Source organism: Aliarcobacter skirrowii CCUG 10374 (genome assembly GCF_003544835.1).
GTDB classification, from domain to species: domain Bacteria; phylum Campylobacterota; class Campylobacteria; order Campylobacterales; family Arcobacteraceae; genus Aliarcobacter; species Aliarcobacter skirrowii.
The window spans coordinates 519,045-576,715 of the sequence record NZ_CP032099.1 but is presented as its reverse complement, the minus strand read 5'-3'; the positions used below and the strand labels follow the sequence as shown (position 1 = coordinate 576,715).

Annotated in this window: 59 protein-coding genes and 3 tRNA genes (2 of these 62 cut by a window edge); 44 read left to right on the top strand and 18 right to left on the bottom strand. The window is 26.9% G+C overall.

The genetic code is table 11. From position 1 onward, the window contains the following. The 9 genes from ASKIR_RS03050 to ASKIR_RS03010 all read left to right on the top strand — a co-directional run. On the top strand, positions 1 to 409 hold the 3' end of the coding sequence (locus ASKIR_RS03050) for an efflux RND transporter permease subunit (protein WP_115588452.1). Its footprint begins 2,744 nt before the window's first position; 409 of the gene's 3,153 nt are visible here — the last part of the coding sequence; its start codon lies beyond the left edge, outside the window; it ends in the stop codon at positions 407 to 409. 106 nt (positions 410 to 515) lie between these two features. Continuing rightward, positions 516 to 2,006 carry a UvrD-helicase domain-containing protein gene (locus ASKIR_RS03045; protein WP_170256911.1) on the top strand — a complete coding sequence of 497 codons (1,491 nt, stop codon included), beginning with the start codon at positions 516 to 518 and terminating at the stop codon, positions 2,004 to 2,006. Positions 2,007 to 2,008: 2 nt separating this feature from the next. Further along, positions 2,009 to 2,944 (top strand): hypothetical protein, encoded by a 936-nt coding sequence (locus ASKIR_RS03040; protein ID WP_115588451.1) that lies wholly within the window; start codon positions 2,009 to 2,011, stop codon positions 2,942 to 2,944. 8 nt (positions 2,945 to 2,952) lie between these two features. After that, on the top strand, positions 2,953 to 5,061 hold the full coding sequence (locus ASKIR_RS03035; RefSeq protein WP_115588450.1) for a hypothetical protein: 2,109 nt from the start codon (positions 2,953 to 2,955) through the stop codon (positions 5,059 to 5,061). A 2-nt stretch (positions 5,062 to 5,063) separates the two neighbouring features. Further along, entirely contained in the window at positions 5,064 to 5,804 is a 741-nt protein-coding gene (locus ASKIR_RS03030; protein ID WP_115588449.1) for a hypothetical protein, read from the top strand. Positions 5,805 to 5,876: 72 nt separating this feature from the next. Further along, a tRNA-Gln gene (locus tag ASKIR_RS03025) sits at positions 5,877 to 5,951 on the top strand. Positions 5,952 to 5,973: 22 nt separating this feature from the next. Continuing rightward, a tRNA-Tyr gene (locus ASKIR_RS03020) sits at positions 5,974 to 6,058 on the top strand. A gap of 12 nt (positions 6,059 to 6,070) precedes the next feature. Continuing rightward, positions 6,071 to 6,146: transfer RNA gene (locus tag ASKIR_RS03015), tRNA-Phe, on the top strand. A 71-nt stretch (positions 6,147 to 6,217) separates the two neighbouring features. Beyond that, positions 6,218 to 6,727: an NADPH-dependent FMN reductase gene (locus tag ASKIR_RS03010; RefSeq protein ID WP_066159195.1), complete on the top strand. Its 510-nt coding sequence runs from the start codon at positions 6,218 to 6,220 to the stop codon at positions 6,725 to 6,727. A gap of 12 nt (positions 6,728 to 6,739) precedes the next feature. Here the strand turns inward: ASKIR_RS03010 and ASKIR_RS03005 are convergent, their stop codons facing one another. Then, positions 6,740 to 8,443 carry a bifunctional diguanylate cyclase/phosphodiesterase gene (locus tag ASKIR_RS03005; RefSeq protein WP_066350115.1) on the bottom strand — a complete coding sequence of 568 codons (1,704 nt, stop codon included), beginning with the start codon at positions 8,441 to 8,443 and terminating at the stop codon, positions 6,740 to 6,742. A gap of 103 nt (positions 8,444 to 8,546) precedes the next feature. Here ASKIR_RS03005 and ASKIR_RS03000 point away from each other — a divergent pair, with 103 nt between their 5' ends. From ASKIR_RS03000 to ASKIR_RS02985, 4 genes are all read left to right on the top strand, one after another. Continuing rightward, positions 8,547 to 9,923 carry a PhoH family protein gene (locus tag ASKIR_RS03000; protein WP_115588448.1) on the top strand — a complete coding sequence of 459 codons (1,377 nt, stop codon included), beginning with the start codon at positions 8,547 to 8,549 and terminating at the stop codon, positions 9,921 to 9,923. A 193-nt stretch (positions 9,924 to 10,116) separates the two neighbouring features. Next, on the top strand, positions 10,117 to 11,616 hold the full coding sequence (locus ASKIR_RS02995) for an HD domain-containing protein (RefSeq protein ID WP_228137882.1): 1,500 nt from the start codon (positions 10,117 to 10,119) through the stop codon (positions 11,614 to 11,616). A 10-nt stretch (positions 11,617 to 11,626) separates the two neighbouring features. Next, positions 11,627 to 12,265 carry a pyridoxamine 5'-phosphate oxidase gene (gene pdxH / locus ASKIR_RS02990; RefSeq protein ID WP_066350118.1) on the top strand — a complete coding sequence of 213 codons (639 nt, stop codon included), beginning with the start codon at positions 11,627 to 11,629 and terminating at the stop codon, positions 12,263 to 12,265. Between the two features lie 3 nt (positions 12,266 to 12,268). Then, on the top strand, positions 12,269 to 13,180 hold the full coding sequence (locus ASKIR_RS02985; protein WP_066350119.1) for a cation diffusion facilitator family transporter: 912 nt from the start codon (positions 12,269 to 12,271) through the stop codon (positions 13,178 to 13,180). A gap of 9 nt (positions 13,181 to 13,189) precedes the next feature. Here ASKIR_RS02985 and ASKIR_RS02980 read toward each other — a convergent pair whose 3' ends face one another. The 4 genes from ASKIR_RS02980 to htpG all read right to left on the bottom strand — a co-directional run bounded on the left by ASKIR_RS02980 (position 13,190) and on the right by htpG (position 18,763). Next, a complete protein-coding gene (locus ASKIR_RS02980) occupies positions 13,190 to 14,809 on the bottom strand; it encodes a sensor domain-containing diguanylate cyclase (protein ID WP_066350122.1) in 1,620 nt (539 codons plus the stop codon). A 53-nt stretch (positions 14,810 to 14,862) separates the two neighbouring features. Continuing rightward, complete coding sequence (dbpA, locus tag ASKIR_RS02975) at positions 14,863 to 16,221, bottom strand: ATP-dependent RNA helicase DbpA (RefSeq protein ID WP_066350124.1); 1,359 nt, start codon at positions 16,219 to 16,221, stop codon at positions 14,863 to 14,865. After that, on the bottom strand, positions 16,211 to 16,771 hold the full coding sequence (locus ASKIR_RS02970; RefSeq protein ID WP_066350126.1) for a DedA family protein: 561 nt from the start codon (positions 16,769 to 16,771) through the stop codon (positions 16,211 to 16,213). The genes dbpA and ASKIR_RS02970 overlap by 11 nt, the downstream gene beginning before the upstream one ends. A gap of 84 nt (positions 16,772 to 16,855) precedes the next feature. Continuing rightward, complete coding sequence (htpG, locus tag ASKIR_RS02965) at positions 16,856 to 18,763, bottom strand: molecular chaperone HtpG (RefSeq protein WP_066350127.1); 1,908 nt, start codon at positions 18,761 to 18,763, stop codon at positions 16,856 to 16,858. A gap of 511 nt (positions 18,764 to 19,274) precedes the next feature. Here htpG and ciaB point away from each other — a divergent pair. Continuing rightward, positions 19,275 to 21,158 carry an invasion protein CiaB gene (gene ciaB, locus ASKIR_RS02955; protein ID WP_066350128.1) on the top strand — a complete coding sequence of 628 codons (1,884 nt, stop codon included), beginning with the start codon at positions 19,275 to 19,277 and terminating at the stop codon, positions 21,156 to 21,158. A gap of 15 nt (positions 21,159 to 21,173) precedes the next feature. Here ciaB and ASKIR_RS02950 read toward each other — a convergent pair whose 3' ends face one another. Beyond that, on the bottom strand, positions 21,174 to 21,752 hold the full coding sequence (locus ASKIR_RS02950) for a hypothetical protein (RefSeq protein WP_066350129.1): 579 nt from the start codon (positions 21,750 to 21,752) through the stop codon (positions 21,174 to 21,176). 3 nt (positions 21,753 to 21,755) lie between these two features. Continuing rightward, positions 21,756 to 22,904, bottom strand: coding sequence for an FAD-dependent oxidoreductase (locus ASKIR_RS02945; RefSeq protein WP_066350130.1), 1,149 nt, complete (start codon positions 22,902 to 22,904; stop codon positions 21,756 to 21,758). 121 nt (positions 22,905 to 23,025) lie between these two features. Between ASKIR_RS02945 and ASKIR_RS02940 the strand changes: the two genes are divergently transcribed. Further along, a complete protein-coding gene (locus tag ASKIR_RS02940; protein ID WP_066350132.1) occupies positions 23,026 to 23,889 on the top strand; it encodes a DnaJ C-terminal domain-containing protein in 864 nt (287 codons plus the stop codon). Between the two features lie 10 nt (positions 23,890 to 23,899). Beyond that, on the top strand, positions 23,900 to 24,280 hold the full coding sequence (locus ASKIR_RS02935) for a heat shock protein transcriptional repressor HspR (protein ID WP_066159238.1): 381 nt from the start codon (positions 23,900 to 23,902) through the stop codon (positions 24,278 to 24,280). Between the two features lie 2 nt (positions 24,281 to 24,282). On the opposite strand, the gene ASKIR_RS02930 is transcribed toward ASKIR_RS02935, so the two are convergent. Then, on the bottom strand, positions 24,283 to 24,687 hold the full coding sequence (locus tag ASKIR_RS02930) for a thioesterase family protein (RefSeq protein ID WP_066159242.1): 405 nt from the start codon (positions 24,685 to 24,687) through the stop codon (positions 24,283 to 24,285). A 65-nt stretch (positions 24,688 to 24,752) separates the two neighbouring features. On the opposite strand from ASKIR_RS02930, the gene ybeY reads away from it, so the two are divergent. Continuing rightward, positions 24,753 to 25,172: an rRNA maturation RNase YbeY gene (ybeY, locus tag ASKIR_RS02925; protein WP_066350134.1), complete on the top strand. Its 420-nt coding sequence runs from the start codon at positions 24,753 to 24,755 to the stop codon at positions 25,170 to 25,172. A 1-nt stretch (position 25,173) separates the two neighbouring features. Here the strand turns inward: ybeY and ASKIR_RS02920 are convergent, their stop codons facing one another. Beyond that, on the bottom strand, positions 25,174 to 25,575 hold the full coding sequence (locus ASKIR_RS02920) for a Fur family transcriptional regulator (RefSeq protein WP_066159248.1): 402 nt from the start codon (positions 25,573 to 25,575) through the stop codon (positions 25,174 to 25,176). Between the two features lie 164 nt (positions 25,576 to 25,739). Here ASKIR_RS02920 and ASKIR_RS02915 point away from each other — a divergent pair, with 164 nt between their 5' ends. The 12 genes from ASKIR_RS02915 to ASKIR_RS02860 all read left to right on the top strand — a co-directional run bounded on the left by ASKIR_RS02915 (position 25,740) and on the right by ASKIR_RS02860 (position 38,655). Beyond that, on the top strand, positions 25,740 to 27,311 hold the full coding sequence (locus ASKIR_RS02915) for an endonuclease/exonuclease/phosphatase family protein (protein WP_228137883.1): 1,572 nt from the start codon (positions 25,740 to 25,742) through the stop codon (positions 27,309 to 27,311). After that, the gene (gene murJ / locus ASKIR_RS02910) at positions 27,308 to 28,615 is read left to right on the top strand and encodes a murein biosynthesis integral membrane protein MurJ (RefSeq protein WP_066350137.1); all 1,308 of its coding nucleotides are present in this window, start codon (positions 27,308 to 27,310) and stop codon (positions 28,613 to 28,615) included. The genes ASKIR_RS02915 and murJ overlap by 4 nt, the downstream gene beginning before the upstream one ends. A 53-nt stretch (positions 28,616 to 28,668) precedes the next feature. Further along, positions 28,669 to 30,378, top strand: coding sequence for an ABC transporter ATP-binding protein (locus tag ASKIR_RS02905; protein ID WP_066350138.1), 1,710 nt, complete (start codon positions 28,669 to 28,671; stop codon positions 30,376 to 30,378). Positions 30,379 to 30,423: 45 nt separating this feature from the next. Beyond that, a complete protein-coding gene (locus tag ASKIR_RS02900) occupies positions 30,424 to 31,482 on the top strand; it encodes a quinone-dependent dihydroorotate dehydrogenase (RefSeq protein ID WP_066350139.1) in 1,059 nt (352 codons plus the stop codon). 50 nt (positions 31,483 to 31,532) lie between these two features. Next, a complete protein-coding gene (locus tag ASKIR_RS02895; protein ID WP_228137884.1) occupies positions 31,533 to 32,795 on the top strand; it encodes a M16 family metallopeptidase in 1,263 nt (420 codons plus the stop codon). A gap of 10 nt (positions 32,796 to 32,805) precedes the next feature. Next, complete coding sequence (dapA, locus tag ASKIR_RS02890) at positions 32,806 to 33,693, top strand: 4-hydroxy-tetrahydrodipicolinate synthase (protein ID WP_066350141.1); 888 nt, start codon at positions 32,806 to 32,808, stop codon at positions 33,691 to 33,693. Next, on the top strand, positions 33,693 to 34,472 hold the full coding sequence (locus tag ASKIR_RS02885) for an enoyl-ACP reductase (protein ID WP_066350142.1): 780 nt from the start codon (positions 33,693 to 33,695) through the stop codon (positions 34,470 to 34,472). Before dapA ends, ASKIR_RS02885 begins: the two co-directional genes overlap by 1 nt. Continuing rightward, complete coding sequence (gene pgsA / locus ASKIR_RS02880) at positions 34,472 to 35,014, top strand: CDP-diacylglycerol--glycerol-3-phosphate 3-phosphatidyltransferase (RefSeq protein WP_066159271.1); 543 nt, start codon at positions 34,472 to 34,474, stop codon at positions 35,012 to 35,014. The genes ASKIR_RS02885 and pgsA overlap by 1 nt, the downstream gene beginning before the upstream one ends. Positions 35,015 to 35,023: 9 nt before the next feature. Further along, entirely contained in the window at positions 35,024 to 36,082 is a 1,059-nt protein-coding gene (gene rseP / locus ASKIR_RS02875) for an RIP metalloprotease RseP (protein ID WP_066159274.1), read from the top strand. A gap of 10 nt (positions 36,083 to 36,092) precedes the next feature. Next, positions 36,093 to 36,776 carry a YggS family pyridoxal phosphate-dependent enzyme gene (locus ASKIR_RS02870; protein ID WP_066350144.1) on the top strand — a complete coding sequence of 228 codons (684 nt, stop codon included), beginning with the start codon at positions 36,093 to 36,095 and terminating at the stop codon, positions 36,774 to 36,776. A 69-nt stretch (positions 36,777 to 36,845) separates the two neighbouring features. Then, entirely contained in the window at positions 36,846 to 38,246 is a 1,401-nt protein-coding gene (locus ASKIR_RS10470) for a methyl-accepting chemotaxis protein (protein WP_115588447.1), read from the top strand. Between the two features lie 13 nt (positions 38,247 to 38,259). Beyond that, positions 38,260 to 38,655 (top strand): PAS domain-containing protein, encoded by a 396-nt coding sequence (locus tag ASKIR_RS02860; protein ID WP_066407654.1) that lies wholly within the window; start codon positions 38,260 to 38,262, stop codon positions 38,653 to 38,655. A gap of 5 nt (positions 38,656 to 38,660) precedes the next feature. Here the strand turns inward: ASKIR_RS02860 and ASKIR_RS02855 are convergent, their stop codons facing one another. Further along, on the bottom strand, positions 38,661 to 39,296 hold the full coding sequence (locus tag ASKIR_RS02855; RefSeq protein WP_066159730.1) for a hypothetical protein: 636 nt from the start codon (positions 39,294 to 39,296) through the stop codon (positions 38,661 to 38,663). 117 nt (positions 39,297 to 39,413) lie between these two features. On the opposite strand from ASKIR_RS02855, the gene ASKIR_RS02850 reads away from it, so the two are divergent. Further along, positions 39,414 to 40,649, top strand: coding sequence for a glutamate-5-semialdehyde dehydrogenase (locus ASKIR_RS02850; protein WP_066350627.1), 1,236 nt, complete (start codon positions 39,414 to 39,416; stop codon positions 40,647 to 40,649). Positions 40,650 to 40,721: 72 nt separating this feature from the next. After that, positions 40,722 to 42,038 (top strand): cytochrome c oxidase accessory protein CcoG, encoded by a 1,317-nt coding sequence (gene ccoG, locus ASKIR_RS02845; RefSeq protein WP_115588446.1) that lies wholly within the window; start codon positions 40,722 to 40,724, stop codon positions 42,036 to 42,038. Between the two features lie 2 nt (positions 42,039 to 42,040). Here ccoG and ASKIR_RS02840 read toward each other — a convergent pair whose 3' ends face one another. Further along, the gene (locus tag ASKIR_RS02840) at positions 42,041 to 43,360 is read right to left on the bottom strand and encodes a sensor histidine kinase (protein WP_115588445.1); all 1,320 of its coding nucleotides are present in this window, start codon (positions 43,358 to 43,360) and stop codon (positions 42,041 to 42,043) included. Continuing rightward, a complete protein-coding gene (locus ASKIR_RS02835; RefSeq protein ID WP_066350620.1) occupies positions 43,350 to 44,027 on the bottom strand; it encodes a response regulator transcription factor in 678 nt (225 codons plus the stop codon). The genes ASKIR_RS02840 and ASKIR_RS02835 overlap by 11 nt, the downstream gene beginning before the upstream one ends. 64 nt (positions 44,028 to 44,091) lie before the next feature. On the opposite strand from ASKIR_RS02835, the gene ASKIR_RS02830 reads away from it, so the two are divergent. From ASKIR_RS02830 to ASKIR_RS02820, 3 genes are all read left to right on the top strand, one after another. After that, positions 44,092 to 44,820: a carbon-nitrogen hydrolase family protein gene (locus tag ASKIR_RS02830; protein WP_115588444.1), complete on the top strand. Its 729-nt coding sequence runs from the start codon at positions 44,092 to 44,094 to the stop codon at positions 44,818 to 44,820. A gap of 65 nt (positions 44,821 to 44,885) precedes the next feature. Next, the gene (locus ASKIR_RS02825; protein WP_066159743.1) at positions 44,886 to 45,383 is read left to right on the top strand and encodes a transglycosylase SLT domain-containing protein; all 498 of its coding nucleotides are present in this window, start codon (positions 44,886 to 44,888) and stop codon (positions 45,381 to 45,383) included. 131 nt (positions 45,384 to 45,514) lie between these two features. After that, a complete protein-coding gene (locus ASKIR_RS02820) occupies positions 45,515 to 45,847 on the top strand; it encodes a DUF2325 domain-containing protein (protein WP_115588443.1) in 333 nt (110 codons plus the stop codon). A 1-nt stretch (position 45,848) separates the two neighbouring features. Here ASKIR_RS02820 and ASKIR_RS02815 read toward each other — a convergent pair whose 3' ends face one another. Together ASKIR_RS02815 and ASKIR_RS02810 are read right to left on the bottom strand one after the other, a co-directional pair. Further along, entirely contained in the window at positions 45,849 to 46,331 is a 483-nt protein-coding gene (locus tag ASKIR_RS02815; RefSeq protein WP_115588442.1) for an ankyrin repeat domain-containing protein, read from the bottom strand. A gap of 8 nt (positions 46,332 to 46,339) precedes the next feature. Next, the gene (locus tag ASKIR_RS02810; protein WP_066159754.1) at positions 46,340 to 47,767 is read right to left on the bottom strand and encodes a catalase; all 1,428 of its coding nucleotides are present in this window, start codon (positions 47,765 to 47,767) and stop codon (positions 46,340 to 46,342) included. Positions 47,768 to 47,904: 137 nt separating this feature from the next. On the opposite strand from ASKIR_RS02810, the gene ASKIR_RS02805 reads away from it, so the two are divergent. Beyond that, positions 47,905 to 48,336, top strand: coding sequence for a globin domain-containing protein (locus tag ASKIR_RS02805; protein WP_066350609.1), 432 nt, complete (start codon positions 47,905 to 47,907; stop codon positions 48,334 to 48,336). Between the two features lie 59 nt (positions 48,337 to 48,395). Continuing rightward, positions 48,396 to 49,292 (top strand): DMT family transporter, encoded by an 897-nt coding sequence (locus tag ASKIR_RS02800; RefSeq protein WP_066159760.1) that lies wholly within the window; start codon positions 48,396 to 48,398, stop codon positions 49,290 to 49,292. Positions 49,293 to 49,306: 14 nt separating this feature from the next. On the opposite strand, the gene ASKIR_RS02795 is transcribed toward ASKIR_RS02800, so the two are convergent. The 3 genes from ASKIR_RS02795 to ASKIR_RS02785 are packed head-to-tail and all read right to left on the bottom strand — an operon-like array spanning position 49,307 to position 51,059. Further along, on the bottom strand, positions 49,307 to 49,504 hold the full coding sequence (locus ASKIR_RS02795; protein WP_066159763.1) for a hypothetical protein: 198 nt from the start codon (positions 49,502 to 49,504) through the stop codon (positions 49,307 to 49,309). A gap of 15 nt (positions 49,505 to 49,519) precedes the next feature. Beyond that, positions 49,520 to 49,990, bottom strand: a complete 471-nt coding sequence (gene ybaK / locus ASKIR_RS02790; protein ID WP_066159766.1) for a Cys-tRNA(Pro) deacylase — start codon at positions 49,988 to 49,990, stop codon at positions 49,520 to 49,522. Then, entirely contained in the window at positions 49,974 to 51,059 is a 1,086-nt protein-coding gene (locus ASKIR_RS02785) for a DNA alkylation repair protein (protein WP_066350606.1), read from the bottom strand. The genes ybaK and ASKIR_RS02785 overlap by 17 nt, the downstream gene beginning before the upstream one ends. 158 nt (positions 51,060 to 51,217) lie before the next feature. Here ASKIR_RS02785 and ASKIR_RS02780 point away from each other — a divergent pair, with 158 nt between their 5' ends. The 8 genes from ASKIR_RS02780 to ASKIR_RS02750 all read left to right on the top strand — a co-directional run bounded on the left by ASKIR_RS02780 (position 51,218) and on the right by ASKIR_RS02750 (position 56,828). Further along, positions 51,218 to 52,036, top strand: coding sequence for a phosphate ABC transporter substrate-binding protein (locus tag ASKIR_RS02780; protein WP_066350604.1), 819 nt, complete (start codon positions 51,218 to 51,220; stop codon positions 52,034 to 52,036). 3 nt (positions 52,037 to 52,039) lie between these two features. Beyond that, entirely contained in the window at positions 52,040 to 52,876 is an 837-nt protein-coding gene (locus ASKIR_RS02775; RefSeq protein WP_066350602.1) for a PstC family ABC transporter permease, read from the top strand. Beyond that, on the top strand, positions 52,873 to 53,745 hold the full coding sequence (locus tag ASKIR_RS02770) for a PstA family ABC transporter permease (protein ID WP_066350600.1): 873 nt from the start codon (positions 52,873 to 52,875) through the stop codon (positions 53,743 to 53,745). Before ASKIR_RS02775 ends, ASKIR_RS02770 begins: the two co-directional genes overlap by 4 nt. After that, on the top strand, positions 53,738 to 54,415 hold the full coding sequence (locus tag ASKIR_RS02765; RefSeq protein WP_066350597.1) for a phosphate ABC transporter ATP-binding protein: 678 nt from the start codon (positions 53,738 to 53,740) through the stop codon (positions 54,413 to 54,415). Before ASKIR_RS02770 ends, ASKIR_RS02765 begins: the two co-directional genes overlap by 8 nt. Before the next feature lie 219 nt (positions 54,416 to 54,634). Then, the gene (locus tag ASKIR_RS02760; protein ID WP_066159795.1) at positions 54,635 to 54,853 is read left to right on the top strand and encodes a cold-shock protein; all 219 of its coding nucleotides are present in this window, start codon (positions 54,635 to 54,637) and stop codon (positions 54,851 to 54,853) included. Positions 54,854 to 54,858: 5 nt separating this feature from the next. After that, positions 54,859 to 55,536 (top strand): class I SAM-dependent methyltransferase, encoded by a 678-nt coding sequence (locus ASKIR_RS02755; protein WP_066159798.1) that lies wholly within the window; start codon positions 54,859 to 54,861, stop codon positions 55,534 to 55,536. After that, positions 55,527 to 55,667, top strand: coding sequence for a hypothetical protein (locus ASKIR_RS10235; RefSeq protein ID WP_164698875.1), 141 nt, complete (start codon positions 55,527 to 55,529; stop codon positions 55,665 to 55,667). The genes ASKIR_RS02755 and ASKIR_RS10235 overlap by 10 nt, the downstream gene beginning before the upstream one ends. A gap of 99 nt (positions 55,668 to 55,766) precedes the next feature. Next, the gene (locus ASKIR_RS02750; protein ID WP_066350595.1) at positions 55,767 to 56,828 is read left to right on the top strand and encodes an agmatinase family protein; all 1,062 of its coding nucleotides are present in this window, start codon (positions 55,767 to 55,769) and stop codon (positions 56,826 to 56,828) included. A gap of 22 nt (positions 56,829 to 56,850) precedes the next feature. On the opposite strand, the gene ASKIR_RS02745 is transcribed toward ASKIR_RS02750, so the two are convergent. Continuing rightward, on the bottom strand, positions 56,851 to 57,671 hold the 3' portion of the coding sequence (locus ASKIR_RS02745) for a 2-isopropylmalate synthase (RefSeq protein ID WP_066350593.1). The gene runs 481 nt beyond the window's last position; only the last 821 of its 1,302 coding nucleotides appear in the window; its start codon lies beyond the right edge, outside the window; the stop codon is at positions 56,851 to 56,853.

The following is a 57,671-nucleotide window of genomic DNA, read 5'->3' as shown; positions in this document are numbered from 1 at the left end:
AGGACTTGACAACAATATCTACTTCCAAGTTGGACTTTTAGTTCTTGCTGGATTGGCTGCTAAAAATGCAATTTTGATTGTAGAGTTTGCTCTTCAAAAAAGAAAAGAGGGATACAATCTAATTGACTCAGCTTTAGAAGCTGCAAAAGTGCGACTTAGACCAATTATTATGACTTCACTAGCATTTACAATTGGTGTTATGCCACTTGCAATTAGTAGTGGTGCTGGAGCTGCTAGTAAGCACTCAATTGGAACTGGAGTTATTGGAGGAATGCTAACAGCAACATTTATAGCAATTTTGTTTATACCTCTATTTTATATTTTAATCTCAAGATTAAGTAGAGAAAAAGAGGGTTCAATTGCTGAAGAGTTAAAAAAAGAGGAAGAAGAGAACAATAAAGAGTACTAAAAGTACTCTTTACTTCCTTGAAAATATAAATCATATCTCTAATAAAGATTAAAATAGTATAATTTTGACTTTTAAAAAGTAAAACTTCAAGAAAGATTTCATAATTTTGCAAAAAATAGTTAAAACTAATGAACAAGAGAATATTGTAAATAGCACATTAAGCTCTTTTAAAATAAATGCAGTTGCTGGTAGTGGAAAAACTACAACTCTACTTCTATATGCACAAAAAAATCCACATTTAAAAATTCTTTATTTAGCTTATAACAAATCTTTACAAACATCAATTTTAGAGAAATTAAAAAATTTCAAAGTGCCAAATTTAGAATCAAGCACTATTCACTCATTTATTTACAAAAGAACAAGAGCTTTAAACTATAATCTAACAAATGAGTTAAAAACAACTGTTTTAGATAGAGTTATTAGCTATTATGAATATGATGAAAATAATCAAAGCTTTTATGCTTCAAATGAGTATCTCTCACTTTTAAGAGATTTAGTAAATTTTTATTGTAACTCAAGTATTAAAGAGCTTGATAATAGATTAATTGATAGTTTTATAAAACAAAGTGACTTTAGTGCAAAGTTTTTAGAAGTTTTAAATAAAAACCAAAATAAACTAAAAGAGCATCTAAAAGTTGTTTTAAGTGCAATGAAAAATAGAAAAATAGATGCAACTCACGATTTTTATCTAAAAATGTACTATTTAAGTAGCAATTTTGATAAAAATTTAAATTATGACTTAATTTTAATTGATGAAGCACAAGATATAAGTGATGTTATGATTAGTATTGTTGAAAGTTTTGGTAAAAATCGTATATATGTAGGAGATAGTTTTCAACAAATATATAGTTTTAGATATGCAACAAATGCTCTTGCAAAGATTGATCTTCCAGCTTATAATCTAACTATTAGTTTTAGATTTTCAAACTCCTATGCAAAATATTTAGAGAGAAATTTAAACAAACTCTACTCTTTAAATGGAAAAAACAACCTTGTTTTAAATGGTATTGAGACAACTACAGAAGTTGGAGATAGATATTTAGACAAATCAAAACCAATTTGTATAATCTCAAGAACATCATTTGCACTAATTCAAGAGTTAGTAAAATATATCCAAGAAAATAAAAAGATATTTTTTGAAGGTGGATACTCATCATACTCATTTATGAATCAAACTGTTTACTCAATTTTTTATCTAAAAAATAGAAAAAATGAGAAAATATCTGTGGATGAGATAAAGAGTTTTAGCACAATATATGAGCTAGAAAATTTTGCAAAAGAGACAAAAAATCAAGACTATTTAAATATTATAAAATTTATAAATACTTATGGTGATAATATTTTTGAGATAAATAAAAGAGCAAAAGAGCTTTTATGTCAAAATAAAGATGAAGCTGAAATTATATTTACAACAGCACATAAAGCAAAAGGTATGGAGTATGATCAAGTTATTATGACAAATGATTTTATTAATAAAAAAGAGATTGAAAATAGTAAAAATAGTTATAGCTTTACTCAAATAAATGAAGAGTTAAATATCTTTTATGTAGCAGCTACAAGAGCTAAAAAAGCTATAGTTTTACCACCATTGGAGTAAATTTGAAGAGATATATTTTTATACTTTTAGCTTTTATTTTAATATTTTCTATTTTTATTTTCTCAAAAAATAGTGAAAAATTTGAAATCTCATACTATGTTTGGGAAAATTCTTATAAAAATGAGATTTTAAATGAGAAGTTATATATAAAAGTTTTAGATATAGACTACTCAAATAAACTTGAGATTATAAAAACAAACTTTATAAAAAATCCTCCAAAAGATTTTATTCCAACAATTTATATTACAAATAAAACTATGCAAAATGTTGATTTTAAAAGATTAAGCAAAGATATAATCAAAATTCTAAATAGCTTTAATTTTAATTTCAATGAACTACAAATAGATTGCGACTGGAGTGATAGCTCTAAAAATAACTACTTTTTATTTTTAAAAGAGTTAAAAAATGAATTAAAAGTAACTATTAGCACTACTTTAAGATTGCATCAAATTAAATACTATAAACAAACAGGTATTCCACCTGCTGATTATGGAGTTTTAATGTATTACAATATGTCAGAGTTGGGAAATTTTAATACAAAAAACTATATTTTAGATAACAATATAGCAAAAAAATATCTATTTAATTTTGAAAATTACCCTCTTAAATTAAAACTTGCTCTTCCTTTATACTCTCAAGCTATACAATTTAGAAATAAAAGAGCTATAAATTTGTTTGAAGGTATAAAAAAAGAGGACTTCAATGAAAATTTTAAAGATTTAGGAGAGAATAGATTTCAAGTTTTAAAAAGTCACTATTTTAAAGGACAATATATCTATAAAGATGATATTTTAAGATTTGATTATGTAACTTCAAATGATTTAAAAATTGCATTATCTGACTTTTTAAAACACTCAAAAAACTATTTTAATGAGATTATTTTTTATACATATAAATATAAAAATAGCTATAATCTTGCTCAAATTTTAGAACAATAAGGAAATATATGATTTTTAAAATAGTTCTATTAACAATATCTTTATCACTATCACTTTTTTCTTGTGGTGGTGGATATTGGTGGAATAGTGAAGATGTAGAGTTTCATTTTTTAGATAACAAAGATAATCTATATTTACAATACTCAAATGATTTATCAAGCGCTTCAACATACAATGATATTATCTATAAATATAGTATAAAAAATAAAAAAGAGAATCTAAAAGAGTGGCAAGTAGCACTTGAAAATAGATTTTCAATAAAAGAGCTCGAAGATATTATTTATAAAAATAGAAATCAAGAGTTAATTTTAGATGAAGAGTTTCAAGAGTATTTAAAATTTATAAAAGAGCAGGAGTATTGTGTAACTTATAATCCCTACATCAATCAAGATTTTACATATTGCAAAGATTTTATTCCAATAGCTTTGAATAAAATAGATGATACAAAAAATAGTTTTTTAAAGCAGAGATACTTTTATATAGCACTTAGATTATCTCACTATAAAGATAGCACAAAAAATAGTTTAGATATTTACAATAATTATAGTTATCTATTAAATAACTCCAACTCAATTGTAAAAGATTGGATTCAAGGTTTATATGCAGGTGCTTTAGTAAAAAACAATGAAATTGCAAAAGGAGTTTATGAGTTTTCAAAACTTTTTGAAAATAGTATAAACTCTCATTTAAGTTTTTATAACTTTAAATATATAACTTCTGAAGAGTATTTTAATGAACTCTTATCTTATGCAAAAGATGATAGTGAAAAAACAAAAATGTATGCTATTAGAGCTTTAAATTACAATAGCAATGTTCTTGAAGAGATGAAAAAAATATATAATATAGATAAAAATTCAAAATGGCTTGATTTTCTTATTTTTAGAGAACTTTTAAAATCTCAAACTCTTCATAACACATACGGTAGTGCTTACAAAGATTATGAAAATGAAAATAGTGAATATATTGATTTTTTAAAAAATATAGATAAAGATGATAGATATTTAGTAGATTTAAGTTTAGTTCACTTTAATATATATTTCAAAAAATATGAAGAGTCAAAAAAGATTTTAGATAGATTATTAGTAGAGTTTCCAAATAAACATGAGTTAGAAGTTGCATCTTATATTTTATATTTAAACTCATTGAAAAGTATAGATAGTAGTATTGAAGATGAGATTTATAAAAGAGTTTCACATTTTAATGAAAATGAGTTTGATATATATAAATATACTTTAAACACTCTATCAAATCTATATAAAAACCAAAATCAAGATTTTGAAAAGTATTTAAGTGATAACTTTTACTATATAGAGTACAAAGATCTTGACCTAGAGAACTTTAAAAAATTTGAAATGTTTTTAGAGACAAAACAAGATACAAAACTTAGAGAATTTTTACAAACTAAATTTAAAAAAATGGTTACAGCAAATAAGAGTAGTTTTGATTTTGCAAAAATTACAGTTTTAATAAACAATTTAAAATTTCAAGAGGCTCTTGATACAAATTTTGAAATATTGGATAAAACAAAAGTTGAATTCAACCCTTTTAATGGACTAATTCGTGGAAATAATAGAAGTGGTAAAAAAGAACCATTTACTATAAGAGAGTTTTTGCAAAGAGTTATTAAAATAGAAAATGAGTTAGAAAAAAATCCAAATAGTGTTATGGATAACTTCCTATTAGCAAATAGTTTGTACAACCTAAGCCACTTTGGAAATATAAATAGCGTTACAACTGTTTATAGAAGTAACTATTTAGTTCACACTCCAAAACTTCAAGAGCAAAAATTAAATCTTGCAATAAATTATTATGAAAAAGCTTTAGAAAACTCTAAAGATATAGAGCTAAATGCTAAAATAACATATTTAATTGCAAAGACAAAATTGGCTATTTTTGATTTAAACTACGATAAATATCCTCAAGAGAATAATTGGTGGAAAAAAAATAGTGTTTATAACTATGGTTCTGATGAGTTTTATGAAAAATTTTTAGAAAATAGTGGTTCAAGATATTTTAATATTTTACAAAATAATTTTAAAGATACAAGATATTATAATGAGCTAATTCAAGAGTGTGGTGACTTTAAAACATATATAAATAGAGATAATAAAGGATAAAAATGCAATATTTTGGTGAAATTCAAACAATGTACGAAGAGGTTTTTTTAACTCAAAGTTATATGTACTTTGGAGAAAATGATATAAGTGTAAAAGAGTTTAAAGAGTTAATAAAAACAAAAGAGAGTAGAAAAAAAAATATAATTGGAACAGTGATTTTATATAATCCAGTTGTTACACCTCTTGGTTATGACTCTAATAAATTTTTATTAGAACAAGATTTTAACTCTTTTGATGAGTTAATAGAGTTAAAAAGTGAAGGCTACATAACATCTTTTAAACAAGCGATGTGTGAGCATTGTAAAGGAAAAATTGTAGAGATTAAAAATTTGTTTAATCTAATAGAGGGTCATATTGACTCAAGCACTCTTTTAAATAAATTCAATGAAGATTTAGAAAAATATAACTCAAATCAGAATACTGAGTTTGATAGAGATATTATGTATATAGATGTAAAAAACTTTGTTCCAGCTGGAAAGTTTGTATTTTTTTGCTGGGGAGATAAATTAAATAAAAAAGAGTTTCCACACATTTTTGAATATGCAAAAACAATATTTGAAAATAGTGAAAAAATGGGCAAAAAAGTTGCTTTTGTATATAAAAAAGAGAAAACTATTCCTGAATCTATAAACTATCTTCAATTTTCACATCCAACTCAAAATATTAAAAATAAAAATCAAGTTGATTTTGCAATTAAAAGAGCATTTGATACTTTTCCTCCAACTCCTGCTTTTTATGAATAAATTTCATAAAAAGCCTATATTTTTATCAAAGTTTAATATTCATAATACTATAATTTCGTCCACTTAAATTATTGGGGTATCGCCAAGCGGTAAGGCAACGGTTTTTGGTACCGTCATTCGAAGGTTCGAATCCTTCTACCCCATCCACTTAATTTAAGTTCTTTTTTATGGTGAGGTTGGAGAGTGGTCAAATCCTGCGGACTGTAAATCCGCCGCCTACGGCTTCGAAGGTTCAAATCCTTCTCTCACCACCACTTTATGATTGTGGTTCGATAGCTCAGTCGGTAGAGCAAAGGATTGAAAATCCTTGTGTCGACAGTTCGATTCTGTCTCGAACCACCATCAAAATACTTTCAATTAATAAAATCTAAGCTATAATCACCTCTTATAAAAAATATAAAAGGAATTTAAAAATGTCAAAAATTGGAATATTAGTAGCTAGTTCTAATAATAATTTAAAATTAGCAAATGAGTTAAAAAATATAGCAGATGAATTAAATTTTGATAGTGAAATTATAAATCTAGTTGATTATAATTTACCACTATATAGCACAGTTGAAGAGGATAAAAATGGTATTCCTGAATCTGTACTTGATTTAACTACAAAAATAATGGATTTAAAAGCTTTTATTGTAGTTGCACCTGAGTACAATGGAGTTATGCCACCTGTATTAAATAATGCAATGGCATGGACTTCAAGATCAACAAAAAATTGGAGAGATGCATTTAATGATAAAATAGTTGCTCTTGCAACACACAGTGGCGGTGGAGGTCAAAAAGGACTTCAAGCTATGAGAATTATGTTTCAACACTTAGGTGCAAATATTTTAGCTAGAGAGATTTTAACAACTTATGAAAAAGCTTTAAATAAAGATAGTGCACAAGAGATTTTAAAGGCTCTTGTAAAACTATCAGATGTTTAAGAGATATCTCTCTTAAGCATCTATATTCTCTTTTGGTTCACTTATATAGTAACCTTGAATATAATCAACCCCTAACTCTTCTACCTTATCAAAAATCTCTTTACTCCATACAAACTCTGCAATAGTTTTAAATCCTTGTTCTTTTGCAAAACCTATAATCATACTTACAATATTCTGATTACCTTTGCTATCTAAAATATCTTTTATCAAAGAGCCATCAATTTTTATATAATCTGCTCTCATTTTTGTTAAATACTCAAAATTTGAATATCCACTTCCAAAATCATCTATTGCAATTTTACATCCATAAGAGCTTAAAAGCTCTAAAAATTCATTTAATAGTTCAAAATCTTCAACCTCTTCGCTCTCAACTATCTCTACAACTAATTTTGAACCTATATTATAATCTTCTATTTTTTTGATTAAAAATTCTTTTACCTCATCATCTAAGATATCTTCAAAAGCAAGATTAATTGAAAATTCATAATCTTTGTCTTTAAAATACTCAAAACTCTTCTCTATCACACTTTTTGTAATATCTTTATATTGTCCAGATTTTTTAGATATATCCAAAAAGAAGTAAGGAGTTATTGTGCTATTATCATCTTTTAATCTTGCAAGAGCTTCATATTTCTCTATCTTTTGAGTTTTTAAATTATAAATTCCTTGGAAAAAAGGTATTATTTGCTCTTTTTCTAAAGCGGTTTTTACTCTTTGTGTCCAGTAAATATTGTTTTCATACTCTTTTTCTATATTAAGATTTTTATCATAAATGATATGATTTTTATGTTTTTTAGCATATTTTCTTATTATATTTACACTCTCTAAAAGTTGTGATTTCTCTTCAAATGAGAAGCAATAAGCAAGTGATATAAAGACCTGTCTTCTATTTGCACTAAAAGGTTTTTCCGAAACAATTAAAGATATCTCTTTAACAAACTCTATAAAATCTTCTCTTTTTACATCTTGAGCTAAAATAGCAAATACATCTGAAGTTACTCTATAAACACTATAATTTTTATATTTTTTTATTAAATCCTCAATTTTTCTAGCAACTAACTTTAATACCATATCACCAAATTGATATCCAAACAAATCATTTAATTCACTAAAATTTTTAATATCCAATAGTGCAATAGATAAACTCTCTTTTTTTGAAATATCTTCTATAAGTTTATATCTATTTCCAATTCCTGTTAAATAATCCTCTCTTAAAATTCTATTTAACTCATTTGTTTTTTGAACCAAATCTGTAATTTCATGTCTAATTGCAACATACTCAAAGATTTTTCCATTTTCATCAAAAATTGGAGATATTGTTGTATTTATATAATAAAAACTTCCATCTTTTTTTGTATTTTTAAGATTTCCTTTCCAAACTTTTCCACTTTGAATAGTTTCCCACATCTCTTTAAATATTTTTCCATCTGGTTCACCTCTTAAAAGATTGTGAGGTTTACCCATTATCTCTTCTCTTGTATACATAGCAACTTCACAAAACTTATCGTTTACATAGGTAATATTTCCTTTTAAATCGCTATTTGAAATTATGTTTGATGTTTTTGTAGCTTTATTGTACTGTCTTAAAATATTATTTTTTCTTTTTAAATCTTCGATTTCAGATTGCATCTCTTGGCTACTTTTATATTTAATTATTATTAAAACAACTAGAAAAAAAACAATTATCAATAATAAAGCTATAAAAATAATTTCCAATCTTATGCCTTTGTTTAAAAATTAGAATTAGATTATACTATAGTTTTTTAAAAACTATATTTTATGTAACCTTTTTGATATTAATTTGTGATAAAATTTTACTATGAAAGAAAAAGTATATGTATTAGATACAAATATCATCTTACAAAATCTTCAAAATCTCTACAAAATATCAGACAATAAAACTAACCATATTGTTATTCCTGAAACAGTTTTACTTGAGCTAGAGGACAAAAAGAAACTGACAAATGAATTAGGCTTTTATTCAAGAGAGTTTGCAAGATTACTAGCTAAGATGAAGATCAAAGAGCTTGATTATAAAACTGGTTTTAAAGTTGTAAAACTTTATGATGATGATATAAATATTAATATTATCTCTAAAGATAGATATGATACTTCAATTGAGCAGATTCATATCTCTGAATCAAATGATAAAAGAATTATTGAAGTTGCTTCTATTGCTCAAGAGTATTTTAAAGGTTGTCAAACTATATTTTTATCACTTGATGTTTATGCTAGAACTTTTGCCCTTTTTAAAGGGATTAAAACAGAGACTTTACATGATGATAAATCTACAGTTCCAAAATTTAATTTTTTAAAGAGCTTAAAACTTGATTCATCTTTATTTAATAGCTTAGAGAATAAAGATATTAAATTAGTAGATGATAATTATGAGATTGAAAATTTTTCATACTCATTTGAGAGTGATGATGGAAATATTGAGTATGCAACCATTGTAAATGGCAAAATTGATATTTTAAAAGAGAGTGATTTTAAAACCTTAAATATAAAACCCGTAAATCTAAAACAAAAACTATTTTGTAAAGCGATTTTGTCAAATATGTTTGACTTACTTGTAGTTGATGCAAAAGCAGGAAGTGGTAAAACATTAATGTCAATTATAAGTGCCATGAGATTGATTGATTTGGGTTTATATGACAAAATTGTATATGTAAGAAACTCAATTGAATCACTTGATAAAGGTGCTGAAGTTGGCTTTTTATCTGGAAACGATGAGAAGTTTAGAATTTACAATATGGCTTTATATGATACTTTGGAGTTTATTGCTAAAAAACATCTAAAAAAGAGTGAAAATAGAGAAAATTTAGAATCAATAAGCTCTAAAGTAGAAGAGTTACAGACAAAATATTGTATAGAGACTTTATGGCCAGGGGAAGCTAGAGGAAGAACATTATCAGCCTCTATTGTAATTATGGATGAGTGGCAAAATAGTAGTGAAAAAACAACTCAACTAATACTTTCAAGACTTGATGAGAGTTGTATGGCAATTGTAATTGGTTCAAATAGACAAATAGACAATTTATATTTAAACAAATATAATAACGGATTAACAACTCTTTTAAAACAGACTTCACAAACTCATAGTGAACTTAAAATGTTTGCAATAGAGCTTGAAAAAGCTGTTCGTGGTAAGTTTGCAGAGTTTACAGAGAGAATTTTTGAAAATAAAAATCAATAAATAAAAAGGATATAAAATACACAATAGACTAATTAACGACACTATTTACAATCACATTGAATATACAAAGCTTGAAGATAAAATTCTTCAAACAAAAATTTTAAATAGATTACAATTTATTACCCAAAATGCTTTAGCATACTTTTCATACCCATCAATTACAACAAAGAGATTTATTCACAGTTTAGGAACAATGCATTTAAGTGCTTTTTTATTTAAAAATGCTCTTTTAAATGCAAATAAGAGTACAAAAAATGATTTTTTGGCATCTTTGAAAAAAGTTTTAATCTCTATTATTAAAAAAGATAATCTAAAAATCAATATTGATGATATGGAGTATTTTGACAATAAAGCACTATATCAATTTACAATTCCAACAAAATCAAAATCTCAAAGAGCAACTTATACTATTTTTTTACAAACCATAAGAGTAGTTGGTCTTCTTCACGATGTTGGACATCTTCCTTTCTCTCATCAAGTTGAATATGCTTTAAAAAAAGTTTATAAAACAATCAAACAAAAAGAGCAGAAAAATGAAGAGCTTTTAAATAAAGAGAAGATATTTAAAGAAAATTATGAAGAGATTACAAACAATGACAAAGAGGTTTTACATGAAGCTATTGGTCAAAATCTATTAAAACTTCTTTTTGATTATGAGCTTGAAGAGTTAATTTCAAAAGAGAGTGAAAAAGAGTATATAAAACTAATCAAAAAATTAGCACTTTTAATTTTAGAGGAGCAAGTTTTTGAAAATTTTGATTTTAAAGTTTTACACAATTTTATAGATAGCACTGTTGATGCTGATAGACTTGATTATATAAACAGAGATATGTTGGCAAGTGGTTATATAACAGGTGCTAATGATCATATAAGAATTACAAAACAAGCTGTTTTAGTACAAAAAGAGAGTAGTTTTTATTTGAGTTTTTTTGATACAAGCTTAATTGATATTGAGCATATGTTGGAGATGAGATTTAATCTATATAAAAAAGTTATTTTTAATGATGGAATTGCAAAAACAGACTCTTTGCTTGAAACTGTTGTTCAATATCTATCAAATGAATATTTTAAAGATCAAAAAGAGGATGATAAACTTTCAAACTCAATATCAATGCTTTGGAATTTTAAAAATAAAAATAGAGAAAAAGAGTTGGATACTATCTCTTTATTAGATGAAAATTGGTTAATTTCACTTTTTAAAAATAGATATTTTGATTTACGAAATAAAGAGCTTTTAACTAAAGAAGATATAAAATACTTATACTGTTTTGAAGAGGTTTTATTTGGTAAAAGAAGATTTAAAAGTCATTGGAAAAATTTAAATGATTTTTATAAAGTATTAAATTTTTCTACAGTTGAAAGATATAAATTTAGAGAGAGTTTTGGATTTATTACTCAAAATAGATTAAACAAACTACAAGTTGCCTTGGAAGATTTTGTAAAAAAATATGAAAAAGATGAATCTTTTTTTGCATATCAAATAGTCTCTTTTAATCTAGGAATTGCAAAAGATTTCTTTTTGTATGATACAGAAGAGCTTATAAATATTGATGAGATTTCAACTTTAAGAAAAAGATTAAAACACTCTATGAGAAATACAGTTCCTTTTTATATCTATTCAAATAAAAAAGTTTTATTAGATGATATGAAAAATGATTTAAAACAGATACTATTTAATATTTTTGATGATTAAGGAGTCAAATTTGGATTTAGCAAATATTAGAGGAAAATATACAACAAAAAATTTTGATATTAAAGATTTAGATAAAAATCCTTTTAAACAGTTTGAAATTTGGTTTAATGATGCAATAAATGAAAAATTAATAGAACCAAACGCATTTTGTCTTGCAACTGTAGGAGCAAATATGATGCCAAGTGCTAGAACTGTTCTACTAAAATATTTTAGTGAAAAAGGCTTTGTTTTTTTCACAAATTATGATAGTAAAAAAGCAAAACAAATAGAAGAAAATCCAAAAGTTGCAGCACTTTTTACTTGGTTACCATTAGAGCGACAAGTAAAAATTGAAGCAAATATCGAAAAAATATCAAAGGCTGATTCACTTAAATATTTTTTAAGTCGTCCAAAAGGTAGCCAAATTGGAGCTTGGGTTTCAAGACAGAGTGAAACTATAAGCTCAAGAGCACTTTTAGAGCAAAAATTTGATGAGATGAAAAGAAAATTTTTAAAAGGTGAAGTTCCACTACCATCTTTTTGGGGTGGATATGTTTTAAAACCAATAAGAATTGAGTTTTGGCAAGGTGGAGAAGATAGACTTCACGATAGATTTTTATATAGCTTACTAGAAGATGGTAGCTGGACTATTTCAAGATTGGCGCCATAAATTATGAATATTAAAATTTCACCTCAAAAAAAAGCAACAATAGTATCCTCTACTGTTGCTGCAATATTAACTCTACTTAAGCTAATAATTGGAATATTTAGTGGCTCTGTTGCAGTTTTAGCATCTGCTGTTGACTCTATTTTAGATATGTTTGTATCTATATTTAACTATTTTGCTGTTTTAAATTCAGAAAAACCAGCTGATAAAAATTTTAATTATGGAAGAGGTAAAATAGAGGCATTTGCTTTGGTAATTGAAGGAGTTATAATAACTCTTTCTGGGATTTTTCTTCTATATCATGCAGTAAAAAAGGCTATTTTAGGAGAGACTTCTCAATATTTAGATATTTCAATTTATGTTATGATTCTATCTTTAATTATAACAATAGGTTTGGTTACTTATTTAAATTATGTTTCAAAAAAGACTCAATCTATGATTATAAAAGCTGATGCTTTACACTATAAAACTGATGTTTTAAGCAATATTGCTGTTTTAGCATCTCTTGTTTTAGTATCTATTACAGAGTATGAGATTTTTGATGTTATTTTTGGAGCATTAATCTCATTTTATATTATATACTCAGCTTTTGAAATAATCAAAAAAGGAACTTTGGTTTTATTAGATAAATCACTTGACAAAGAGATTGTCTCTCAAATAGAGGAAGTTATAAAAAATAGCCCTCAAGTAAATTCATACCATCTTTTAAAAACAAGAGAGGCTTCTAATCAATTTTTTGTTGATGTTCATATAGTTTTTAACTGCTTGATTACACTAATGGAAGCCCATAAAATAAGTCATGAAATAGAAGATGAGATAAAAAGAATAGATGAGAAAAGAGAGTGGATTGTAAGTATTCATTTAGAACCTTACGATGACTTTTTAACAAATGATTTAAATAATAACTGTAATATTTAAAAGGGGATTTTAGAAAAACTCAATTGAGTTTTTACCCTGTTTTTTAGCACTATACATAGCCGTATCTGCTTGTTTTATAATATCTTGAACACTTACACTTGCGTCATGAAACAAAGTTATTCCAATACTTGGAGTTGAAACATTAATATGACCTTCAATATGAGTTATACTATTTAAAGAGTCTTTTATTTTTTGAGCTATAAAGTTTATATTTTTTCTAGCATCATCACTATTATTTCCAACATTATCAATCAAAACTATAAACTCATCTCCACCAATTCTAGCAACTGTATCTTCATCTCTTACACACTCTTTAATTTTGTGAGCAACAGTTATTAAAAGAATATCTCCTATATCATGACCTAAAGTATCATTTACCTCTTTGAAATTATCCAAATCTATAAAAATAAGTCCACCATAAATTTTATGTCTTAAAGTTCTTGTAATTGCATGTTCTATTCTATCTGTTAATAAAAGTCTATTTGGAAGACCTGTTAGATTATCGTGAGTTGCTTGATATTGTAAAACTTTCTCTTTATCTTTTTGTTCACTAATATCCATATATTGACCAATAAAGTTTGTGATTTGTCCTTCACTATTTTTTACAACTGTAATTGTACCTTTTAAAGCAATTATCTCACCATTTGCCTTTCTATTATAAACCTCTCCACTCCAGTAACCTTTTGACAAAAGATTATCCCATAATCTTTTTGCAGATGTAAAATCTTGGTGTGCTGTTTTAAAAATTCTTGGATTTTTTCCTAATATATCGGCTCTTTCATAACCCATTATTTTTAAAAACGCATGATTTGCTTTTATGATATTGTTTCTTTTATCAGTTATTATCATAGGTACAAAAGACTCTTCAAAGGCATATGAAGTAAGTTTTAACTCCTCTTCTTGTCTTCTTTTTTGCTCTTTTAATTCAAGTTTTTCTAAAAGTGCTGTTATATCCAAAACCAATTTTTCAAAAATATTTTTAATATCTTCATCAAAAAAGTCTTGAAAATGAGAGTAAATAACCAAAACTCCAACCGTTTTATCAAATTTTTTTATAGGAATTGCTAAAAGTGAGTTTAATTTAAACTCATCTGTTTTTCCATAAAAAATAGATTTTTTCTCATCTTTTAGAATATTTACAACTAAACTCTCACCACTTTTTATAATTTGAGAGACCAAAGTTTCACTTACAAAATCTTTTTTTGTAGCTCTATTTTCTAAATACTCTTTTTGAACTGTTTTTTGAGAGATCAACTCTTTTTTATCAATATCATATATAAAATTAAAAGATATATTTTTATTTTTTGATAAAATCTCACAAATTTGTGAAAATGCCATATTTTTTTTATCAAGTTTTGGCAACATTTTATTTAGCAAATTTAATGTTTTATATATATTTTGATGCTTATGTGCATCTAAAAATCTCTTCTCTTGTTTTGAACCCATATTTTTTAAAACTAAAAAAGAGTATACAAAAAGAATAAAGATAAATATAAATAATATTATAGATACGATATTTTCTATAGTAGTTGAACTATTATAAAATAGATTTATATTTAATATTAGAGCAATAATTAATGGTATTAAAAATATTGTAAAAGTTTTTATAAAAATTCTATTTGCAAGCATTTAAACCCCTAAAAATATTTAAAAATAGTAACATAGTTTTAATGAACTTATCTCTATTTTTCATAAATATTATAGAAACTCCCTTTAATTTTTGTCTTATTTAAATTTTCCATAACAAAATATAATTTATCTTTTTTTATAGCTACATAAGTACAAGTAGGAAGTACATCAATAACTCCAACATCATCTTTACTTAAACCAATTCCAGCTGTTAAACTTCCTAAAATATCACCTTTTCTAAGTTTCTGTTTTTTTCCACCATTTATATAAATTGTTCTAAATTCACTATCTATTTTAAAACTACTATTATATGTTATATCACTCTCATCTTCAAATAAAATATCACCAAACTCATCTTTAATCTCTAAAACTCTACTCATTTCAGTTTGATTATAAAAAGTAATAGCAACTCCACCTTTACCAGCTCTTGCTGTTCTTCCAACTCTGTGAGTGTGAATTTTACTATTTAGTGCTACATCATAATTTATAACTAAATCAATATCTGAAATATCAATTCCCCTACTTGCAACATCACTTGCAATTAAAATTGGATAACTCTTATTTGAAAAAATAGCAATTGTTTCATCTCTTTGTTTTTGATCCAAATCACTATGTAAAGTTAATACATCTAAATCTCTATTAAATAAGCTATCTGCTAAATCTTCACAAGTAATCTTTTGATTACAAAATATTATTGTGCTTTTTGCCTCATATTTTTTGATTAATTTTTCAATTAAATCATCTTTGTTATTTGTCTCATAAAAAACTTGTAGAATATGATTTTTCTCTTCATTTTCAACCTCTACAAACTCTGGTTTATTTAAAATATTTTTTGCTAATTTTTTAATATTCTCTTCATAAGTTGCACTAAAAAGCATAGTTTGTCTATTTTTTGGAAGCATTGAAGCTATTTTTGAAATATCATCATAAAACCCCATATCAAGCATTTTATCAGCTTCATCTAAAACAAAACTATTTATATCTTCAAGCTTTAAATTTGCCTCTTCTATATGTTTTAAAACTCTTCCAGCTGTTCCTACAATAATATGAGCCTCATGACTAAGCGATAAAACCTGAGGTTTATATGGAACTCCACCACATAAAGTTAAAATCTTTATATTTGGAATATGTCTTAAATATTGTCTTAAATTTGTAGCTATTTGCGATGCTAACTCTCTTGTTGGAGCTAAAATCAAAGATTGAACTCTAAATTTTTTTGGATTTAATTTTTTTATTATTGGAAGTGAAAAACTAAGAGTTTTTCCAGAACCTGTTTTTGCTCGTGCTATTAAATCTTTACCATCTAAACTATATTTTAAACTCTTTTCTTGAATTTGTGTTAGATTTATTAAGTTTAAACTCTCTAAATTTTCTACTAAATCTTTATCTATATTTAGTTCATTAAACTTCATTTTTTCTACTCTTTCTTCTCTTTTTTGGTCTAAAACTCATTATTAAAATACCTAATACAACTACAACTGTGATTAAACCTATATATTTAATATTATCAGCATAAGCAAGTAAAACAGACCCAGCAAAATAACTAATATAACCAATAACAACAGCCCATAAAATAGAAGCTATAATATTTAAAATTGTAAATTTATAAGCATTGTAATCAGAAATTCCCATAACTAAAGGAACTAAAGTTTTAATTCCATAAATATATTTTTGAATAATTATTATAAGTGAACCATATTTTCTAAAAAGTAGTTGAACAAATGCAACTTTTCTTTTGTGATTATTCATCATATCTTGGGCAAATATTTTATTCTTTTTTGCCATAAAAAATAGAAATTGACTACCAATAATATTTGAAAAAGCAGCAACTGCAATTGTTACATATATATTTAAAGTACCATCAAATGAGAAAGCAGCAGCTATAACTAATGCTAAAAAACCACCACCAAATGAGTATAAAAAAAGAGCTATATAGCCCCAATCTTGGATAAACTGTTCCATAAACTTCCTAATAGAATAATTATAAAGTTTATATTCTATCTAAATATTGTTTTAAAAGCCCAATTATTTTGGGCTTTTAAACTTTTATAGAGATTTTGCAGTTATTTTTGTAAGTCTTTGAGTAAATGCAACTCTATCGCTTATATCCATTCCTTCACTAATTTTTCCTAAATCTAGTAAAATCCAAGCAATATCTTCAATAAGCTCTTCATCTTTTGTAAGATTTAGTTTTTGAACTATCTCATGATTTGGATTTATCTCTAAAATTGGTTTAATCTCTGGAACATCTTGTCCCATTGCTTTAAACATATGAGCCATAGCAGCCATTTGTGCATCTTGCTCATCTTTTGTAATACAAGAGGCAAAACTATCAAGTCTTGAAGTAAGTTTTACATCTTTTACCTCATCTTTTAGTTTCTCTTTGATTTTTACAACTATATCTTTATATTTCTCATCTTGCTCTTTTTTCTCCTCTTCACTAATTTGTGATTTTGGAGCTTCACAAGTTGTAACATCTTTAAATTGCCACTCTTTAAATGCACCAATTGTTGGAGTTACGATCTCATCTATCTCTTTATCATCTAAGATTAAAACTTCAATTCCATTTTTTTTGTAGCTTTCGATTAAAGGAGAGTTTCTTAAAACTTTTTCATTATCTCCAACAATATAGTAAATAGCTTTTTGTTCACTATTTGCTCTTTGTTTATAATCTTCTAATGAAGTTAATTTTTTCTCATCATTTGTAGATTTATATCTTAAAAGCTCTAAAATAGACTCTTTGTTTGTATAATCTTGATAAACTCCCTCTTTTAATGCACGATTATATTGAGAGATAAATTGTGAGTATTTCTCCTCATCTTTTGATAATTTTTTAATCTCACTTAAAATCTTTTTAACGCTACTTTGTTTGATATTTGCTAGGATTCTATTCTCTTGTAAAATCTCACGGCTAACATTTAGTGGTAAATCTTCACTATCAATAATTCCTCTTACAAATCTTAAGTAAGTTGGTAATAATTCTCTATCATCATCTGTTATAAATACTCTTTTTACATAAAGTTTAATTCCACTTTGATAATCTGCTCTATACATATCCATTGGTGCATTTTTTGGAATGTAAAATAGAGTTGTGTACTCATTTACACCCTCTGTTTTTGTGTGAATTGTAACTAATGGATCATTTGAGTCTTGAGATATTGATTTATAAAAACTATTATAATCTTCTTGTTTTAATTTAGCTTTTGCTTGAGTCCAAAGTGCTGTTGCTGCATTTATTTGTTCATGTTTTCTCTCAATAGTTTTAACAGCTTCTTTTCCAGCTTTTTTATCCTCATCACTTAAAGTTTGCGTCACTTCTTCGTCATAGTTTAAGAAAATTGGATAAGCAATATGGTTTGAATATTTTTCAACTATATTTTTAATTCTATATTTACTTGCAAACTCACTTACCTCATCATCTTTTAATTTGATATAGATAACTGTTCCATTTGTCTCTTTTGTACAAGCAGATAAATCAAACTCTCCAGTTCCAGTTGATGACCATTTATAAGCAGTCTCTTCACCAGCTTTTTTAGAGATTACATCTACTTTTTCTGCAACCATAAATACAGAGTAAAATCCAACTCCAAATTGACCAATTAAGTTTGAATCTTTTTTTGCATCACCTGTTAGTGCTTCAACAAAAGATTTAGTCCCACTCTTTGCAATAGTACCAATAGAGTTTATCATATCATCTTCATTCATACCAATACCATTGTCAACTATAGTTAAAGATTTATCTTTCTCATCAAAAGAGATATTAATCTCACCTTTCCAAGAAGCAAAACTCTCCTTTAAATTCTCATCTGTAAGTCTTAGATAGTTTAATTTATCAATAGCATCGCTAGCATTTGATACAAGCTCTCTTATAAAAATCTCTTTATTTGAGTATAAAGAGTGTGTCATTAAGTGAAGTAGTTGCCCTACTTCTGTTTGAAATTGATGTTTTGCCATAAAAAAATCTCCTTTTTTTATATTTATTATAAATATTTTAAATTTTTCAAAAAGGAATTTTATCAAACCTTTATTAAACTTGGCTAAAGTTTTTTTAAAAAATTAGCACTTGAATATACACATTGCTAAAATATAATAGCTTCATTTATATAGTATCTTTATGATAAAATTTTAGTATTTATTGAGAAGGAAAGATTATGGAAATAATGTTAAAAATCTGGGATTACTGGTTTTTTATATGTTCAGGTATAGCTTTATTCATCTTATATGTAGAAATTACAACTAAAGTAAATGGTGCTAATGGTTTAATTTGGCTTGTTATAACAAGTTTGTTAGCGTGTGCAACTTTAGTTCTGTGGTTTATATCAATAATATTTTTAGAATTAGGAACACTATTTTTATACCTTTTCTATTCAATTATGTACTTTATAATATATATCTTTCTTTCAGTATATTTAACAAACTATTTTTCGAATAGAAGCAGAAGAAATAGATTTTAATAGGAAAAATGATGACAAAACAAAATTTTATAGATGATTTACAAAAAATTTATGACTATTTAGACAAAGAAAAAGAAAAAACAAATGAGTTGCTAAAATTTTTAGAAAATAAAAAGTTTGATAAACTCTTGATAATCGATGATTTTGCAAAGAGTTTAGATTTGAAAATGAGTGATGATTTAAGATTTGCACTTGTTACACGACTTGTAAATTTAAGAGATGATAGTTTAGTTCAAGTTTTGAAAAAACTTGAAAAGAGTGAAGAAGAGATTATTAAAATTCAAGAAAAAGCATATCAATTTGTAAAAAAATATTGGCACGAAAAACATAAAAACTTAATAGATTTTATAGTTCAAAATAAGCTTTTAACTCCTTTTTATAGAGAAATTTTTATTGGAGTTTACAATGTTGGTCTTGCTATGTCATCTTGGCAAAGCTCTTGGACAGCACACATAATAAATAAAATAAACAAAGAACTAAATGCTAAATTTGAAGGCAACGAAGAAAAAATTATGAAATATCTTGAAGATGAAAATCTTCTTGATTTAGGACATGGTGGAATTATTGCAGATAGATGTTATTCAGCACTTGTAAAAGAGAATGAAACTTATAGTTCAAAAGCATATATAAAAGCTTTCAAAAAAGAGGTTACACAAGTTGTAGATTCTCTTGAAGAGTTTGTAGATAAATTAATCGAGCTTGAAGACGAAATTTATAATCAAAAATGGGATTATATAAGATATATTCAAAGTTTAATTGTAGCATTTAGTGAAGATAAAACAGATGAGCTTGTAAATAAATGGGCAGATGTTGATAGAGCTTGGATGAAGATAACTACACCTATTCAAATAGGACATCCACTTGAATACTATGAAGACCACTTTAGAAAAGCAGTTGCACTAGAGTGGGATATTAGAGTTACAAATCCAAAATTTGCACAAAATGACCATAGAGTAAATAAGATAAAATCATCATTTACAAAAATATTTAGTAGTTTTGAAGCAAACGAAAGCTACAAAAAAATCTTTGATTTTAGCTTCAAATCACTTGATAAAGTACAACTTTATGTTGGAAGACCAGCTCTGTTTTTTGGAGCTGAGTTAAATGGTCTTTTTTCAGCACAAGTTGTTCCAAATGATGAAGTTGTTTCAAAAGAGCTTGGTAAAAAGATATTTGCATTTTCTGATGAGATTTTACAAAGTAGCAGAGCTAAACCATTTTTAAAACTAAGCCGTGAAATATTTGGGCAAGAGTTTTTAAGAAAAGATAGAGAGTTTTTATTTAATCAAACACAATCTTGGCATAGTGTTTACGATATTAGCACTATTGGGCATGAATATGGACACATTTTATGGTGCGATGAAGAGAGTGAATCTTTAATGAATAAAACAGGAAACTACAAAAATATTGAAGAGTTTAAAGCAACAACAGGTGGATTAATCTCTTTTTTCCTTGATGTCTCAACAGATGAGCTACACTTAAAAGAGCAAGTTTTAATAGATTTAATAAAAAGAAGTGTAGGACTTATATCTTGGATGGAGGTTGATGAAGTTCAACCCTACTATTGTGAAGGTTTAATTCATCTTGCAGGACTTTTTGAAAGTGGTGTTTTATCTTGGAGTGATGAGAATAAAAAATTAGATATAAATATGAGTGAAGTGAACTATCAAAATCTTAAAATGTGGTATATTGAAAACTATACAAAACTAGCAAAACACTATTTAGATAAACTTGATGCTACAATATTTTTAAACCTATATGCAACAAAAGATGGAAAATATTTTATGCCAAATGATAAAAATATAAACGCTTTTGTTAAATATTATTTTAAAAGATACCAAGAGATAGGTCAAGAAATAGATACAGAGGATAAAAAAAGCAACTATATAAAATAGGATTTAAATCCTATTTTAATACTTTTTTAACTCATTTAAAAATTCAATAATCTCAACTTTTATCTCATCTTCACTTATTCCATCTTGCAAAGCACCCATTTTAACCTTTTTTGAAAAAACAGATTCAATAGTTAAATCTTTATTGATTTTATAGACAAAATAGCTATTCATAGAGTTATCTTTTAATCCCAAAGCTTTTACAAACTCTCCATTTGAGTCATTTATTAGAGTTATTTTTGAATCTTTATAAAGTTTTTCCAACTCACCCTCAACTGCCATTTTTTTAATGAGCCAAGGTGTATTTGAAATATTTGCAACAAAAACAATATTTTTATCATCAACTTTTTCTAAATCTTTGAAAACAGCCAATGAATCATGATTTAAAACAACTAAATATATTGGAAAATCTTTAAAAATTTCCTCTTTTTTTGTATTAGAATTTCCAGCAATTACATCAAGATATAGAGGTAAACTTGAATAATTTAGCTCAATATTTTTATTTTTTGGCTCTAAAAACTCTTTTGGAGCAGTTAAATAAACCAACAAAGCAAAACCAGCAACTCCTAAAAAAACTATTTTTAATATATTTATCATTTTTTAAGCCTTTTGTCTTTTAGCCCATCTTGAAAATAGCCTATAATTTGTAATATTTTCATCTAATTTTTTATCTCTTAAAATATTTTCAACTAAATTGTGTGCTAAATATAAAGATAATACAAATCCTCTTCCACCAACACCATTTAGAGTATATAGATTTTTAATTACTTCCAAATTCTCATTTTTTATATGCGTTCCATTTTTTATGTGAGGATATTTTTCAAAACTCTTTTTAGAATCAACTAGCAATCCTACCATGGCAAAATAATCAACACTAGAAGCACGAGCACCTATTTTAACATCTAAAAGCTCAATATCTTCAAGTTTTTTAATACTATTTGCTTTTTCTAAAAGCTCTTTTGTATCATTTTTCATAATTTGTAATGTCTTTTCATTATGATCTATTAGATTTATATTTTTTAGTTTTAAATTATATGAACTATCACTCATATCTTCACTAAATCTATTGTGTGTTGCACCAATTGAAACTATGCCGTTATGACTTTTTGATAAAGAGCACTCTTTATGATAGTTTATATCAACTTTTGTAGAAGTTTTTACATCAATCTTTTGTCCCCAAACGGCTCTTATATCAAAATATGGCTCAGAAATTAGTGAAATATCAGCACCTGTTGCTAAAAATAGTTTATTTGCTTTTATCTCATTATTTATTATCCAAAAATCATCTTTTTGTTCAATTTTTAAAACTTCATAATCAAAAAGCTTCTCTACATCACTACTCAAAGCTTTACAAATCTCATATGGTTTTATTGTACTTCCAACTTTAAAAAAATATCCATCTTCAAACTTTTCAAACTCAAAATCCATAAATGGAATATAGCTTTGAAACTTATTATCTTCATCTCTGTTTTTTGGAATCCTACAAGTTCCACAATTATCTAAAAATTGATTAAACTCTTTTTTATAAATATCTATTGAAAATTTTAAAGCTTCTGTAACCAAAGTTTTAAAGTTATTACTTTTTCCTAAAAGTGGCGATAAAAATGCTCCAGCAGCTCCACTTGCTCCAAAAGCTACATCTTTGTTTTTATCAATTAAAAGAACACTTTTTGACTCTTTTTTTAAAAAATAACTCAAAGAGCAACCAGCAATTCCAGCACCAATAATTATATAATCATATTTTTTCATAAAAAGGATTATATCAAAATTTTATAAAACTACTTTCAACCTTGATTGACTTTGACTCAAGGTTTGGATATAATGTTGCCTTAAAAAAATTTAAAAATATTATTAATTTAGGAAAGAAAAAATGGCAAAAAGTTTATATGAAACACTTGAAGTTAGCGAAAATGCAACTGCTGAAGAGATTAAAAAAGCTTATAGAAAATTAGCAAGAAAATATCATCCTGATGTAAATAAAGACCCAAAAGCTGAGGATAAATTTAAAGAGATAAATGCAGCTTATGAGGTTTTAAGCGATCCACAGAAAAAACAACAGTATGACCAATATGGTGACTCTATGTTTGGTGGGCAAAATTTTAGTGATTTTGCAAGAAGCCAAGGTGGTGGAGTTGATTTAGATGAGATTTTAAGACAGATGTTTGGAGCTGGTGGATTTGGAAGATCAGGATTTTCAAACTCTGGTTTTGGTGGATTTGGTTTTGATGAGCCCGATTTAGATACTCAAGCTCAAGTTACAATCCCTTTTGATGTTGCAGTTTTAGGTGGGAAACAGCATATTAGTTTATCAAATGACTCTTTTGATATTAAAATTCCAGAAGGAATAGAAAATGGTCAAAAAATTAGAGCAAAAGGAAAAGGAAAATCGTATCAAGGAAGAAGAGGTGATTTGATTTTAAAAATAAATATAGCACCTAGTAATGAGTATGAAAGAGATGGTGATACATTAACAAAATATTTTGATGTTCCATTAAAAACAGCACTTTTTGGTGGAAAAGTTGAGATAAAAACAATCCACAAAGATATAACTCTAAAAGTTCCACAAAACACAAAACAGAATCAAAAATTTAGAGTAAAAGAGCTTGGAGTTTTAAATAAAAAGACAAATCAAAAGGGTGATTTATACCTTAAAGCAAATATTATTTTACCAAAGATAGAGGATTTAGATCCAAAATTTGCTCAAATATTAGAAGAGAATCTACCAAATAACTAAAGGAGAGAGTATGGAAAAAAACAGCTATGTAGAGCCTATTTTTTTAATCTCAGCAGTTGCTGAGATTTTAAATATTCATCCTCAAACTCTAAGACAATATGAGAGAGAAGGACTTATTAAACCATCAAGAACAAATGGAAAAATAAGGCTTTACTCTCAAAAAGATATAAACCATATAAAATATGTTTTAACTTTAACTAGAGATTTAGGGGTAAATTTAGCTGGTGTTGATATTATCTTACAAAAAGATAGTATTATTCAATCTCTTGAGAATGAAATTGAAGATTTAAAAAGTAGATTCTTGAAGAAAAGTAGCAACTCTGTTGTTCCTGACAAAAAAGCTTTAGTTGTTCAAAAAAGCTCTTTGGAAGTTGTGATTGTAAAAAAGTAGGACTATTTTCCTACTCTTTTTTTTGCTCCACTTATCAATCTCTCATTTGATACAATGGCTCTTGTATGAACTCCTGTTCCAATAACTCCTCCACTATCAACAACCTCTATTTCAAACTTATATAATTTCCCTTCCATACCAACAAAAGTTGCTGTTGAAATTGCTGTATCATTTTCTAAAGTTGGTGCTAAATGTTTTATATCAACTCCAACTCCAACACTAAGCTCTCCATCTTTTAAAAGATTTTTCATCATCTTAGCAGCACTACACTCCATTAAAGCTACCATTCTAGCAGTTGCAAAAACTGGCGGAAAATTATCATCAACAGATATTTGCAAATTTTCAGCCAAATCTTTATTTTGAACTTTATACTCTATTGTAGCTTTTGTTCCTATTTCTAAACTCATCTCTTCTCCTTAGATTTATTGTAAAAATAATATACTATTAAAATAAATTTAAAACTAGGATAAAAATGATAGATTTAGATAATCAAACTAATTTTGATGTAGATTTGCAGAGTTTAGAAAAAATAGCATCAACTTTAACTTCAAAAGATATAGAGCTTTTAATTGTTGATAACAAAACTATTCAAGAGATTAATAAAGAGCATAGACAAAAAGATGAACCAACAGATGTTTTAAGTTTTCCAATGGAGTTTAACTTTCCTAATATGCCATTAGGTTCAATAATAATTTCAATTGATTTTGTAAAAGATAAATCAAAAGAGTACAGTCACAAAGAGGAAGAAGAGTTAAGTTTACTATTTATTCACGGAATTTTGCATCTTTTAGGATTTGATCATGAAGTTGATAATGGAGAGCATAGACAAAAAGAGGAAGAACTTATAAAGTTATTTAATCTTCCATCTAGTTTAATTGTGAGAAACTCTTAAATTAAGAGCATTTTTGGCAAATACCACTTAAAATAATATCAGTTTGATTTACTTTAAAATTATTTAAATTTGAGATTTGTTTTGAAATATCACTTGAATCTAACTCTATATCCATAACAGCTTTACAATTTGAACAAACTAAGTGAGCGTGCTCATTTTTTGATAACTCATAAACTGTTTTTGCATTTGGTATTTTAACTTCACTTAAAAAAAGTTTTTCAACCATTGAGTTTATATTTTTGTAAATTGTTGCTAGTGACACAGATGGAAATCTATCAAGTAATTTTTTGTATAAATCATCTATATTCATATGTCCATTTTTATATAACTCTTCAATAATAGCAATTCTTTGAGGAGTTACTTTTAAATCATAGTTTTTTAATAGTGCTGTTGTATTAATCATAATATTCCTTAGTTTTTAGAAAATTTTTTTATTTTAGCTAAAATAAGTTTATTTTTGCTTTAATCTTATTAAAAAATAAATTTTCTTTTTTAATAAGATTAAATTTTACTTTTTTAAAACCTTATTTTAGATACTATTTTTAAATTTTTTTTTTGGATTATATATTGTACAAAATTCTTTTAATACTTATTTTTTCTATATTTTTAAACGCTCAAAATTTAAAAATTGCTTCATACAATGTTGAAAACTTTTTTGATTTAAATAAAGACAAAAGTGATTACAAAGAGTATATTCCAAATAGCTCAACACAATGGAATCAAAGAAATTTCAATATAAAACTAAACAATATTTTAAAAGTTTTAAATGATTTAGATGCTGATATTATAGCTTTACAAGAGATAGAAAATGAGAGTTTAATGAAACTTTTGAAAAAAAATCTTCCACAATATAGCTATTATAGTTTTACAAAATATCAAAACTCATCTGTTGGGCTTGGTTTTTTATCAAAAATTCCTATAAAAAGTAGCTCAAGTTTAAATGTAAAATTCTCAAATGCAATATATAGACCTATTTTAGAATCAACTTTTCAAATAGATAATATTGAATTTAAAATATTTAATAATCACTGGCCTTCAAAAAGAGCTAGTGAAAACTATAGAATAAAATATGCAAAAACTCTATACGATAGAGTAAAAACTCTTCCAAATGATTACGATTATATAATTTTGGGAGATTTAAATAGCAACTACAATGAGTTTGAAACTTTTAAAGGTGATAAAAAACTAAATCAAACAGCAGGACTTACAGGAATAAACCATATATTAAAAACTACAGTTGATGACAAATATGTAGTTTTAGCTGATATTTTAAATTATAATTTCAAAGTTCACTACAATCTTTGGTTGGATTTAAAAACTCCTCTTAGATTCTCTACAAAATTTAGAAACCAAAATAATACTCCTGATAACATAATTATCCCAACAGCTCTTTTTGATAATAAAAATTTATCATATATTTTAAACTCTTTTGAAGTTTTTAAACCAAATTATCTATTTTTTGATAACAAAGTTTATAGATGGCAGATGAGTAATGAAAAAATTTCAAAGCATAAAGGTGCTGGATTTTCAGACCATCTTCCTGTTTTTGCATATTTTTCTATAAAAAAAGATGACACAAATCCAATTTCAAAAAAAGATTTTAAACACAATATAAATTTGATTTCTGATCTATATAAAAAAGAGAAACTCCTATTTCCAATAACATTAGAAGATGTTACTGTAATTTATAAATATGAAGATAAAGCTATTGTAAAACAAGATAACAATAGAGCTATATATATTTTTAAAGATGCTAAAAATTTAAAAATAGGTTTTAATTATGACATTCAAGTAAATCAAGTGTATGATTTTTATGGATTAAAAGAGATAAAAGATTTTAATATTTTAAAAGAAAAAAATGAGCATGAAGATTACAAAAAACTATTTTTAGATGGTTTTAAAATAGATATTTTTGATTTTAAATATGAAAATGAGATTATTACAAACTTAGTTGGTACTGTAAATAATTCAAGACTGATTTTACCAAATAAAAAATCAATAAAACTATTTGCAAAAGATAAAACAATTTTGCCAAAAAATGGTGCAAAAATAGAGTTAAAAGAGGCTCATTTAGCATCATTTAAAGGTAATATGCAAATAATTATTCATAAAACTAGCGATTATAAAGAGATAAAATGAGATTAATTAAATCAATATTTACAAATAGTAGTGGAATTTTATTCTCAAGAGTAACAGGTTTTATAAGAGATTTAATGACAGCTTCAATTTTAGGAGCAAATGTATATTCAGATATATTTTTTATAGCATTTAAATTTCCAAACTTATTTAGAAGTATCTTTGCTGATGGAGCTTTTACTCAAGCATTTATACCATCTTATGCAAAATCAAAATTTAAGATCAGATTCTCTTCTATTATATTTTTACAAATTTTAGCTTTTTTAATAGTTTTATCTTTGGTTGTTACACTATTTTCTCACCTTTTTGCAAAAGCTTTTGCAATTGGATTTACCAAAGAGACTATCGATTTAGCAGCACCACTTTTTGCTATAAATTTTTACTATTTGCCACTTATATTTATAGTTACTTTTATGGGGGCTTTACTTCAATATAAACACCACTTTGCAACAACAGCATACTCAACTGCTCTTTTAAATCTATCTATGATTGCAAGTTTGATTATTGCAAAAGGCTTAGAGAGTTATACCATAACTTTTTATCTCTCATTTGGTGTAATAATTGGTGGAATTTTGCAAGTAGCTGTTCATCTAATAGCTATAAAAAGAGCAAATTTATGCAAAATTTTTACTTTTAAAAAACATAAGAAAAAAGAGGAAAACAGATTTTATAAGAACTTTTTTGCAGCAACTTTAGGCTCTTCAACTCTACACATATCTGCATTTATTGATACTTGGCTTGCATCTTTTTTAGTAAGTGGTTCAATATCTTATTTGTACTATGCAAATAGAGTTTTTCAACTCCCCCTTGCAATTTTTGCAATAGCAACATCAATTGCACTATTTCCAATGGTTGCAAGGGCTATTAAAAACAAAGATGAACAACGAGCTTTGAAACTTATGAAAAAATCATCTTTGATTTTGTTTGTAGTTTTAAGTTTTTCAATGCTTGTTGGAATTATTTTAGATGAATTTATAATAAAAATACTATTTCAAAGAGGTGCCTTTACAAGTGAAGACACAGTAAACACAGCACTTATTTTGACAATGTATTTAATAGGGCTTCTTCCATTTGGTTTAGCAAAAATATTTTCACTTTGGTTATATGCAAAAGAGCAACAACTTTTAAGTGCAAAAATATCTATGCAGAGTTTAGCTTGGAACATAGTATTCTCTCTTGCTTTAATATATCCATTTGAAGCTGCTGGATTAGCATTTGCTAGCACTTTAAGTGGTTTTATTCTTTTTTATCTTACAATCAAAGCTTTTGGTTTTAGAAAATTTATTAATATGTTTAAAAAGGCTTAGATTTAGCATTTTTTAGATAAAATCTATGAATTTTTTAAAAAAACAGGAAGATAATGAGAAAGTTTTTAAAACAGTATACACCATTTTATAAAAATTATATTTTAGAGATTATTTTAGGTTTTATAGGAATTTTACTTGTAGCTGGTGCAACTGCTGGAACAGCTTATGCAATTCAACCACTGCTAGATGATATTTTCATAAATAAAGATGAAGAGATGCTTTATATTATGCCTATAATAATTATTTTGCTCTATTTTGCAAAAGGTTTAGGAACATATCTTCAAGCTTATTTTGTATCTTATATTGGTCAAGATATCACTAGAATTGTAAGAGATGGTTTGTTTGGTCATATTTTAAAACTTGATTATATATTTTTTCAAAAAATTCACACAGGTGAGCTTGTAAGTAGAATAATAAATGATATAAATAGAATTCAAAGAGCTGTTTCAAACTCTTTTGCAGAGCTAATAAGAGAGAGTTTAACAATTGTTGCACTTGTAGGACTTGTAATTTACAGATCACCAGAACTTGCTTTTTATGGATTAGTTGTACTTCCACTCGCTTTTTATCCTCTTAGTCTATTAGCAAAAAAGATGAAAAAACTATCTTTTAAATCTCAAGAGAGCAACTCTGATATAACTTCAAGTTTAACAGAATCTTTTAATAATATAGAGATAATAAAAGCAAATAGTACAGAAGAGTTAGAGAAGAAAAAATTTACAATTTTAAATATGATTTTTTTTAAATACAATATGAAAGCTGTTAAGACAAATGAGTTAACATCGCCTTTAATGGAGATTTTAGGAAGTTTAGCATTTGCAACAGTTGTAGTTGTTGGTGGCCTGAAGGTAATAAATGGTGAACTTACAACAGGTGAGTTTAGTTCATTTATAGCAGCACTATTTATGTTATACACACCAATAAAAAGATTATCAAAACTATATAATAGTATGCAAGATGCAATCGCTGCAAATGATAGAATTATGGATATGTTTAAAATAAAACCAAATGTTGTATCAGGAACACTTACTATACAAGAAGAGATATCAAATATTAAATTTTCAAATGTTGGTCTGTTTTATGATGATTTTGAAGCATTAAAAAATATAAATCTTGATGCAAAAAAGGGCGAAATTGTAGCCTTAGTTGGAGATAGTGGTGGTGGAAAATCATCATTTATAAATCTACTTCCTAGATTTTACGATGCAAGTAGTGGTGAAATTTTACTAAATAGCATAAATATAAATCAATTTGATTTAAAATCTTTAAGAGATAGTATTAGCATAGTTACTCAAAGAGTATATATTTTTAATGACACAATTGCAGCAAATGTTGCTTATGGTCAAGAGTTAGATGAAGTTAAAGTTATAGAGGCTTTAAAACAAGCTCACGCATACGAATTTGTTTTAAAGATGAAAAAAGGCATTCATACAGTTTTAGATGAAGCTGGAACAAATTTAAGTGGTGGTCAAAGACAAAGAGTTGCAATTGCTAGAGCTTTATATAAAAATCCAAAAATATTAATTCTTGATGAAGCAACTTCAGCTCTTGACAATAAAAGCGAAGAGATTGTAAGTCAAGTTATTCAAGAGGTTAGCAAACAAAGAGTTACTTTTGTAATTGCTCATAGACTAAGTACAATTAAAAATGCAACTAAAATTGCTGTTTTTAAAAGTGGAAAAATCTTAGATATTGGAACTTATGATGAGTTATTAAATAGATGCGATGAGTTTAAAAGACTTCATAATTCAGCAAATATTTGATAATTTTTAGATATTATTTATCAATTTTTTTAAAAAGGAAATATTTTGTTAAGTTATGAAACTCTTAAAAAAGTACTATTTAAATTTGAACCTGAAACTGCACACAATATTGCAGAATTTAGCCTAAAATTTTTAGGAAATTGTAAAATTCTTAAAAATTCTTATGAAAAAAAGAATTTTGTTGAAGATAAAATATTAGAGCAAGAGTTATTTAAAAGAGTTTTTAAAAATCCTGTTGGATTAGCTGCTGGTTTTGATAAAAATGCAACAATGATAAAATCAATGAAAAGCTTAGGATTTGGTTTTACAGAGATTGGAACTGTAACTTTAATGCCACAAGATGGAAATGCAAAGCCTAGAATGTTTAGATACCCTGAACAAAAATCTGTTCAAAATGCTATGGGATTTAATAATTTAGGTGCTCATAAAGTTCTTAAAAACTTAAAAAAACTATACCCTTTTTCAATTCCAATTGGTGTAAATATTGGAAAAAACAAATATACACCTGAAGAGTTTGCAATAAGTGATTATAAAAATTTAATTAAAAAGCTTCATGAGTATGCTGATTATTTGATTATAAATATCTCAAGTCCAAATACTCCAAATTTAAGAGATTTGCAAAATGAGAACTTTATAAAAGAGCTTTTTTCAATGGCAAAAGAGCTAACAAATAAACCAATATTTTTAAAAATTGCTCCTGATATGGATATAACTCAAGCAATAAATCTTTGTAATGTAGCAATTAATGAAGGTGCTAGTGGAATTATTGCAAATAATACAACTATTGATTATAGTTTAGTTGAAGGTTGTAAAGATTTTGGTGGATTAAGTGGTGAATGCTTAAGAGAGAAATCATCTCTATTTTTTAAAGAGCTATCATTTGAGCTATTTGGAAAAACTACACTTATAAGTGTTGGTGGGATAAATAGTGCGCAAGAGGCTTATGAGAGAATTAAAAATGGTGCATCTTTAGTACAAGTATACTCAGCACTTATTTTTGAAGGTCCATCTTTAGCAAAAAAGATAAATGAGGGTTTAATTGAGCTTTTAAAAGCTGATGGTTATTCAAATATATCACAAGCAATAGGTGCAAATTTAAAATAATGAATATTTTTTTTAAATTATTTATAATAATTACTATTTTTGGAGAGTTAATGAGTGCAAATAGTTTACCAAACTACTATACAAAAACATTAAAGAATGGATTAGAAGTTGTAGCGATTCCTATGGAAAATGACTCAAATGTTGTATCTGTAAATGTTTTTTATAAAGTTGGAAGTAGAGATGAGATTATGGGTAAAAGTGGAATAGCTCATATGCTAGAACACCTAAATTTTAAATCTACAAAAAATTTAAAAGCTGGTGAGTTTGATGAGATTGTAAAAGGTTTTGGTGGAGTTAATAATGCAGGAACTAGTTTTGATTACACTCACTATTTTATAAAAACAGCATCAAAAAATACAGATAAATCTTTAGAGTTATTTGCTGAATTAATGCAAAATTTAAATTTAAAAGATAAAGAGTTTCAACCAGAACGAGATGTTGTAGCTGAAGAGAGACGTTGGAGAACAGATAATAATCCAATGGGATATTTACAATTTAGACTATTTAACAATAGCTACATATATCACCCTTATCACTGGACTCCAATTGGATTTATGAGTGATATTCAAAATTGGAAAATTGAAGATATAAAAGATTTTCATTCAAGATACTATCAACCAAAAAATGCAATAGTTGTTGTAAGTGGAGATATTAAAAAAGATGAAGTTTTTTCACTTGTAAAGAAAAATTTTAAAGATATAAAAAATAAAAAAGATATCTCAAACTCTGTTCATATGGTTGAGCCTGTTCAAGATGGTGAAAGAAGAGCTACAATCTATAAAGATTCAAGTGTGCAGATGATTGCAATGGCTTATCATATTCCAAACTTTGAACACAAAGATCAAGTTGCTTTATCTGCTTTATCTCAACTTTTAAGCAGTGGTAAAAGCTCAATTTTACAAAAAGTTTTAGTAGATAAAAAAAGATTAGTAAATTCAATATATGCCTATAACTTGGAGCTAAAAGACCCTGGATTATTTATTTTTATGGCAGTTGCAAATGAAAATATTGATGCTTTAAAAATAGAAAAAGAGATTTTAGATATAATTGCGCAAATTCAAGCAGGAAAAGTTTCAAAAAAAGATATTGACAAAATCAAAATCAACACAAAAGCTGACTTTATTTATTCACTAGAGAGCTCTAGTGATGTTGCATCTTTATTTGGAAACTATTTTGTAAGAGGTAATATAAAACCACTTTTAGAGTATGAAAAAAATTTAGAAAGTTTAACTGTTGAAGATATTGTAAATGTTGCAAAAAAATATCTAGTTAGCAAAAATTCAACTACTATTATTTTAAAAGATGATAAATAGAAAGGGAAAAATGGAAAATATTATAGGTTCAATGACCGCACTTGTAACCCCATTTAAAAATGGGAAAGTGGATTTAGAAAAATATGAATCTTTGATAAAAAGACAAATAGCATACGGTGCTGATGTTGTATCTCCTGTTGGGACAACTGGAGAGAGTGCAACTTTATCTCATAAAGAGCATAAAGAGTGTATTGAAGTTGCAGTTGCAACTTGTAAAGGAACATCTACAAAAGTTCTTGCTGGTGCTGGTTCAAATGCAACTCATGAAGCATGTGATCTTGCTAAATTTGCACAAAGTATTGGAGCAGATGCAATTTTATCAATTGCTCCATATTATAATAAACCAACTCAAGAGGGACTTTATGAGCACTATAAAGCGATTGCTTCAAGTGTTGAAATACCTTTTATGTTATACAATGTTCCTGGGCGTACTGGAGTTGATTTGTTACCACAAACAGCAATTAAACTTTTTGATGATGTAAAAAATATTTATGGAATAAAAGAGGCAACTGGTTCACTTGAGCGTGCTACATCAATTATATCTCAAAGAGAAAATTTCTTTGTTTTTTCAGGTGATGATGGTGTTGATTTTGCAATGCTAGCAAGTGGAGCAAAAGGAATTGTTTCAGTTACTGCAAACTTGGTTCCAGATTTAAAATCAAAACTAGTTAAATCTATATTTAGTGGTGATTATCAAACTGCATTAAAAATACACAATGATTTATATGAGTTAAATCAAGCACTTTTTTGTGAAAGTAACCCTATTCCAATAAAAGCAGCTATGTATTTAGCTGGATTGTTAGATACTCTTGAGTTTAGACTTCCATTAACAAGTCCAAGTAAAGAGACAATAAAAAAATTAGAAAATTTATTAAAAAAATACGAGGTAAAAAAATAATGAATAGTTATATGAAGGGAAAAACATTAGTAATTTCAGGTGGTACAAAAGGTATCGGTAAAGAGTGTGTTTATAAATTTGCAAGCAATGGTGTAAATGTTGCATTCACATATAACTCAAATGCAGAAGTTGCACAAAATATTTGTAAAGATGTTGAAGCTAAATTTGGTGTGAAATGTAGAGCATATTCATTTAATATTTTAGAACCTGAAAAATATGTTGAACTATTTGAAGAGATTGATAAAGATTTTGATAGAGTAGATTTCTTTATCTCAAATGCAATGATATACGGACGAGCTGTTGTTGGTGGATATGGTAAATTTATGAAACTAAAACCAAGAGGATTAAATAATATCTATACTGCAACTGTAAATGCTTTTGTATGTGGAGCACAACAAGCTGCGAAAAGAATGCAAAAAGTTGGTGGTGGGGCAATTGTATCTCTATCTTCAACTGGTAATTTAGTATATATTGAAAACTACGCAGGTCATGGAACAAACAAAGCTGCTGTTGAAGCAATGGTTAGATATGCTGCAAATGAACTTGGTGAATTTAATATTAGAGTAAATGCAGTTTCAGGTGGTCCTATTGATACAGATGCACTAAAAGCATTTACAAACTATGAAGAGGTAAAAGCAAAAACAACTGAATTGTCTCCATTAAAAAGAATGGGACAACCTGAAGATTTAGCACAATCTTGCTACTTCTTATGTGCAAACGATGCTTCATGGATTACAGGTCACACATTAATAGTTGACGGTGGGACAACTTTTAGATAATGTCGAAAAATCTAAATCTTCCAAATATTTTAGCTCTATTTAGAATAGCATTAGCTCCGCTAATGCTATGGTTTTTTCTAAATAGAGATAACCCACTTTTCTCCTCTTGGCATCCATCTTGGTTTGACTATTTTGCTGGACTTATATTTGTAATTGCTTCTGTTACAGATTTTTTTGATGGATATATTGCACGAACTTGGAATCAAATGACAAAACTTGGTGGAATTTTAGATCCACTTGCTGATAAAATGCTTGTTCTTGCTGGATTTTTGGGTTTAATGGTTATTGATAGAGCTGATGTATGGGCTGTTTTTTTAATCCTTTCAAGAGAGTTTTTTATAACAGGTCTTAGAGTTGTAGCAGTAGCTGAAGGTAAAAATGTAGCTAGTACAATGGCTGGAAAAATTAAAACTGTAGTTCAAATGATTGCAATTGGATTTTTAACTATGAACTGGCCTTTTGCAACAGAAATATTATGGTTTGCTGTAATATTAACTTTATACTCTGGATATGAATATACAAGAGATTATTTTAAAAATTAAGGGCTTTTATTGGGAACTATTACATTTTTATTAGTTTTATCTTTTTTAGTATTTTTTCATGAATTAGGACACTTTTTAGCAGCAAGATTTTTTGGTGTAAAGGTTGAAAAATTTTCAATTGGATTTGGAAAAGCAATTTATAGTAAATATTGGGCAGGTACAACTTGGCAATTTGCTATGATACCACTTGGTGGATATGTACAAATGAAAGGTCAAGATGACTCAAAACCTACTTTAGTAGAAACAGGAAATGACTCATACAATACAAAAAAACCTTGGCAAAGAATTATAATTTTATTTGCAGGTCCTTTTGCAAACTTTTTATTAGCAGCAGTTTTATATTTTTGTATGGCTCAAATGGGAGCAACTACCTTAGCTCCTGCAGTTGGTCAAATTCAAGAAAACTCAGTTGCATTTAATGCTGGAATAAAACCAAATGATGAGATAGTTAGAATAAATGATACAGAGATTAAATCTTGGGATGATATAGGTAAAGTTATCACTTCAACACAAGGTGCTTTACAATTTTATATAAAAAGAGATAATCAGCTTTTAGTAAAAATTATAAATCCTCAAGTTTCTGATGCAAAAAATATGTTCAATGAAAACATTAAAAAAAGAATGATTGGTATCTCTCCAAGTGGTAAAGTTGTAACTTTAAATTTAGGTTTTTATGACTCTTTAATTTATGCTTATGAAAAAACAATCTTTGCCTCAACAATGATTTTTCAAGGTATTCAAAAATTAATTCAAGGTGTAATTCCAAGTAGCGAGATTGGTGGAGTTATTACTATTGGAAAAGTTATAAGTGATGCAAGTCAAAGCTCTATAATAGCACTGTTAGCAATAACTGCATTAATTTCTGTAAATCTAGGAGTTATAAATCTTCTTCCAATTCCAGCACTTGATGGTGGACATATTATGTTTAATCTTTATGAGATGATTGCAAGAAAGAAACCAAGTGATCAAGTTTTTATGTTTTTAACAATTATGGGATGGATAATTTTAGCCTCACTTATGATTTTAGGTATTTATAACGATATAAATAGAATATTTTTAAATAATTAAAAGGACTTTTATGAATAAACAAACTGCTACAAAAAATTTAGACTCTTTAATTACAAAAGTGGAAGCAGCAAGATTAAGAGTTAGCGAACACCACATTGTAAAAATTGTTGGTGTTTCAAAATATTCTACAGCACAAGATGTAAAAACTCTATATGAAGCTGGTCAAAGAGCTTTTGGTGAAAACAAAGTTCAAGATTTAAAACAAAAAAGCGAAGAGCTTGAAGAGTTTCCAATTGAGTGGCACTTTATTGGAACTTTACAAAAAAATAAGATAAATAACTTAATAGATTTAAATCCTACTTTAGTTCAATCTTTAGACTCTCTTGATTTAGCGATTGAGTTAAATAAAAAACTTGAATCTAAAAATAAAAAACTATCTTGTTTACTTCAAATAAACTCTGCTTATGAAGATAGTAAATCAGGTGTTTATCCAGAAGTTGCAGTTAAAACATACAAAGATATTTTAGAAAAGTGTCCAAATATAATTTTAAAAGGTGTTATGAGTATAGGTGCTCATGTTGAAGATGAAAATATTATAAAAGAGTCTTTTAAAACAACAAAAAAAATTTTTGATGAATTAGCTCCTTTTAATCCACAATATTGCTCAATGGGAATGAGTAGTGATTTTGAGTTAGCAATTGAGTGTGGATCAAATCTTATTAGAGTTGGTTCATCTTTATTCAAAAATAAATAAAAAAATTATAGTTTAATAGCTAATATTGTAGAATATTGGCTTTGATTTAAATTAGAAAAAGGTAATTAAATGTTTGTAAATCTTCCTACAAAGAAGAGAATCTTCTTAAATATGGTTCTTAGTCAACTAGGATTTGCCGCTATTAGTATAGTTGCTATCTTAAGTAATGAAAAAATCTGGGCTATAGTTGCTGTAAATATTGTTTTTGCAATTATAATTGGTTTTATAAGTTATAACTCAATGAAAAGAGTTGTAGGTGGAATTAATAGAGTTAAAGAGTATATTGAAGATTTAATGGATTTCATCTTCTTTAAAACAAATCATATAAGAAAAGCTGAATATATAAAAAATGATGATATTGGACAAATTTTAAAAGAGTTAAACTGCTACTTTGAAAAATATGACAAAATGAGAAAAGATGATATGCATGTTCTAGGAGAACTTGTTATTGCACTTGATAAAGTGGCTCAAGGAATATATACAACTCAAATTCACTCTGATACAAATAATTTTATGGTTCATACACTTAAAAATATTGTAAATAATATGCTTTCAAGAGCCAATAAAAATATGGAAGATTTAGTTGAAATTGTTGGATTGTATGCTGAGCATGATTATAGAAAACAGATGAATATAAACCCTATTTTAAAAGGTAAAATGAGACTTACAATGGAGAGAATCAATCAACTTGGTAGCGAGTTAAATTCAAATGCAAAACAAAATCTTGAAAATGGTAATTTATTAGAAAAAAATTCAATAGTAATGAATCAAAGTGTTGAAAATCTTGCTTCAAAAGCAAATTTACAAGCAGCAAGTCTTGAAGAGACAGCTGCAGCTCTTGAAGAGATTACTTCAATTACAAAAAATAATACACAAAATGCTTCAAAAATGGCACACTTAAGTAAAGATGTTAAAGAGTCTGTTGTTTTAGGAGAGAATTTAGCAAATAAAACAGCTCTATCAATGGATGAGATAAACTCTAAAGTTGAAGCAATTAATGAAGCTATTGAAGTTATTGATCAAATAGCATTCCAAACAAATATTTTATCTTTAAATGCTGCAGTTGAAGCTGCAACTGCTGGGGAAGCTGGAAAAGGGTTTGCTGTTGTTGCTGGGGAGGTGCGAAATCTAGCAAATAGAAGTGCAGAAGCAGCAAAAGAGATTAAAAGTTTAGTTGAGAATGCAACAAGCAAAACAAATGAGGGCAAAAAAATATCTGATGATATGATTGAAGGTTATAATAATCTAAATAGATTAATTGGAGAGACTATAACTATTATTCAAGATGTAAGTATTGCTTCAAATGAGCAACTTAAAGGAATAGAACAAATAAATGATGCAGTTTCAAACCTTGATAGAGTAACTCAAGAAAATGCAATAGAAGCAAATAATGTTGCCACAATTGCTAATGAGACATTACAAATGGCTCAACTATTAGTAGAAGATGCTAAAACAAAAAAAGTAAGCTAAAGGAAACACAATTATGTCAAAAGAGATAATATTAGATGATTATGCATTTTTAGTAAGTGAAACAAATGAAAAAGGTAATATCATATTTGCAAATGATGATTTTTGTGAAATAGCTGGATTTACAGTAGATGAGTTAATTGGAAAGCCTCACAATATAGTAAGACATAAAGATATGCCAAAAGCTGCTTTTAAAGATTTATGGGAGACTGTAAAAAGAGGTGAAGTTTGGACAGGTTATGTAAAAAATGCTACTAAAAGTGGCGATTTTTATTGGGTTTTTGCAACTGTATTTCCTACAACAACTAGCGAAGGAACAAAGGGTTATATATCTTGTAGAAAAAAAGCAACAATTGAAGAGATAAAACAGTGTGAGTTGCTTTATAAACAGATGAGAGATAAAGAGAGATAAACTCTTTACTCTTTTGAATTGTTATCTTGAGGATTTTTAATTGAATCAATTTTAGCATCAATTAATGCCAAAGTTCTCTCTTGTGTTTTATATGAAATCTCTGGAAGATTTCCACCAAAAAGCTTGTTAGCCTCTTCAAAACCTTGAACAATTCCATCTCTACCTTTTTGAAGTTTCTCTAAATCATCTCCAGCAAAACTAAATACAAAATTTGCAACCCTATCAGAAGTTTGAGTTACTCCAAAAAAACCATCTTCACTTACAAGTTGCGTTGCTTCATCTTGAGATAGCTCCATAATAGGTTTTCCAACATAACCAATATCATACAAGCTCATATCATCTATTTTGCCTTTTCCACTTAAAAAATCCAAAACTGATTGTTGATCTTTTGTTATACTATTTGCATCAATTCCTGCTTGGGCAAACATACTATTTTTTGCCATAGATTTTGCATTCATCTCAAACAATATGTATTGAGCATTCATAGAAATTGCTACTTTTGTAGCAGAGTTATTTATTATCTCTTCAACATTTTTATCTACATTTTTAGGTGTTTGATTAGCATCTTGAGTTTGAACTTTTTGACTTGAATTTTGCTTATAAGCATCTATTGAATTAGCAGAATTATTTGAAACTTGCATTGTTTCTCCTTTAATTTTTTAAATTGTACAATTCTTAAAATTAATTTAAACTTAATTTTTTTAAAAGCCTTTACAAAGGCAAACTTTAGTATATTACAAAAAAAATTAGGAGTTTTTATGAGAGAGTTTTTAGAAAAAGCAAAAAAAAGCAGTCATATAATTTCTACTTTACAAACTTCTATAAAAAATCATGCTCTTTTACAAATGGCAGATGCATTAGTACAAAATACAAATTTTTTAATAGATGAAAATAAAAGAGATTTAGAAGTTGCAAAGAGTTTAAACTTAAGTTCTGCAATGATTGATAGACTTCTTTTAAATGAAAAAAGAGTTGAAGAGATGGCAAATGCTATTAGACAAATAGCTGGACAAACAGAACCTGTTGGAAGAGTTTTAGATGGTTGGCTAACAAAAGATAATTTGCATATTCAAAAAGTTTCTATTCCAATAGGTGTTATAGGAATTATTTATGAAAGCAGACCAAATGTTACAAGTGACACAGCAGCATTATGTTTTAAAAGTGGAAATGTTTGTGTTTTAAAAGGTGGTAAAGAGGCAGAAAACTCAAACAAAGCAATTGCTTCAATATTACAAGAAGTTCTTATAGCAAACTCTTTACCAAAAGAGGCAATTTCACTACTTCCTGATAGTTCAAGAGAGGGTGTTGCAAAACTAATTGTTGAAGATAAATTTGTAGATCTAATTGTTCCAAGAGGTGGAGAAGCTTTAATAAAATTCATATCTAAAAACTCAACAATTCCTGTTGTAAAACATGATAAAGGTGTTTGCCACACTTATGTTGATAAAAGTGCAGATTTAAAAAAAGCTATTAAAATTGTTATAAATGCAAAGTGCCAAAGACCAAGTGCTTGTAACTCTTTAGAGACTTTGTTAGTTCATGAAGATATTTATAAAAAATTCTTAAAAGATTTAGAACCTGAACTTAAAGTTTATAATGTACAAATAAAAGCTTGTGAAAAAGCAAGAGAAGTTATTAATGCAGAACAAATTTCTAAGGAAGATTTTGATATAGAATATCTGGATCAAATATTAAATATTAAAATAGTAAATAGTTTAGATGAAGCAATAGAGCATATTGTAAAACATGGCTCTGGACACTCTGAAGCTATTTTAAGTGAAGATTACTCTGCTGTAAACAAATTTTTAGACAAAGTAGACGCAGCTTGTGTGTATGCGAATGCAAGTACAAGATTCACAGATGGTGGAGAGTTTGGACTTGGAGCTGAAGTTGGAATCTCTACAAATAAACTTCACTCAAGAGGACCGATGGGAATAAATGATTTAACAACATTTAAATATAAAATTTATGGAGAGGGTCAAACTAGAAAATAACTTAGTTTAAAAAATACCACCAAATAGCCACCATAATTTTATAAAATTTCTTAAAATTTTTGGAGGCTATTTATGACTTACTCAAAGAAGAGGTATTTTACATATCTTTTTATAACACTATTTGTTATGATATTACCATTTATATCAATAAATGGTAATCAAATCCTGCTACTATCTTTTGACAAATTGCAGTTTCATTTTTTTGGTATTGCTTATAATGTAAATGAGCTTTATGTTATGCCATTTTTGTTAATGTTTCTTTTTATTGGAATATTTGCTCTTACATCTATTTTTGGAAGAGTTTGGTGTGGTTGGGCATGTCCTCAAACTATATTTAGAGTTATTTATAGAGATTTAATAGAAAGTACAATTTTAGATTTAAGAAGAATAAAAAATAAACAAAAAGATATTGATTACTCAAAAAAATCAAACCAAATTAAAAAGTATATATCTTTAATTTTATGGTTTATTATAACCTTAATAATCTCTTCAAACTTTATGTTATATTTTGTACCTCCTCAAGATTTCTTTGAGTATATTAAAGATCCTTTAAATCATAGTTTTATGATTATATTTATTGTAAGTCTTGCCATATTTTTATTTTATGATATTGTATTTATGAAAGAGAATTTTTGTGTATATGTATGTCCTTACTCAAGAATACAATCTGTTTTATATGATGACGATACAAAACAGGTAACTTATGATTTCAATCGTGGTGGAAAAATTTATCAAAATGGAATACAAACTATTTTCAAAAGTTCCCAATGGTCAAACAGTGAAGAGTGTACTGCGTGTGATCTTTGCGTAAAAGTTTGTCCAACTCATATTGATATTAGAAAAGGTCTTCAAGTTGAGTGTATAAACTGTTTAGAGTGTAGCGACGCTTGTAGTAGTGTTATGAATAAACTTGGTAAAAAATCTCTTATAAATTGGGGAAGTACAAATAGAGTTTTAAATAAAAAAAATATCTCAATTTTTACAAAGAAAAATATTAGCTACTTTTTTGCACTATTTTTATCTATTTTCTTAGCATTTTACTTCTCTCTTGAAAAAGAGCAGTTTTTAGTAAATATTAACAAAACAACCGAACTTTATAAAATAAATGAAGATAAAAATATTTCAAATAACTACATTTTAACTATTCACAACACTCAAGATGAAGATTTGACTTTTTATATAAAATTACAAGATGAAGAAAATTTTAAAATCAAAAGATTTGAAGAGGTAAAACTTGAAAGCGGTAAAAGAGCTAAAAAAATCTTGATTATTGAGAGTACAAATGATTTAAAAAATATTGATTCAAAAAACATTCCAATTAATATAAAGATATATACTTTAGAAAAAGATTATAAAATCATTAGAAAATTAGTCTTCTCAAAACCATAATTTTAAATAACTTTTTCTATAAAGATGGAGAATTTCGCTCCATCTTTTTCATTTTCAACCTCTAATTTTCCTAAAAAACTATCCTCTATAATTATTTTTGATAAATATAAACCTATACCTGTTCCATCTTTTTTTGTTGAAAAATATGGATCAAAAATCTTTTTTAGATTTTTAATTTTTACTCCACCACCATTATCAACAATATCTATTATAACTTCTGCACTAGAAGATGAAACTTTGATAAATATCTTTGGATTTTCTATATTTTTTAAAATATCTATTGAGTTTAAAACTATAGATAAAACAACTTGAGACAACTCATGTTTTACACCAAAAACTTTTATATCTTCAAAAGTTTTAAACTCTAAATCAAGCTTTATATTATGTTTTTTTAAATCAGCACTCAAGATTGAAATAGCATTAAAAATAGAATCTTTTACTAAAAAAATCTCTTTTTGTTTATCTTGTATATAAAACTCTTTAAAATCATCAATTGTTTTTGATAAAAAATTTAACTGTTCATTTGCCTGATTTACTTTTCTATCAAAAAACTCCTTATCTAATCTATTATTCTCAAATCTTGTTTTCAAATTTATTAAAATATATGAGATGTTATTTAGTGGTTGTCTAAATTGATGAGTTATGTTTGCTATCATTTCACCAGATTTTACAAATTTTGATTGTTGTAAAATAAGCTTTTCAAACTCTTTATTTTGTCTTTTTAAATCATTATATTTATATGCTACAGATATTGTAAAAAGCATAGCTTCAATTGCAAATACAATTAAAACTAAATCAAAATAATTTTGTTGTATATAAAAATCTTTAAAATCAAAAATAAAAAGAATAATACAAAAAACAGACCATCCAACTACATAAAAAAGTGTTGGTTTAAATCCCTGCTTTAAGTTAAAAACTATTGATATAAATAGTATTGCATAAACTATAGTATATGGTAAATACTCAAATAAAATATAGTGATAAAATGCTGTTAAAATTACAATATTAAATAAAAAAGTATTAAAAAATAGTTCTTTATAGTTTCTAATTTTTGGTAAAAATTTTCCATCATAATAGTTAATAGCAAAAAATAGAGCAAATAAAGAGGCTAAAACTAAACTTATCTCTTTAATTAAATTTGAAATTTCAAAAAGATTACTATAAGCTAGAATATAAATTAGTGAAAAAATCTGCATAAAACAGTAGCTTACATAAAAAATCTCTTTTGAGTAAAGATATCTTACAAAAGTATATACAATTGTCATTATTAAAATACCAAAGGTAATACCATAAAAAAGTATAAAACTTATATTAGCATCCAATTTTATAACCAATATTTGTGAGATTTTCTATAATATTTTTTGGAAGTTTTGTTTTAAGATTTTTAACTAAAGTTTTCAAAGCATCTTTTGTCATAATATTATCAAACCAAACATAAGATTCAATCTCTTCATAACTTACATATCTGTTTTTGTTTTTAATAAGTAACTCTAAAAACAGAATCTCTTTAGCTCTTAATTTTACAATATTATTTTCAACTATCAAAACTTTATTAAAAGTATCAAAGTATGAATTATCATCAAATTTAAATATATTTGAAATATCATTTTCTAAAGATTCAATAGATAGAGAAATAGCCTCTTTAAAATCTGTTTCATTTATTGGTTTTATTAAATATTTTACAAGTTGTAACTCAACTGCTTGAAGTAAATACTCTTTATTACAAAATGCAGTTATTACTATAATTTGAGTTTTTTTATCAATTTTTCTAACTCTTTTCACAAATTCCAAACCATTTATCTTTGGCATTTGAATATCAGTGATAATAATTTCTGGTCTATATTTTTCATAAATTTGGAAAGCTATTGAGGCATTTGAAGCTTCATAAATAGTATCAAAATAGTTTTCTAAATACTCAACACCATTTTCTCTTGCTATATCATCATCTTCAACATATAAAATTTTTATATTATTATATTTTTTTAACATTTTGGATTATATCTTATAAATCATTATGTTAGAATTCGGCTATTTCTTGTAGAGAGTTGAAAATATGAATTTAGTATCATTACAAATAAAAACTTCAAATAATTTTGAAGCAAATTTAAAAAATTTAAAAAAATTAATAACATCATGTGAAGAAAACTCTATAATAGTTGCTCCTGAATTAGCTGTTGTAGGATTCGCTTATGATAGGATGAATGAAGCTTCTGATTTTTGTGAAAAAATTATAGAAGATTTAAAAAATCTTTCAAGCAGTAAAGCAATAGCAATTACAACAATTGTTAAAGAGAGTAATAAATTTTATAATAGACTTTTTATATTTTACAAAAATCAAATTATTCATACACAAGATAAAATAAAACTATTTCCTCTAGGAGAAGAGGATAAATATTTTTCACCATCAAAACAAAATAGTATAAAAATCATAGATATAGATGGTTTAAAAGTTGCTACTTTAATCTGCTTTGAACTTAGATTTCCAATTCTTTGGGAGCAGATTAAAGGAGCTGATATTATATTAAATCCTTCTATGTGGGGAGTAAAAAGAAAAGATCATTACGAATCTATTAGTAAAGCTCTTGCTTTGGTAAATCAAGCGTTTGTAATAGCTTCAAATAGTGCAAATGATAATATGGCAAAAGGAAGTGCAATAATTAGCCCGTTTGGAGAAGTTTTAAAAGATGATTCAAAAGATATTTTAAATAAAAGATTTGATAAAAATGAGATAGAAAAAGTTAGAAAATATATAGATATTGGTTTAAATAAAAAAATTTGTTAATCAATATTTAAATAATTTTAAAATATAATTAAGGTTAAATTAGAATAAGAATATAGGAGAAACCGTTGAAAATAAAATTTTTAATTTTAACTTTTTTATTAACTTTTAATGTTTTTACTCACGCACTTGATCTTAAAAATCTAACTCCTCAACAATTAGAGATGTTAAGAGAGATTAAAAAAATGGGTAAAGATAGTGGGCTTAGTTACTCTCTTATGGCAATAGCTATAAAAGAGTCAAAACTTGGAGCTTACATGATAAATATATCTTCAAAAGATTTTGGAATGTACCAAGCAAATATTACAACTGTATTAAATAGACAAAATATTAGAGATACTTCTTGGAATAGAAATGTATTTGCATCAAAACTTGTTTTTGACTTTGAATTTGCTACACAAAATGCAATTGAAGAGTTAACATTTTGGAAAAAAGTTCATAAAAATGACTGGCACAAAGTTTGGGGAAGTTACAATGCTGGATATAGATATAACTCAAAGAAAGCAAGAACTTACTCAAGAGAGATAGCTTCAATTATTAGAGAGCTTAAAAAAATAAATGTATAAGTTAGAGCTTTATGCTCTAACCCTCTTAAAACATAACTTCAAAAAATATTATTGATAATAAATCTCAAGTTAATCAAAATTAAAGTTTCTTTTTATAATAATATCGATATTGATTATCAAAAGGAGTAGTTATGTCTGTATTAGTTATAGGAGCTGATGATATCTCACAAATAAAAGAGATGTTTTTAAATCTTGGTGTAAAAAATATTAGTCACTGGGATGCAAGAAAAAAATCAAGTGCTCCCAAAAAAATTCTACCACAAAATTTAGATTGTATAGTTATGATTACATCATTTCTAAATCACAACACTATGTATAAATATAAAACTCAAGCAAAAAAGAGAAATATTCCTTTTATATGTTCAAAAAGATCAACATCTTGTGTATATGAAGAGTACATAAAAGTTATGGGAATAAAAGATTGTAGTGAATGCTACGCAAACTGCTCAAGAAAAGATAAATAAGCTATCTTTTCTTTTTAAATAGAGATATAAATTTTGATAAAAGTAGATATATTGTTGATTTAAAACTTCTATTTTTATTCTGTTTGTTTAGATATTCAACAATTTTTGTATGTCCAAACATTGAAGCAAATGTTATAGCAGTTGTACCCATTCCACTATTTTCATTAATATTTGCACCAGCTTCAACTAAAATTTTTACAATATCAAAATAACCTTTGAAACAAACGCCAGCAAGTGGTGTTTGTCCTCTATCATTTTTTCTATCTACTTCTGCTTTATATTCTAATAGCATTTTAGTAGTTTCAAAATTTCCATTATATGAAGCTAACATCAAAAGAGTATTGCCTTTGTGATCTGTTAGATTAACACTCATTCCAGCATCAATCATAGCTTTTAAATCTTGCGTTTTACCAACTCTTGCAAAATCAAGTGCTAAAACTTGTAGCTCTTCATATCGCTTTAACTCTTCTTGTGAAACTTCCATATAAAAACCTATATTCCTAAAGCTTTTTTAACACCAGCTGCATAATCTGGATGTACTTTTTCAAAAAGTGCAATTTGTCTATCAATAATATCTCTTGGAACACCAGCCATTGCATCTTTTATATTTGAAAATAGTTGCTCTTTTTGATTATTACTCATAAGTAAAAATAGTGCTCTTGGCTGTGAGAAATCATCATTTCCAACTCTATGGTCATATCTTTTTGCAATATCACCAACAGCTAAATCTGGCTCTAAATAACTTTTATCTTCAACTGGTCCATCAAAGCTATTTGGCTCATAAAATGCCTTTGTAGGCTCTTTTATATCAAAATTCATACTTCCATCAAGATTATATGTATTTACCTCAACTATTGGTCTATTTACAGGTAACATCTCATAGTGTGTTCCAACTCTATATCTTTGAGCATCTGGATATGAGAATATTCTTGCTTGTAGCATCTTATCAGGAGAATAAGAGATTCCAGGAACTATATTTGATGGGCTAAATGAAGCTTGTTCAACTTGTTGGAAATAATTTTTTGGATTTTCATTTAAAGTCATAGTTCCAACTTTAATCATTGGATAGTCACCATGAGGCCATACTTTTGTTAAATCAAATGGATTAAATGAACATTTTTTTGCTTCTTCTTCACTCATAATTTGAATCTCAAAACTCCATTTTGGGAAGTTTCCTTTTTCAATATTTTCAAACAAATCTCTTTGATTTGACTCTCTATCTTTTCCAACTATTGCTTCAGCCTCTTTATTTGTTAAAGTCTCTATTCCTTGAAGAGTTTTGAAGTGAAATTTAACCCAAAATCTCTCATTTTTTGAGTTGATTAAACTATATGTATGAGAACCATATCCATTTATATTTCTAAATGATTTAGGCAATCCTCTATCTGACATAAGAATTGTAACTTGATGAAGAGATTCAGGGCTTAAGCTCCAAAAATCCCACATTGCAGTGTTACTTCTTAAGTTTGTTTGCGGATCTCTTTTTTGAGTATGAATAAAATCAGGGAATTTATATGCATCTCGTACGAAAAATACTGGAGTATTATTTCCAACTAAATCCCAATTTCCCTCTTTTGTATAAAATTTAAGTGCAAAACCTCTTACATCTCTTTCAGCATCAGCAGCACCTCTCTCACCTGCAACTGTTGAAAATCTTAAAAGTAGTTTTGTTTTCTCACCTTTTTGTAAAACTTTTGCTTTTGTATATTTTGAAATATCTTCTGTTATTTCAAGAACTCCAAAAGCTCCACTTCCTTTGGCATGAACAACACGCTCAGGGATTCGTTCTCTATTTTGATGTGCTAATTTTTGAATTAATTGATAATCTTGTAATAAAACAGGACCTCTTTCACCTGCTGTTAAAGAGTTTTGGTTATCAGCTATTGGATTTCCACCTGTTGTTGTCATTGTTTTTTTCATATTTACTCTCCTTAGTTTAATGGAAAAAAATTTTCCTTTAGCTATAATATTATTGACTTAAAGCTTAAAGAAACTTAAATTTATATATATTTTCATAATTAAATATTTTTTAATAAATTTATAAAAAAGGTAATAAAATGAATTTTAAAATTTCACAAGCACAATTTGGAGTAAGACCTCCTGTTACAAAACCAGATCCAAAAGTATTAGATTTTTTAGGTGAAGATGGTATGAGAGAGATTATCTCAAGACACTACGATTTACTAAGAGTAAGCAAAATAAAAGATATGTTTCCACAAGATGATGCAGAGTTTGAACAAGCAAAAATAAATTCAGCTGATTTTTTTATTCAAATTTGTGGAGGAGTTGACTATTTTAATCAACACAGAGGAAATCCTATGATGGTAAAAAGACACGCTCCTTTTAAAATAACTCCAAATGCAAGAGTTGTTTGGCTTGAGTGCTATATTGAAATCCTAAAAGATTTAGATATGCCAGATGATTTAAAACAATCATTTTGGAACTATTTAGATATATTCTCAATGTGGATGATAAATACTAATGAATAGAAAATAAGCCAAAAAAAGGCTTATTTGAGTACAATTTCCAAAAAATTTGGAAGTGAAAATTGAGTATTCAAACAAAAGGTATTTTATTAGCTGTTATCTCAGCAATTTGCTATGGAACAAACCCTTTGGGGGCACTATTTTTATATGAAGAGGGATTAAATGTAAACTCTGTAATATTTTATAGATTTGCTTTTGCTACTCTTTTCTTAGCTATTTTTATGCTAATTCAAAAAAGATCTTTTTTTGTAACACTTAAAGAGTTACTAATTTTAATCTTTCTTGGATTGCTTTTTGGTATATCTTCAATATCTCTATTTAGCTCATTTTTATATATGGATGCTGGATTAGCTTCAACTATTTTATTTGTATATCCAATATTTGTAGCAATATTAATGGCTATTTTTTTTAAAGAAAAGAGCTCTATAATAACTATTTTATCAATATCTTTAGCAATTATAGGAGTTTTGTTTTTAAGTGGAAGCGATGAAGCAAATGTTAGTAAAATTGGAATAATTTTGGTTTTAACATCATCACTTTGTTATGCTATTTATATAGTTATTATAAATCAATATCTAAAATTAACAGCTTTGAAAGTTACACTCTACTCAATGCTATTTTGCACTATTACGATTTTTATCCACTCACTATTTACTCAAAGCTCAAATATAATGCCTCTTGAAAACTTTAGTATGTGGTTTTATTCAATATTTTTAGCTCTTGTTCCAACAATCATCTCTTTACTTTTTTTGATAAAAGCAATACAGATTATAGGCTCAACAAGTGCATCAATTCTTGGTGCTTTAGAGCCTTTAACAGCTGTTTTAATAGGAGTTCTTATATTTAATGAAATAATTACTTTTTGGTTAATTATTGGAATAGTTTTAATTCTTTTAGCAGTTGTTATGATTATTTTAAAAAGTATTTTAGAAAAAATCTTTTTTCTAAAATATAAATAGAGAGTTTTAGCTCTCTATTTTGCTGGAATTGAAGTTTTCTCTTCTATTTGTTTTGCAGTTTTATTTGCTGGTTCTTGTAAATATGCAAAAATTGCACCTAAAACAAGAAGTAAAATAACAATCAATCTTACAGTGTTTCTTTTTTGTTTTGATTCATTTCCATTATAATCATCAATTTTTTCTAAACTCGGTTCACCTTTGTTTTTTGCCATGGTATCTCCTTTTAATTATTTAGTAGCTATTCTACCCACTTTTGCTTTTAAAATCACTTCTAAATCTTTTGGATTTAATTCAATATCCAATCCTCTTTTTCCGCCACTTATAAATATAGTTTTAAAATCATTTATACTCTCATCCAAAACCGTTCTTAAAAGCTTTTTTTGCCCTAAAGGTGAAATTCCTCCAAGTAAATATCCAGTTACTTTTTGTGCTTCATTCTTTTGTGCCATTTGTGCTTTTTTTACTCCAAAAATATCTGCAACTTCTTTTAAATTAAGCTGTTTTGAAACAGGAACTACACAAACAACCAACTCTTTTGGAGTAAGTTCAGTAAGTAAAGTTTTATAAACCTGATTTGCATCTAAACCTAGTTTTTCTACTACTTCATCTCCAAAATTTGTACAAGCTGTATCATGTTCATATTTATGAATTTTAAAATCACATTTATGTTTTTTTAGTAAATTAATTGCTGGGGTCATGTAAGAAAAACTCCTCTTTTAAAACTTCTACTCCATTTATCAAAATTCCTATAAAATGAGTTCCTATATAGTGTTTTCTAGTTGTCATATTTTTAAAGCTCTGTTTTTTTTGAAATCTTTTTTTTGTTGATTCTATATTATTTTGACTTATCATAAAAACTTTTTTATTATGATTACTGTTTGATTTTAAATAATAAATAACATATTCAACTCTTATATTTCCAATAGGTTCATCTGAATTTATCTCAAATGAAAAATTAAAATCTTCATTCAAAAATATAGTTTTATCACAACAAAAATTTGTGAGATTTATATGATGAGATTTATCAAAATTAAATAAATTTAATACCTCTTTATCTCCTGTTTTAAGTAGTGTTCTACTTCCATGTTTACAAATCCAATCAAGATTTTTTGAAATATTTAAATTATTTTTTACAAACTCTACTACCATTTTTGGATTATCTTTTGATATATCATTTAAGTTATTTGCTACACTTTTTTGAACATATTTTGAAGAGTCATTTTTAAGTAATTCAATTACCTCAAATACCTTTTGTGGATTTTTCTTAAAATTTGGCAAAGCAACAGCCCAAGGAAGTCTAGGTCTGTTTCCTTCACTTGCTAATCTTCTTATATGTTCATTTTTGCTTTTTGCCCAAATTTTCATCTGATTTATAGTTTTATCTTCATACTTAATTATAAATTGTCTTATTGCAAACTCACTACTTGAATCTATTGTAAAAAGTTCCAAAGCTTTCATAGAAACTTCAAAATCATCAAGCCCAAAAACTTCAACAAAATCTTGAAAAATCATAGCTTCCAAAGCTTTGAAATCTTTTTTTACCTCTATTAAAATCTCAATTTGCTCTTTATATGAAAATGGTAAAAACTCATACAAAGTTTTTGAGATATGTCGCATTCTTTGTTTTAGTTCAAAATTTTCCCAAGCATTTGTAAAAATAGCTTTTTTAAAATCAGCTTTTTTAAAATCTTTGTAGCTATTTTGTAAACTATTTGAAAGTTTTTCTATAAACTCTTGTGAATATATATTTTTTAGTTGTTCTGCCATTTTTAATCTCTAATATTTAATTTTATTTCATTTTATCATAGTTTGGATATACTCCTTTTCTATTTTGGATATTCAGGCTTAAGGTTTAAGCAACAAAGATATTTTCCAAATCTCTTCTTTGTACACTTATCCAATTTCTATTAAAAAAAGGAAATTGAATGAAAAAAATAATTCTATCAATCTGCACACTTTTTGTTTGTTCACTAAGTGCAAACAGTGATTTAGACCTATTTAAAGGTTTAAAAGGTACTTTAAATATTGCTGGTGGGACTGCTCATATAGCTTCACAAAAAGAAGCCATGAAAAATATTATGCAAGCATATCCACAAATTACAATGACAATTGCTGGTGGTGGAACTGGTGTTGGTATTAAGCAAGTAACTGAAGGTTTAGTTGATATTGCAAATGCTGGTCGAGCTCCTAAAAAAGATGAGATTGAAAGAGGTGATTTAAAAAGCTTCGTTTTTGCAATGGATGGAATTGCTGTTATTGTAAATAACAACTCAGATATTAAAAATCTATCAACAGAGCAGTTAATTGATATTTTTACTGGAAAAGTAAAATCTTTTAAAGATTTAGGTTTAAAAGGTGGAAAAATCAATCTTTATGTAAGAGATGCTTCAAGTGGAACAATGGAAGTATTTACAAATGAAGGTATTAAAAAAGCACAAATCTCTCAAGATGCAAAAGTAGTTGCTTCAAATGCAGCAATGAAAACAGCTGTATTATCTGATAAAAATGGTATTGGATTTATCTCATTTGGTACAGTTGATGATAGTGTAAAAGCTATTTGCATAGATAATAGATGCCCAAGCAATGAGACAATCTTAAATGGTGAATATCATATCTCAAGAGGTTTATATATGGTTACAAAAGGTGAGCCAAAACCTCTAGCAAAAGCATTTATAGATTATATGAAAAGCAATAGTGGTGCAGAAATTACTAGCAAACTTGGATTAATTCCTTATCAAAAGTAGTAAATGTACTATCTATTTAATTTTGGGCTTGTTATATCAATTTTTATAACAAGCTCACTTGTACTATTTATACTATTTTTTTTAATCTATTTTTCATTTCCACTTCTTACTTCTGGACATTTTCTAGATTTTTTTACACTTATGTGGAATGAGCAAAAAAATCTTTATGGTTTAATGCCAATGATTTTAGGAACAATTTATATAAGTATTCTTGCAACACTAATTGCAACTATTATGAGTTTTTCGTTTGCATCACTTATGGCATTTTTTCTTCCAAAAAATATTACAAATATATTAAATAAATTTATGCTTTTTATATCAGGAGTTCCAACAGTTTTATATGCTTTTATAGCTATATTTTTGTTAGTTCCTTGGTTAAATGATATTTTAGATGGACAAGGTTTTAGTATTCTTACAGCATCTTTTGTATTAAGTTTTGTAGTTCTTCCTACAATGACAATAATTTTATTTAATACATTTAACTCAACTTCAAAAAAAACAATTCTAGCAGCTAAATCTTTGGGTGCAACAAATGAGGATATATTTTTTGATTTAATATTAAAAACTTCAAAAAAAGGAATACTTAGTGCTATTATCTTAGGATTTGCAAGAGCTGTTGGAGATACTATGATAGCTTTGATGATTGCTGGAAATAGCTTAAAAATTCCAAACTCTATTTTAGATAGTGCAAGAACTTTAACTTCTCATATTGCACTAATAAATGCAAGTGATTATGAATCAACTGCTTTTAAAGCAATATTTTTGTGTGGATTACTACTTTTAATCTTCTCTTTTCTAACTGTTGTTAGTTTAAAACTTATAAATAAAGAGTCAAGATGAGTAGAAAAATTGTTATATCTCTGTTTTTTTTAGTTTCTATATTTTCTATTTTAATACTTGCTATATTTTTTGCTTTTGTATTTTACAAAGGTTTTAGTAGTTTCTCTTTAGAGATTATTTTTGATAATGTTCCAATTTTAGATGCAATTTTAGGAAAACAAAGAGTTTTTGATGGAATATTTAATGCAATTGTTGGCTCACTCTTTGTATCTTTATTGGCTATAGTTTTTGCTCTACCTTTGGGATTTTTAAGTGGAGTTTTTATAGCAATCTTTGCATCAAAAAAGGTTAAAGAGGTTTTTAGTTTCTCTTATGAACTTTTGGCCTTTGTACCATCTATTGTTATTGGACTTTTTGGCTTATCTGTTACTATATATTTACACAAAATGTTTTTTGATGATTTATATACTTGTCTTCTAATATCTTCAATTTGCTTAGCAATTTTGGTTATTCCATATATAGTTAAAATGACTGAACAAGCACTTTATTCAATACCTTATCAGATAAAAAACTCTGTATTAAATCTAGGTGCTACAAAGTATCAAAACCTTTTTTTGGTACAACTTCCATATATAAGTAAACAGCTATTTAGTAGTGTTGTTTTAGCAATTGGAAGAGCTGTTGAAGATACTGCTGTTATTATGATGACAGGAGCTGTTGCAATGGGTGGAATTCCAAACTCACTATTGGAAAAATATGAGGCTATTCCATTTTTTATATTTTACGTATCTTCACAATATCAAGATATTTATGAACTAAATAAAGGTTATGTAGCTGCTATGATACTTCTTTTTGTATCACTTAGCCTTTTTATTTTTGCATTTATTTTACAAAAAATTGCTATTAGAAGGAGTCAAAAACTTGAGTAAAAATATTTTAAAAATAGAGAATTTAAATCTTTACTATGATAAAAAGCAGGTTTTAAAAGATTTAAACTTGAATATAGAAAAAAACTCAATCACAGCAATAAGTGGTCCAAGTGGAATTGGAAAAAGCTCTTTGCTTCTTGTATTAAATCAGATGATAAAAGAGTATGAAAATGCAAGTTTTAGTGGAAAAGTATATTTTAATGATGATAATAAAGATATTGATATTACAACTTTATCAAACAAAGAGCTACCAAATCTTAGAAAAAAAATTGTATATGTAAGCCAACATCCAGATATTTTGCCATTTTCTATTTTTGAGAATTTATATTTTCCTCTAAAACTTCAAAAAATAAAAAAAGATGATGCAAAAAAGTTAATAACAGATGTATTAAAAAAAGTTCATTTATATGATGAAGTAAAAGATAGATTAGAAAATAGTGCATATTTACTATCAGGTGGTCAGCAACAAAGATTGATTTTAGCAAGAGCTTTAATACTAAAACCAAAAGTTTTACTTCTTGATGAACCAACTGCTTCACTAAATGAAGAGTTAGCATTAAAAATCGAAAATTTGATTTTAGAGTTAAAAAAAAGTTGTACAATAGTTATAATATCGCACTTTAAATCTCAAATATTAAATGTAGCAGACTCGATTTTTAAAATAGAATAAAAAATATTTCGTTAAATTAGACTAAAAGCTTGCTATTAAATTTTTATTCAGTTACAATGCAATTTCTTGAAGATGATTTAGGGTTTTTGACTACATCTTTTGTTTGCTTTTATTGATAACTACAGATTAATACTAAATAAACTTAATACAAATTAAAACTCCTTTAGACTTTATAGATTACTTTAAAAAAAGTAAAAAAATTAATTAAAAGGAAATGCCATGGCAGATCAAAACATTGGAACAGTAAAATGGTTCAACTCAGAAAAAGGTTTTGGATTTATCCAAATAGAGAACGAAAATAAAGATTTCTTTGTTCACCACAGTGAAATTCAAAGTTCAGGATATGGAAGAGTATCTTTAGACGAAGGTCAAAGAGTATCTTTTGAAATCGGAAGAAATGAAAAAGGTCCTCAAGCAAAGAATGTTAGAGCAATCTAAATTTTTTGAGGAAAATCAGATTTAAATACCAAACAATAGAGTTTGGGAAAAATGATATTCATTTAAAAACACTAAGAGACAGACAAGAGTTTAATGATGATGACAAAGTAGCAGAGAAATTAGGTATTTCTAATGCTACTTGGTCACTATTTGGAGTCGTCTGGCCATCTAGTGAAGTTTTAGCAAATTTTATCTACAACTACGACTTTAAAGATAAAAGAATTTTAGAAGTTGGTTGTGGTATTGGACTATCAAGTTTAATTTTAAACCGCCTAAACGCAGATATAACAGCAACAGATTATCACCCTGAAGTAGAAAAATATCTCTTAGAAAACACAAAACTAAATCAAGATAAAAAAATTCCATTTGTAAGAGTTGATTGGGACGATGAGTACAATGACAAACTTGGGAAATTTGACTTAATAATTGGTAGCGATTTACTATATGAAAGAGATCACGCCAAACTTCTGTCAATATTTTTAAATTCTCATGCAAAATTAAATTGTAAAATCATCTTAGTAAACCCAAATAGAGGGCATCAAGCAAAATTTACAAATAAAATGGCTGAATATGGATTTTCATGTACTTCACATGAAGTTCAAAATACAGAGTATTTGGATGAGCCATACAAAGGTAAAATATTTAAATATTCAAGAAATTATAAAGGAGAACAATGTCAATAACAAATATAAGCAAAAATATAAAAGAGTTAGTTTTACTAAGACTTATACAAAATGGAGAATCTTTAATAGATGCATCTTCAAAAGCTGGTTTATGTATAAAACTTTCAAAAAATTATTTAAATATAAAATAATAAATATTTAATCTTACAATTTTACAAATAAAACTTCAAATTAACTTTACTATTGTTTTAAATATCTTATAATCTCCAAAATAAAAAATGGAGACTTTTATGAGATATAGAAACTTAAAAGATGATATAGAAATTTTAGAGTTGGGACTTCCTCCAAAAAAAGATGATGGATTTCTAGGGAGCAAAGTTGATCCAAAAGAGGCTAGCTTAATTTTAATTCCAGTTCCTTGGGAAGCAACTGTATCTTTTTCAGATGGGACCGCAAAAGCACCAGATGCAATAAAAGAAGCAAGTCATCAACTAGATGCTGAAACTTACCACTACATAAAACCTTACAGTGCTGGAATAGCCATGCTTGAAACAGATAAGCATCTTTTAAAACTTAGTAATAAAACTAGAAAAAAAGCTATAAAGGTAATTGAAGCATTAGAAAACGACGAGAGCGATAAAAAATCTCTAAAATTTGTAAACAATGTTTCTAATGCACTAAATAGTTATGTATATGATGAATCAATTAAAAGAATTAAGAAAAACAAATTTGTAGCCGTTGTTGGTGGGGATCACTCTTCTCCTTACGGTCTTATAAAAGCTTTAAATGATAGTTGTAAAGAGGATTTTGGAATAGTTCATGTAGATGCTCATCACGATTTAAGAGAGGCTTATGAAGGATTTACTTACTCTCATGCTTCAATTTTTTACAATGTAATGAAAGATTGCCCAAAAGTATCAAAGCTTGTTCAAATAGGAATTAGAGATTATAGCAAAGAAGAAGCTAATAGAATGAAGGATTATAAAGATAGAGGAGCTTGTTTATACGATACTTTAATGCAATTGGAACTTGCTAGTGGAAAATCACTTGAAGATGTTTTTACTCCTTATATAAATCAACTTCCACAAAATGTATATCTATCTATTGATATTGATGGTTTAGAGCCACTTAATTGCCCAAATACAGGAACTCCAGTTCCTGGAGGATTAAGATATGGAGAACTTGAACACCTTATTTTTATGATTGTAAAAAGTGGTAGAAAAATTATTGGTTTTGATTTATGTGAAGTTGGAAGTAGTGAAAATGGTTGGGATGCAAATGTTGGAGCTAGAGTTTTATATCAACTTTGTGGAGCATTGTTAGCTAGTCAAAAAAAGATTGAATATAGATAAAAGTAAGTTTTAATACTTACTTTTATCTATTTAACTTTTTATATAGTTCTATTATTTCCTCTTTTTCTAACTCTCTTTTTAATCTATCAGATTCTTCTTTTATCAATAAACCAAATTTTATAGCTTCATCTTTGTTCATATTTACACCTAAAAATTCACTTATTATAAAACTAGCTCCTCCTTTTCCTGATTGAGAGTTTACACGTATTACTTTTTCATACCCTCTTTTTATATCTTTTGGGTCAATTGGTAAATATGGTACATTCCAACTTTGGCTATTTGTTTCTCTATAAAAATCTATTCCTTTTTTTATAGCATCTTGATGTCCACCACTAAAAGCAGTAAATATCATATCACCTACATATGGATGCCTTGGATGCACCAAAATTTGTGTTTTTTCTTCATACATAGCTTTTACCTCATCAATTATTGATAAATCAAGTTTTGGGTCAATTCCTTGTGAATAGATATTAAAAGCAAAATTTATTATGTCCAAATTCCCTGCTCTCTCTCCATTTCCAAACAATGTTCCTTCAACTTTATCTGCCCCTGCAAGCAGAGCTAGCTCGGCACTTGCTACTGAAGTTCCTCTATCATTGTGAGGATGAACACTGATTATCAAAGCTTCACGATTGTGTAAATTTTTACACATCCACTCTATTCTATCTGCATAAACATTTGGCATGCAAGCTTCAAGAGTATTTGGTAAATTTATTATCATCTTATTTTCTTTTGTTGGTTTTACCACATTTATAACTTCATTACAAATCTTTACAGCAAACTCTAAAGTAGTTTGAGAAAAGCTTTCTGGTGAATATTGATAAGTTACTTTTCCTTTAAAAT

Bases quoted from the DNA above. Each gene is read 5' to 3' on its own strand.
- ASKIR_RS02905 (WP_066350138.1), top strand. From the start codon at position 28,669: ATGAGAAAGTTTTTAAAACAGTATACACCATTTTATAAAAATTATATT.
- ASKIR_RS03000 (WP_115588448.1), top strand. From the start codon at position 8,547: ATGAAAGAAAAAGTATATGTATTAGATACAAATATCATCTTACAAAAT.
- ASKIR_RS02780 (WP_066350604.1), top strand. From the start codon at position 51,218: ATGAAAAAAATAATTCTATCAATCTGCACACTTTTTGTTTGTTCACTA.
- ASKIR_RS02750 (WP_066350595.1), top strand. From the start codon at position 55,767: ATGAGATATAGAAACTTAAAAGATGATATAGAAATTTTAGAGTTGGGA.
- ASKIR_RS10235 (WP_164698875.1), top strand. From the start codon at position 55,527: ATGTCAATAACAAATATAAGCAAAAATATAAAAGAGTTAGTTTTACTA.
- ASKIR_RS03030 (WP_115588449.1), top strand. From the start codon at position 5,064: ATGCAATATTTTGGTGAAATTCAAACAATGTACGAAGAGGTTTTTTTA.
- ASKIR_RS02930 (WP_066159242.1), bottom strand. From the start codon at position 24,687: ATGAGTTTAGAAATAGGAACAAAAGCTACAATAGAGTATAAAGTTCAA.
- murJ (WP_066350137.1), top strand. From the start codon at position 27,308: ATGAGATTAATTAAATCAATATTTACAAATAGTAGTGGAATTTTATTC.
- ASKIR_RS02950 (WP_066350129.1), bottom strand. From the start codon at position 21,752: ATGATAAATATATTAAAAATAGTTTTTTTAGGAGTTGCTGGTTTTGCT.
- ASKIR_RS02940 (WP_066350132.1), top strand. From the start codon at position 23,026: ATGGCAAAAAGTTTATATGAAACACTTGAAGTTAGCGAAAATGCAACT.
- ASKIR_RS02945 (WP_066350130.1), bottom strand. From the start codon at position 22,904: ATGAAAAAATATGATTATATAATTATTGGTGCTGGAATTGCTGGTTGC.
- ASKIR_RS02775 (WP_066350602.1), top strand. From the start codon at position 52,040: ATGTACTATCTATTTAATTTTGGGCTTGTTATATCAATTTTTATAACA.
- ASKIR_RS02870 (WP_066350144.1), top strand. From the start codon at position 36,093: ATGAATAAACAAACTGCTACAAAAAATTTAGACTCTTTAATTACAAAA.
- ASKIR_RS02855 (WP_066159730.1), bottom strand. From the start codon at position 39,296: ATGCAAGTTTCAAATAATTCTGCTAATTCAATAGATGCTTATAAGCAA.
- ASKIR_RS02850 (WP_066350627.1), top strand. From the start codon at position 39,414: ATGAGAGAGTTTTTAGAAAAAGCAAAAAAAAGCAGTCATATAATTTCT.
- ASKIR_RS02895 (WP_228137884.1), top strand. From the start codon at position 31,533: ATGAGTGCAAATAGTTTACCAAACTACTATACAAAAACATTAAAGAAT.
- dbpA (WP_066350124.1), bottom strand. From the start codon at position 16,221: ATGAAGTTTAATGAACTAAATATAGATAAAGATTTAGTAGAAAATTTA.
- ASKIR_RS02985 (WP_066350119.1), top strand. From the start codon at position 12,269: ATGAATATTAAAATTTCACCTCAAAAAAAAGCAACAATAGTATCCTCT.
- ASKIR_RS02935 (WP_066159238.1), top strand. From the start codon at position 23,900: ATGGAAAAAAACAGCTATGTAGAGCCTATTTTTTTAATCTCAGCAGTT.
- ybaK (WP_066159766.1), bottom strand. From the start codon at position 49,990: ATGACCCCAGCAATTAATTTACTAAAAAAACATAAATGTGATTTTAAA.
- ciaB (WP_066350128.1), top strand. From the start codon at position 19,275: ATGACAAAACAAAATTTTATAGATGATTTACAAAAAATTTATGACTAT.
- ASKIR_RS02860 (WP_066407654.1), top strand. From the start codon at position 38,260: ATGTCAAAAGAGATAATATTAGATGATTATGCATTTTTAGTAAGTGAA.
- ASKIR_RS02805 (WP_066350609.1), top strand. From the start codon at position 47,905: ATGAATTTTAAAATTTCACAAGCACAATTTGGAGTAAGACCTCCTGTT.
- ccoG (WP_115588446.1), top strand. From the start codon at position 40,722: ATGACTTACTCAAAGAAGAGGTATTTTACATATCTTTTTATAACACTA.
- ASKIR_RS02980 (WP_066350122.1), bottom strand. From the start codon at position 14,809: ATGCTTGCAAATAGAATTTTTATAAAAACTTTTACAATATTTTTAATA.
- ASKIR_RS03035 (WP_115588450.1), top strand. From the start codon at position 2,953: ATGATTTTTAAAATAGTTCTATTAACAATATCTTTATCACTATCACTT.
- dapA (WP_066350141.1), top strand. From the start codon at position 32,806: ATGGAAAATATTATAGGTTCAATGACCGCACTTGTAACCCCATTTAAA.
- ASKIR_RS02770 (WP_066350600.1), top strand. From the start codon at position 52,873: ATGAGTAGAAAAATTGTTATATCTCTGTTTTTTTTAGTTTCTATATTT.
- ASKIR_RS02810 (WP_066159754.1), bottom strand. From the start codon at position 47,767: ATGAAAAAAACAATGACAACAACAGGTGGAAATCCAATAGCTGATAAC.
- ybeY (WP_066350134.1), top strand. From the start codon at position 24,753: ATGATAGATTTAGATAATCAAACTAATTTTGATGTAGATTTGCAGAGT.
- ASKIR_RS03010 (WP_066159195.1), top strand. From the start codon at position 6,218: ATGTCAAAAATTGGAATATTAGTAGCTAGTTCTAATAATAATTTAAAA.
- htpG (WP_066350127.1), bottom strand. From the start codon at position 18,763: ATGGCAAAACATCAATTTCAAACAGAAGTAGGGCAACTACTTCACTTA.
- ASKIR_RS02795 (WP_066159763.1), bottom strand. From the start codon at position 49,504: ATGGCAAAAAACAAAGGTGAACCGAGTTTAGAAAAAATTGATGATTAT.
- ASKIR_RS02760 (WP_066159795.1), top strand. From the start codon at position 54,635: ATGGCAGATCAAAACATTGGAACAGTAAAATGGTTCAACTCAGAAAAA.
- ASKIR_RS10470 (WP_115588447.1), top strand. From the start codon at position 36,846: ATGTTTGTAAATCTTCCTACAAAGAAGAGAATCTTCTTAAATATGGTT.
- ASKIR_RS02815 (WP_115588442.1), bottom strand. From the start codon at position 46,331: ATGGAAGTTTCACAAGAAGAGTTAAAGCGATATGAAGAGCTACAAGTT.
- ASKIR_RS02995 (WP_228137882.1), top strand. From the start codon at position 10,117: ATGCATTTAAGTGCTTTTTTATTTAAAAATGCTCTTTTAAATGCAAAT.
- ASKIR_RS02785 (WP_066350606.1), bottom strand. From the start codon at position 51,059: ATGGCAGAACAACTAAAAAATATATATTCACAAGAGTTTATAGAAAAA.
- ASKIR_RS02830 (WP_115588444.1), top strand. From the start codon at position 44,092: ATGAATTTAGTATCATTACAAATAAAAACTTCAAATAATTTTGAAGCA.
- ASKIR_RS02920 (WP_066159248.1), bottom strand. From the start codon at position 25,575: ATGATTAATACAACAGCACTATTAAAAAACTATGATTTAAAAGTAACT.
- ASKIR_RS02820 (WP_115588443.1), top strand. From the start codon at position 45,515: ATGTCTGTATTAGTTATAGGAGCTGATGATATCTCACAAATAAAAGAG.
- ASKIR_RS02835 (WP_066350620.1), bottom strand. From the start codon at position 44,027: ATGTTAAAAAAATATAATAATATAAAAATTTTATATGTTGAAGATGAT.
- ASKIR_RS02970 (WP_066350126.1), bottom strand. From the start codon at position 16,771: ATGGAACAGTTTATCCAAGATTGGGGCTATATAGCTCTTTTTTTATAC.
- ASKIR_RS02885 (WP_066350142.1), top strand. From the start codon at position 33,693: ATGAATAGTTATATGAAGGGAAAAACATTAGTAATTTCAGGTGGTACA.
- pgsA (WP_066159271.1), top strand. From the start codon at position 34,472: ATGTCGAAAAATCTAAATCTTCCAAATATTTTAGCTCTATTTAGAATA.